This window comes from Amycolatopsis sp. M39, assembly GCF_001651785.1.
In the GTDB taxonomy this organism is placed as follows: domain Bacteria; phylum Actinomycetota; class Actinomycetes; order Mycobacteriales; family Pseudonocardiaceae; genus Amycolatopsis; species Amycolatopsis rubida.
This window is the reverse complement of record NZ_LWSF01000002.1, coordinates 747,555-791,800: the sequence shown is the minus strand read 5'-3', so window position 1 is coordinate 791,800 and position 44,246 is coordinate 747,555. Positions and strand designations below refer to the sequence as shown.

Genomic DNA, 44,246 nt, shown 5'->3' with positions numbered 1-44,246 from the left:
AGATCTGGTTGGTGGCGCCGTTTTCCGGGTCCTGGTCGGCCAGCTTCATGAACGTCGTGTCCACAGCGGACTTCAGGTGCAGCAGGGCGATGTCGCCGTTGGGCGAGGCCTTCTGCTCGTCGACCGCGGCCTCGGTGCCCTGGCCCAGCGCGACGTCGCCGACCTTGACGTGCATGCCGCCCTTGTTCAGGCAGTGCTGCGCGGTGAGCACCCACTGCGAGGCGATGATCGTGCCGGAGCATTCGAAGCCGCCGTAGTCGGTGACGTCGTCCCAGAACACCTGGGCTCCCCACGGGGCCGACTTCACGGTGTCGCCGCCGATGATGTGCGTGTCGGCACTCGCCGGGACCGCCGCCCCGACTCCGAACGCCATCGCCGCCCCGGCGACTACGGCCGCCGCTTTCGCGTAACGCATGGAAAATCCCTCCGCCTCGGTGGTGATTTCCCGACCGTAGGCGGCAGGTGGAAATCCGGTAACCTACGGAAGTCGGTCTTCGATCCACGTTTCGCGGAGCGTGCCGTCCGGGTCAAGTCGCTGGTGGAGGGTCTCGGCTTGCTCCGGCCGGGTGAGTGCGGCGACGGCTGCTTCCTGCTGAAGGCGCAGTGCGTGCACGGCGACGCGGAGTTCGCGGATCCGGCCGCGCGTGCGGAGCCGGGCTCGCCACGGGCGCCAGAGGACGGCGAGCAGGAGTCCGGTGGTTTCGGCGCGGTAGGCCTGGGCGGCTTGGGTCAGCTGGTCGGTGTCGGCGAGCCCGCCGAGCCGGCGGTTGACGGCTGTTGCCACCGCGCTTTCCAGGACGCGTTCGTGCGCACCGGCGGCGAAATCGGCGACGCGGCGGGGGATTCCGGCGACCAGCACCGCGGTGAGCAGTTCGGAGAGGGCTTCGCGGAGGGCGCGGTGGGCGTCTGTTCCGTCTTCGAGGACGGCGACGATCCCGAGTGCGTCAGCGAGGGTTTTCCGGCTGGTCAAGGTGTTCGGGGGCAAACCGATCCGGATTTCGCGCACACCGCCGGAGATCGCGCGGGTCGCTTCGAGCCGCCGGTAGACCTCGGCGCGGAGCTGGCGGCGTTCCTGGATCTTCGTGAAGTAGTTCGTCAGTGCGGCTCCGACGACGCCTCCGCCGGTGGTGTAGGCCAGTTCGACCAGGCCGGGCATCAGGGCTCCTTCGCTCGTGGACTGCCTATGCTGTCAGCAGCGGGGATACCAGGGAGCGGGATGCACACGGTGACTTTCGGCGCGGCGCGCGGGGATCGGCTGGTGATCGCTGTGCACGGGCGGGCGCATCCCGGCGCGGACGATTTCTGGGACGGGAACTGGCTGGTCAGCCCGATCGAGATCGTCTCGGGCGGATTCACCGCGCGGCTGGCCGCTGGGCTGCGGGCCAACGAACTGCGGGAGTTCCGGCGGGAACTGGCGGCCTGCGCCGAGTCCGGCGGCAGCGCGCGGCTGACGTCGCTGGAGGATTGGCTGGACCTGACCGTGACTGTCGCGGACGGACGGGTCGAGGCGGAGGGCGTCGCGGTCGCCGAGCATTCGAGCGGGAACCGGTTGTCGTTCCGCCTCGAAGGGATCGAGTACGCGCGGCTGGCCGAGGCGGTGGCTGGGCTGAGCGCGATCGAGGCCAGTTATCCGGTGCTGGGGCTTCCGTAGGTCGTGAGGGGAACCCTCACGACCTACGGAAGCGATCAGCCCGCGAGTTTGGAGGAATCGGGAGCCGCGGTCACGGGGACCGGCGTGGTTTCGCACGGCGGGGAAAGGCGGCCGGAATGACTGTGCCGGAGCCTCGGCGGCCCGCCGGTTTCGGGGATTTCCGCCGGATCTCGGACATGTTCGCCTGGCCCGCACGCCGGAAGTCGCTTCCCGGGGAACGGCCGGACATCCAGTGGCGGTCGATCAAGGTCATGGCGGAGTGGAGCGCCCGCCCGGTGTGGTTCTTCAACCCGTACACGCACGACGTGAGCACCCCTGCCGACCCCGCGTCGCCGGAGCTGGGGCTGGGCGCGGAACCGGCCCGCGATCTGGCGGCGTGGCAGGACGAATGGGACGTCACCCGCACCACGGACGGCCCGGCGTCCTGCGCATTCCCCTCGGAGGAAGCCGGGCGCCGGTTCGACGAGCGGGGCCGGGAACTCACGCGCCGGGTTCGGCGTGAAGTGCCCGTGGACTGGGGACGTTTCCTGCTTGAGCCACCTGACCAACCGAGAGGTCTTCCTCGACTGAGCCGTTCAGTCCTCCACCGGCTTGGTCCACGCCACCTGCACCAGCTCCGTACCGTGCCGGCGCGACACCAGCGTGCCACGGCCAGCAGGCTGCGGCGAAGGCTTCACATCGCCCAGCAGCGCGCCCTCTTCCTTGCCGCCGGACATGACCAGGCCCGGTGAGCCCAGTTCCCGGACTCGCTGGATCACCGCCTCGTACAGGCCCCGTCCGGCGCCGCCGGAGGAGCGGGCCAGGATCAGGTGGAGGCCGATGTCCCTTGCCTGCGGCAGGAATTCCAGCAACGGCAGCACCGGGTTCCGGCCCGCGGTCGCGACCAGTTCGTAGTCGTCGATGACCACGTACAGGTCCGGTCCCCGCCACCAGGAGCGGTTGCGCAGCTGGTCGGGCGTGACGTCCGGGCCGGGGAGGCGGTTGCGCATCGCGGTCGCGCATTGGTGCACCAGGTCGGTCAACGTGTTCTCGGCGCCGGCGTAGCCGAGCAGATGCGGGTGGTCCACCACGCCCAGCAGGCCGCGGCGGTAGTCGCCGACCAGGATCAACGCCTCGTCGGGGGTGTTCGCCTGGCAGATGCCGGTGACGAGGGCGCGCAGCAGGGAGCTCTTGCCCGATTCGACGTCGCCGAAGGCCAGGAAGTGCGGGTCGGTCCGGAAATCCAGGTGAACGGGGCGCAGGGTGGATTCGGCCAGGCCCAGGGTGATCCGGCCGTGCGGGGCGGCGGGGAGCGAGTCCAGCGGGACTTCCGGCGGGAGGAGGCGGACCTGGGGCGCGCGCGGGCCGGTCCAGGCCGCCGAGACTCGGCGGACCAGGTCCAGGCCGCCCGCGCCGACGGTTTCCGGGCGTTGATCGGAGTCGATGCGCGGGAGAGCCGCGAGGAAGTGCAGTTTGTCCGCGGTGAGGCCGCGGCCGGGGCGGTCGGCGGGGACGTTTTGCGCCACCTTGCGGTCGATCGACGAGTCCGCCGGGTCGCCCAGACGCAGTTCGAAGCGGGTGCTGATGGCGTCGCGGAGTTGGGCGCGGGCACCGATCCACTGGTTGAGCGAGACCAGGACGTGGATGCCGAAGCCGAGACCGCGTTGGGCTAGTGCGGTGATCTGTTCTTCGAGGCGTTCGTATTCGGACCGGATGGTGGTCCAGTTGTCCACGAACAGGAACACGTCGCCGAACTCGCGGTCGTCGTTGCTTTCGGTGAATTCGCCGCGGCGGCCGCGGAAGGCAGCCATCGATTCGATTCCGTGCGCGGCGAAGAATTCTTCCCGCTGTTCCAGCAAGGTGACCAGTTCGGCGACGACCCGGCGGCAGCGTTGCGGGTCGCGGCGGGTGGCGTAGCCCGAGACGTGCGGGAGTCCGGCGATCGGGGCCAGCGCGCCGCCGCCCATGTCCAGGATGAAGAACTGCACCTCGGCGGGGGTGTGGGTGAGCGCGAGCATCGCCGCGATGTCCTTCATCAATGTCGACTTGCCGCTTTGCGGTGCGCCGACGATGACCGCGTTGCCCGCCGCGCCGGAGAAATCCGCCCACAGCATGTCGCGGCGTTGTTCGAAAGGCTTGTCCACCAACGCGACCGGGATGGTCAGCTTGCCGTTGCCGCCCCAGCCGAGCGGGCACAACCCGCGGTGGGGGTCTTCGCCGATGGGCGGCAGCAGCTGGTCCAAAGCGGGCGGTTCGGCCAGCGGCGGCAGCCAGATCTGGTGCGCGGCCGGGCCGCGTCCCTCCAACCGGGACAGCATCGCGCCGATGATGGTCTCGCCGGTGCCCTTCGCGGGGGTCTCGGCGGCGGGCTGTTCGGCGACGGGGACTTCAACCGGGCCCAGGGTGAAGGGCAGCACGCCGAGTTGTCGTCCGTCCGAGCGCACGATGCGGCTGCGCGGCGGGAGTTCGCCGGAGACGTAAGCGGCTTTGAGCCGGATCAGGGTGTCGTTGTCGGACTTCAGGTAAGCCGAACCGGGCACCGGCGGCAGCTGGTAGGCGTCGGCGACACCCAGCACCGCGCGGCTTTCCGCGGCGGAGAACGTTCGCAGGCCGATCCGGTACGACAGGTGCGAGTCGAGCCCGCGCAACCGGCCCTCCTCAAGGCGCTGCGACGCCAGAAGCAGGTGAATCCCCAGCGAACGGCCGAGCCGTCCGATCGCGACGAACAGGTCGATGAACTCCGGTCGCGAGGACAGCAGTTCGGAGAACTCGTCGATGATCACCAGCAGCGACGGCAACGGCTGCAGCGGCGTGCCGTCCGCGCGCGCCTTCTCGTAATCGCGCACCGACGCGTAATTCCCGGCTGCGTGCAGAAGTTCCTGCCGCCGCAGCAGTTCGCCGTTCAACGCGTCCGCCATGCGGTCGACGAGCGCGAGGTCGTCGGACAGGTTCGTGATCACCGCGCAGGTGTGCGGCAGGTTGGTCATGCCCGCGAACGTCGCGCCGCCCTTGAAGTCGATCAGCGCGAGGTTCAGCTTCTCCGACGAATGCGTGACGGCCAGCGCGGTGACCAGCGTGCGCAGCAGTTCGCTCTTGCCGGACCCGGTCGCGCCGATCACCAGCCCGTGCGGACCCATGCCGCCCTCGGCGGATTCCTTGAGGTCCAGCTCGACCGGGCGGCCGTCGGGGTTCACGCCCAACGGGATCCGCAGCCGGTCGCGCGCCGGGCGCGGGGCCCAGGTGACGGTCGTGTCGGTGTCGCGCGGGTCGCCGATGNCGCCGATGCCGAGCAGCCCGGCCAGCCCGAACGTCGAGGACATCGGCTGTTCGCTGACCACCGCGCCGCCTTGGTGCAGCGGCGTCAGCATCCGGGCCAGCGCTTCGGCCGCGCCGTGGTCGAGCCGGTCCGGCATGCCGAGGAAGCCGAGCCGCGCTTCGGTGCCGTCGAGCACCACCATGCCGAGCTGATCCGGTGCGACGTGCAGGCTCAGCAACCGGTCGGTCGACGTCGCGCGCGGCTGGTCGCCGCCGATCTCCAGCACCGTGACGCCCAGCCTGCCTTCCTCGGCCAGCAGCCGCGGTTCGCCGTGGGAGTCGCCGCCGTCGACGACGAGCACGATGTGCGGCAGGTCCGCGGCCTCGCCACGACGCGAGAACGCCGGACGGTCGCCGAGATCAGGGCCGAGCAGCTTCGCGAGTTCCGCGGCGCCGCCGGCGAACAGCCGCCGCGGGCCGGTCGCGTCGGAGAGCACCGGCGCGGTGGCGTGCGGCAGCCACTTCGCCCATTCCCAGTCGTGCGAACGGTCCGGGGCGACGCAGAACGCCACGCGCAGGTCGGCCGGGGAGTGGAACGTCACCAGCTGCGCCAGCACCGCGCGGGTCATCCCGAGCACCTCGAACCGGCGGCCGGACAGCGTCGCGGCCGCGTAGGAACGCAGCGAGATCGAAACCGGCAGGCCCTCGACGGTCGAGAAGGTCTGGATGAAGTGCTTGAGGTTGGTGGAGGAAACCGGGTCCAGCTCTTCCAGCGGCGCGATCTGCGGCGCGCGCAACGGCGTCGCGAGCGGCTGCGGGCCGGTGGCCGCGCGCACCATCGCGAACGACCGGTCGCCGCGGCGGCGGTCCCAGTGCTGGTCGGTTTCGACGTAGGCCCACAGATCCGCCGGATCCGGCTGCTGCGCGATCAGCGTGGCGCGCTGGGAGTCGGCGACCGCGCGCACACGCGTGCGCAGACCGGCGAGATACCGCTGGTAGTCGCGGCGCTCCTCGTTGATCTGCGCCTTCTTCGCCATGCCGCCGCGGCCGAGCGACATCACGATCATGCCGCCCATCGCGGTGACGAACAGCGCGCCGAAGATCCAGGTCATCACCCCGCCGTCGCGTCCGATGTAGACGAACGACATCGCGCCCATGCCGAGCATCATCGGCAGGAACATCATGAGCTGCAGCACGCCGCCGGAGCCGCTCTTGGGCAGCATCGGCGGGGACTGCAGCATGATCTCCCCGGGCTGCTCGCCGAGCAGGCCGAGGCGGTCGCGGGCGGAACTCATGCCCCGTATTTTGGCCGTCTGCTGTCCGGTCGCGGTGGGTACTTTTGCCGTCCGCTCGCCCGGCGGCGCGAACCTAGGCTCTGCGCAGACGCCCCGCACCGGTGCGTCGTTCGCGGGAGACCGGGAGGGAGCGCCATGGGCACGACCGGCGAGTACCGGGCCGAGCCGGAGGCCATGCGCTCCACCGTCGGCAACGTGGGCGCCGTCATCGCCCACGGCATCAACGCCGTCGCGGACCTGGAAAAACTCGTCCTGCAGCCGACGACGTTCGCCAGCTTCGGCAGCGTCGTCGCGGCGGCGAACGAGGCGCTGCACTCGCAGCAGGTGACCGCGGTGCGCTCGCTGCTGCAAGTGCTGCAGGAGATCAACGGCCTGGTCAAGCACAGCGCGGATGCCTACCAAAGCGCCGACGAAGCAGTATCCGAGGGCTACGGCGGCGGCCATGCTCGGTCTTCTGGGGCGTCGCTGGCGTCGATCTGGGGCGCCCCGCACGCCGCGCACCTGGCCGAGGCGGCGATCACCGACAGCGCCGGCGCGCACGGCGAACCGTCCTCGGTCGGCAACGTGCTGCGTTACCTCGGCGACGCGGACCTCGGCAGGCTCGCCGAGCATCCGCTGACCGACGCCCGGTTCCACGGCGTCGCGGACTTCAACGACTGGCTCGCCGGCGACGCCGACAACCAGGCGCGCGTCGGCCTGATCGAGGTTTATTCGGGCACCGCCCGCACCTTCGGCGACGTGCCCGGCGGCGTGCACAGCGGCGACGTCGTCGTGGTGGAGCCGCTGCTGCTCGCCGGCCGGCATCCGGTGATCGGCGTCGCCGGGGACGGCGGCGCCCTCTACAACCATGGCCTGCTCGATCCGGGACTCGGCGGACTGGCCAAGGTCAGCGTGTACCGGCCCGCCTCCGTCTGACCCCGAACCCCGACCAAGTGAGGTCCGATGCTCTTCCCGAACTCCAGCGCGATGGACGCCACCGCTTCAGGCGGAGGCCCGATCACCGTGCTGCCGCAGATCGTCACCGGCCAGCCGGAGCAGATCGCGAAGCACGTCCTCGACCTGCTGCACAAGGCCGCCGAGCTGACCTCGCTCTACACCGAGCTCAGCAAGGCCGCCGACCAGCTCGGCAAGGTCTGGTCCGGCGGGGCGTCGGAATCGGCGCTGCAGAAGATCTCCCACTCGCTCGACCAGCTCACCAAGATCATCAACGTGATCGAGAAGGGCGCCGAACTGCTCGGCGTCTCGGGCACGCTGGTGAAGACGGCGCAGGAGGCGTACCGGTCGGTGGTCGCGGCGGTGAACCCGACTGTCGCGTCGCTGATGTCGAACTGGTGGACCTACGGGGCCGCGGTCGCGCTTTCCACTGCCACGAGCGCCACGCTGCGCGGATTCATCACCGCGGTCGGCGGACTGCTGAAGGCGCTCGGCGCGGGGGACCTCGCGAACCAGATCACCCAGGTCGCGACGATCATCGGCGACCTCGAAAAGCTGTTCCACCACGGTTCTTCCGACGCTGACGGCTCGGCGGGCAACGCGGCGGTCTCCGGTACGCCGGTCACCGCGCCGCAGATGCCCGCGCCGGTCGCGAGCGCGTCCGGGCAGGCGGCGATCGGCGGCAGCGGAGGGGGAGTGCCCGGCGGCAACCCGTCGTTCACGAACTACACGCCGCCCGCGCTGTCCACCGGCGGCTGGCCGGCCGGCAGCGGAACCGGCACTGGGGCTTGGCCGTCCGGCGGCGGTGCCGGGGCGGGGGCCAACCCGGGGAACAGCTGGATTCCCGTGGATCCGGCACCGGCTCCCGCGCCTTCGGTGCCGGGTCAGTCGACCGGTGCGCACGAGGTCGTGATCCACACCGACCTGAACACCGGGCAGTCGACCGTCGAGGCCCCGGCCGGGCAGGACGTGGACATCGATGTCGACGTCACCTACCAGGGCAAACACTTCCAGCAGCACGTCGACATCGACGCGAAGGGCGCGTAGCCGGTGGCCGTGGACGCGTCCGGCGTCGTCAGCTCGGTGCTGTCGAACTACCGGCAGGTGCTGGTCGAATACCAGCGCCGGGTCACCGGCGACCCGGCAGCGCTTGAGGCGGCGGCGAACCGCTGCGGCACCAACGCGTCCACGATTACCGGCAAAGCCACCGAAATCGCGGACGCTGCCACGGCATTGCACGCTGACTGGGACGGTGCTGCGTACACCGCGTACGCGACAGCAGCGTCCAATGTCGCGCATGCGCTGACCGAAGACGGCACGAAGCTGGCCGATCAGGGCAAGCGATTGTCGATGGCCGGACAGCTGTTGCGGTGGGCGCGCTCTGGGGCCGACTCGGTTGTTTCGCAGTTCGATCAGTACGGCGCGCAGCTGATCAACCAAGCACGGTCGGCGGATCCGAACGCGGTCGGCGCTTTTATCGCTGCGGCAAGGGATTTGGGCGAGCAGGCGGTCACGGCGGCCGGGCAGGTCGCCGACGAGCTGTCGGACGCGTTGGCGGAATTGTTCCCCGCGCCGTGGGCCGGGCCGATGAGCAAGCCGGGCAAGCTGGGCAAACGCGGCTACGGCCCGTTGTCCTGGGTCAACGGCGACACGCTCGACGGACGCAAGCGGCCGCGTTCGGTGCCGTCGTGGTTCGGCAATTCCGGCTGGAAGAAGCTGACCTGGAACGGCCTCGAAGGCACCCGCGCGCCGAAGAAGGCCGACACGCCGTTCGGGCAGCCGAAGCAGAAGAGCGCNCGCCCGCGCCACCGAGATCACCTACTCCAAGACCGCGCACGAGCAAGACGGTTTCATTCCGGAGTACGACGGGAAAATCTCCTCGCAAGGCTGGGACGCGAAGGCGTCCGGCCACGCGGAACTGGGGTTCCGGGAGGACATCGGGACCAGCGGAAGCTATGGCGCCGCGCACGGTAGCGCTCGCGGTTCGGCTTTCGCGGGCGGGGAGGTCAGCGCTTCGGGGCAGCTGGGACTGCACGGGCTTGGCGTGCACGCCAACGCTTTCGCCGGCGGCAAGCTGGAGGGCCAGGTCGCGGCGGATGTCGCCGGGGTCGGCGTCGGCGCGAGCGGGAGTGTCCAATATGGACTCGGCGCGCAGCTCGACGGGCAGTTCGTCTATGACAACGGGCATCTGAAGATGAACTTCAAGGCCGGTGCCGCGCTGGGGCTCGGCGCCGGGCTCGGCGCGAAGATCGACATCGACCTGCCGAAGGTCGGCGCGGCGGTCAGCGAATACGGCGGCGCGGCGGTCGACGCGGTCGGCGACGCCGCGAGCCAGGCAGCGAACGCGTTGGGCGGGGCTTGGGACGATGCCGCGCAGTATGTGGGCTCGTGGTGAGTGCCATGGCGGACCTGGTGACGCTCCCGCTGGGCTTCGACGTCCCGCAGGGCTGGACGCCGGTGCCGCCGATCGCACCCGGGCTGGTTTTCGTCGCGGTGCACCCGAAACCGGTCGCGGAGTTCACGCCGAACATCACGCTCGGCATCCAGCAGCGCCAGGATTCCCCGCCGATGACGGACATCGCCGACGAGGCCGTCGAACGGCTCGGCCGGACGATGGCGCTGCTGGACGTCCTCGACCGGCAGGAGGTCGGCGGCCCCGCCGCGCCCGGCTGCACCCAGACCTTGCGGATGCGCACCGGCGAAGGCCAGGATCTGCTGCAGATCCAGGTGTTCCTGACCGTGCCCGGTCCGGCCGGGCGAGTCGTGCTGGAACTGGTCTGCACGGCCGATCCGCAGGACGCGCGCACGCTCGTCCCCGACTTCCGGAAGTTCGTCGCCAGTGTGCACGTCCGCCGGGAAACCCCGCAGGAGAAGGAGAACGACGGTGACTGAACCGGATGCCGTGCCGGACATGGACGAGCTGCTCGCCCAGGTCCGCAAGCAGACCGAAGAGGTGCAGCGGATCCAGCGCACGGTCGAGGCGATGGAGGTCAAGGCGGCTTCGCGGCAGAACGAGGTGACCGTGACGCTGCGCGGCGACGGCCGGTTCACCTCGGTCGACATCGACCAGCGCGCGATCCGCGAGTACGACGCGCGCACGCTGTCGGAGATCGTCCTCGAAGCGGTGAACGCCGGCCTGCAGAAGCTCGCCGAGGCGAGCAGCGCGAAGTTCGCCCCGGTGATCGAGGCGTCCAGGTCCCAGCAGTGAGCGCGCCGGCCGTCGCCGGGTCGACCCGGCGCGTCACGATCGTCACCCCGCGCGCCAGGGTGGACGTCGCGCTGCCGCAGCAGAGCACGTTCGCCGAACTGGTGCCGCAGCTGGTCCGGCTCGCCGGGGCGGCTGGGCAGGCACCGGCCGAGCATCCGGGCTGGGTGCTGGCGCGGCTCGGCGGCGCGCCGCTCGCGCTCGGGCTCACCGTGGCCGCCGCGCAGGTGCGCGACGGCGAGGTGCTCCACCTGACCCCGCGCGAACGTCCGCGCGGCCCGCTGTTGTTCGACGACGTGGTCGACTCGATCGCGAGCATCGGCGAATCCGCGTCGAGCGCGTGGGGGCCGAAGGTCGCGCGGCGGGCCGGGATCACCGCGGCCGCTCTGCTGTTGTTCGCGGGCGGGCTGCTGATCCAGGCGTCGCTGGCGGGCAGCGTGCTCGCGCCGATCGGCACCGGGCTGCTCGCGATCGTGCTGCTGCTCGGCGGCGGTGCGCTGAGCCGGGCGTACGGTGATTCGGGCGCGGGCGCGGCCGGTGCGCTGGCCGGGGTCGGCGTGGCATTCCTTTCCGGGATCTCGTTGCTGCCGCCGCATTCGGTGTTCTCGCTCTCCGCCGGACCGCTTGCCGCGGGGCTCGCCGCGGTGACTGTTTACGGGGTGCTGGCCGCGGTTTCGGTGGCGGACCGGCTGCCGTTCTTCGTCGCGGTCGTCGGATCGGCCGGGATCGGCGCGATCGCGACCGGCGTGGTGTTGCTGACCGGCGCGAAGCCGGTTGCCGCCGCGGCTGTCGCGGCAGTGCTGGCGACCGCGTTGGCGGCTGTCGCGCCGATGCTGGCGCTGCGGCTGGGCCGGATGCCGCTCCCGCGAGTGCCGGACGATATGGAATCCTTCCGTGCCAACGAACAACCGTCGCTCGGCGTGGAAATGGCCGGGCGGACGACGTACGCGCAGGCGTTGCTCACCAGTTTGCTGGTGGCGCTCGGGCTGGTGGTCGTCGGCTCGTCGATCGTGCTCGCCACCGGCGGGCCGTGGGAAGCCGGGCTGGCCGCGCTCGCCGGGACGGCGTGGATCCAGCGTTCGCGCGCGTATGCGGGCCGTACGCAACGGCTGGTGCTGGTCGGCTTCGGGCTCGTCGCGTTGCTGACCGCGGGTTTCTGGCTGATCGCGGGCAACCAGCGGATCGCGCTTCTCACGGCCGGGCTGGCGCTGGTGCTGGCCGCGGTGGTGTCGTTGTTCTACGCGACGCGGGTCGCGCGCGGGGTGCGGTCGCCGTACTGGTCGCGGTTGCTGGATATTTCCGAGTTCCTGGTGCTGCTGTCGCTGGTGCCGTTCGTGGCGTTGATCGCCGGAGTGTACGAGGCGGTCAGCGGCTGAGCGGGCTGGCGGCTTTCAGCGTCCGAAGCACCGGCGCGGTTTCGCAGGAGCGGATGCCGGGCAGCGCGCCGAGCCGGTGGGTGAGGTAGCGGTGCAGGGCGGGGGGGTCGGCGCAGAGCGCGTGCGCGAGGAGGTTCGTCGGCCCGGTGGTCGCGGCGACGACGGCTAGCTCGCGATGGGTGGCGAGTGCGGTGGCGACGGCGTCGAGATCGGCCGGGGCCACGGCCATCCACAGCAGCGCCTGCGTGGTCGCGCCGAAGAGCCGGGCGTCGATTTCCACGTCGAAATAGAGGATTTCCGCCGCGCGCAGGTCGGCGATCCGGCGGGCGACAGTCGCGGCGGACCAGCCGGTGACCGCTGCGAGTCCGGTTTGCCCGAGGCGGCCGTCTCGCTGGAGCGCGGTGAGCAAGGGCTCGTCGGCGGCGGTCGCTTGGGCAGGCGTGGCGCGGGTTTCCGGTTCCAGCCGACGGCGTTGGGCGTCGGTCAGGACTTCGGCGCGGCCTTGCCAGGCGGTCGGCCCGCCGTGGTACAGGTGCAGCAGCTGGTGCGCGGAGACGGCGGTGATGCCGGTCGTGCGCGGGATGTCGTTCAGCAGCAGGCCGTGCTCCGGGGCGGACCCGTTGGCGGTCTGCACGATGACGCAGATTTCCGTCCCGCCGCCGGCGAGTTTGACCCAGGTCGTGTCGGTGCGCCGGACGAGCGCGTCGGCGACCCGCTGTGCGACCGCCGGGACGACGGTGAGCCGCACGAGCCACTGCGTCTGCCCGGCGCGATGCGGCGCGGCGAGCCCGACGACGCGCAGTCCGGCTTCAGCACGCAGCCGCCGGTAGCGGCGCGCGACGGTCTGCGTCGAGACGCCTAGGACGGTGCCGATCCGCGCGAACGGGGCGCGGCCGTCGATCTGGAGCGCGTGGACGAGGGCGTGGTCGAGGTCGTCGAGCATGGCTTGATTCTGCATCACACTGTCCTGAGTGGAAGATTTCTGCTCGTTCGCGCTGGTGGCTGGAATCTTGCCTTGCCGCTGCCCAGGCTGGCGGCATGAACGATGCACGCCGCTGGGCCGCGCTGGCGGTCCTGCTCGTCGCGGAAGCGATGAACCTCCTCGACACCACCATCGTCCAGGTCGCCGCGCCCGCGGTGCACGCCGAACTGGGCGGCGCGATCTCCTTCTACACCGTCGGATACACGCTGCCTTTCGCGCTTCTGCTGATCACCGGCGGACGCCTCGGCGACCTTCTCGGCCGACGCCGCGTTTTCCAGTTCGGCATGGCCGGGTTCGTCCTCGCCTCGGCCCTGTGCGCGGCCGCGACCACGCCCGGGTTCCTGCTCGTTTTCCGCGCTCTGCAAGGGGCTTCGGCCGCCTTGGTGATCCCGCAGACGATCGGGCTGATCAGCGTCCTGTTCGACGGCTCGGCCCGCGCGCGGGCGCTCGGCATGATCGGCCCGGTGATGGGACTGGCCGCGGTGAGCGGTCCCGTCCTCGGCGGGCTGCTGACCGACGCCTGGTCGTGGCGGTCGGTATTCCTGGTGAACATCCCGCTCGGACTCGCCGTGCTCGCCGCGTCCGGCCTGCTCGCCGAAGACCGGTCCGCCGCCCGGCCGCGGCTCGACCTGCTCGGGACCGGCCTGGTCGTCGTGGGCGCCGGGCTGGTGGTCTACTCGCTCCTCACGCGGTGGAATGGGTTCCTCGTCGCCGCCGGGGCAGTTGTGCTCGCTGTTTTCGCTCTGCAGCAACGGTTTCGCGGCGGTCTGATCGAGAGCAGCCTCTTCCGCGGCTGGGGATTCCCCGCCGGGCTGCTGACGTCAGTGCTGTTCTTCGCGGTGATGACCGGCCTTACCCAAGTCGTCGTCCTGTTCCTGCAACTGACCCAGCACGCCGACGCCCGCACCGCCGGCCTCTCGTTGCTGCCGTGGTCGTGCGGCCTGGCCGTATCGTCCGTTGTGGCCGGACGCTGGCTCGTCCCGCGCCACGGCCCCCGGATTCTCTTTGCCGGCGTGGGATTCCTGGCCGCGGGCATCACCGGGATCGCGCTGGGCTGGCCGTTGCCGCTCCCGCTGGCGGTCGCCGGAACCGGGACCGGGTTGTTCACCGTGCCGTTCTTCACCGCTGCGCTGGCCCTCGTCCGTCCCTCGGAGACGGGGTCGGCGGCGGGCCTGCTGAACGCGGTGCAGCAGCTCGGCGGAACCATCGGAGTCGCGGTGCTGACCGCGGTTTTCCTCGCGACCGATCTGACCGTCGCGTGCTGGACGGCCGTCGGCCTGACCGTCGCGGCCGGGCTGACCGCGATCGGGCTCACTCGCGGAACGCGCGAGCCGTCCCGGGCCGGAGTGTGAAAGGGCGGCGGAGGTCGAGGCCGCTGCGTTCGCCGATCAGGCCGATCGGTGGATTCCAGCAGGCTGCGAGCGTGCAGAACGCGCTGGTCGAGCAGCCATTGCCACGGCGTGGTCCCGGTGGCTTCGTGGAAGCGGCGGACGAACGTACGCGGGCTGAACCCGGCTTGGCGGGCGAGCTGCCCGAGGGTGAGCATGCCTCCAGTATCGCGCTTGACCTTGTCCTTGGGGCAAGGTGGGAAGCACGATGACGGCACCCTGCGCGCGCTCGCCGACGAGGGCGACGAGACCGCGCTGGAGCGCCTCGCCGACACCCGCGGCGACCTGGCCGAACTGCTCGACGAGGGCAGCGAACACGCCGGACGCTTGCTGACCAGCCGGGCGGTGGCGAACCGCGACCTGCGGGAGCTGCGGCGGCTGTCGGACGCGGGGAGCGGCGAGGCGGAGACGGAACTGGAGCGGCTCCTTCGCGCCGGCTGACTCGGGTTGTCAGGTCCGTGAAGGGAACCCCCTCACGGACGTTCCACACCACGGTTGAGGCCGTGGATCTTCCGCGTCACCGGAATCGCCAGCAGACAAGCCAGCACCCCCGACCCGAACAACACCGGATAGTTCGTGCTCGCGCTCGAACCGAACGACAGCAGCGCGGGCCCGTAGACCGGAACCAGTGAACTGGGCAGCGTGAGAGCGATGTTCACCACCCCCATCTCGCGAGCCGCCTCCCCGTCCCCGGACAGCAACGCGGCCGGGACCGCGAAATGGCCGCAGAAGTACCCGCCGAGGCCGACTCCCGCGATCGCGGCGCTGAGATAGAGCATCGGGACGCTCCGCGCGACGATCATGACCGCCAGCGCCAGTGCCAGCATGACCGCCGACGAGATCATCATCAGCCCGCGCCTGCCGAACCGGTCGGTGATCCAGCCGCCGGCCAGGCTCGCGGGCAGTGCGATGCCGAAGGCGATCAGGTTCACGACGAACGCTGAGTGCGCGATCTCGCCGCCGCCGACGCCCAGCACGTCGGACAGGTAGTAGACCAGGTACGTGGTGAAAGTCGAGAACCCGGCGGACAGCAGGAAAACCATCAGGCAGGCCCAGGCGAAGGGCGGGTTGTGCCGGGGCCGGAACGAGAACATCCTGGCGATGTCGCGCTTCGCGAACGGAGTGCGGGCGGCCGGGTCGAGGCGCCGGTCGGGCAGGACGGCGCACAGGATGACGACGGTGATCGGCGCGGCGATCGCGGGAAGCAGGAACATCCAGAACGGCGGCAGTCCGGCGACGGCCTGTGCGACGAAGCTGCCGCCGATCATCGCGATCGGGAAGCAGACGCCCATCAGCGCGCTCACCACGCCGCGCCGTTCGGGCGGGATCTGGTCGGGCAGCAGCGCCACCAGCGCGGCGAGTCCGGCGTTGAACAGGACCTGGGTCAGGCACCAGCCGAGCACGACCGTGGTCGTGGTCGTGGCGAACGCGACGACGAGCAGTCCCGCGGTGCCGCCGAAGATGCCGACGATCAGCCAGGGTTTGCGCATCCCGAACCGGGACGTGGTGCGGTCGGACAGATGGCCGAAGAGCGGATTGGAGATGACGGCGAGCAGTGCGCCGAGGCCGAGCGCGAGCGCGAGGGCCCCGACCTTGTGCTCGGGGTCGATCTGCTGGAGCCGGAGGGCGACGGTGACCGACGCCGGGGTGATGAGGGCGAAGTAACAGCCGAGCAGCGCCGCGATGTAGGCGACGACGAACTTCGGGCCTGCGGTGCGAACGGACCGGTCCGCACTGACCGTGTGCGTCATGGCTTTCTCCGAGAGGGGATCGGTTCCGCGGGTCGCCGGGGCGACGCAGACGCCACCCGCGGTGGCGGTTCCGACGTTCTCGGGCGTGAGACAGCAAGGATGTTCGCTTCGGCGAAGCGCGCTGTCAAGCCCGGATTCCCTTCAGCGACCGGATCCCGGACGGCGAAAGCGTGTGTTCCACCGCCGACACGATCCCGCCCGCGACGCCAGCGTGCCTGCCGAGTTCGCTGTGCGTCAGCACCAGGTTCCGGGTGGCCAGCGGCAACGCGCGCCGGTAGACGACGCTGCGGATCCCGGCGAGGACGTCGTCGCCCGCCGCGGTGATCAGGCCGCCGAGGGCGATCGTGCGGGGGTTGTAGAAGTGCACCAGCATCGCGACGACTTCGCCGATCGTTCCGGCCGCGGTGCGGATGTGCCGCACCACCGTCGGTTCCCCGTCGCGGAGTGCGCGGGCGAGGTCCTCAATGGACTCCAGTGCGGGCAGTTCGGCCTGGACGAGGCGGAGCACCGCTCCGGCGGAGGCCACGGCTTCGACACAGCCGACGTTGCCGCATTGGCAGACGGTGTGGTCGTCGCCGGGGACGCGGACGTGCCCGATGTCCCCGGCCGCGCCGTCGGACCCGCGGTGGATGCGCCCGTCCGCGAGCACGAGGCCGCCGCCGATCCCGGTGCCGATCTTGAGGAACAGCAACGGATTCGCCTCGGCGGGCCGGGCTCGCGCCTCGCCGAGCGCCATCAGGTTCACGTCGTTGTCGACGAGCACGGCGCAGGAAAGCCGTTCGCCCATCACCTGCCCGACCGGGAACCGGTCCCAGCCGGGCATGATCGGCGGCCGCACCGGGGAACCGGTCCGCGCGTCGACCGGGCCGGGCAGACCCATGGCGAGCGCCGTGACCTCGCCGGGCTCGACCTCGGCTTCGCGGAGCAGCTCGCGCAGCCGGTCGGTCAACGCGTCGAGCGCGGCTTCGGGGCCCTGCTCCAGCGCTAGCGGGAACTGCTGCTCGGCGAGGATCGTCTGCGCCGTGTCGGCGACGGCGACCCGGGTGCTGTGCGCGCCGAGGTCCGCCGCCAGCACCACTCCCGCCCGCGCGGCGAGCCGGAGCCGGTGCGCCGGGCGGCCGCGGCCGGCATGCGCCGCGGTGCCCGATTCGGCGAGGACACGGGAGCGCAGCAGCGAGTCCAGGTGCCCGTTCAGCGTGGACCTGGACATACCGGTGGAGCGGACGAGCGCCGCGCGCGTGTCCGCCGAACCGGACGCGACGAGCCGGAGGATCTGGCTGTGCGCCCGGTCGGCGGCGTCGTCCTCCGGGGCGGGCGGGGAGGAGAGCCGGACGGGAGCCCAATCGGTCATGATCCGGATGGTAGACCATTAATGGCCGCATTTTTGACTGAAAGTGCACTTATTTTTGACTTGATCCGACATAAACCCGCGACTTAGCGTGGGGCTACGACGGAGCAGGGCGTGAGACCCCCAGCCACGTTTTCGCAGGTGAAAGGACAGCAATGGCGGAGCAGGACCCCCAGGGAAAGCCCCGGCGAGGCGTCGCCGTGCTCGGCGCGGGGATGATCGCCGCCGTGCACCGCCGGGCCGCGCTGCTGGCGGGTGCGGAGGTGACGGGGGTGCTGGCCTCGACCCCGGCGCGGTCCCGCGAGGTCGCGAGCCGATGGCAGGTGCGCGCCGGATACCGGGACCTCGCCGAGGTGCTCGACGACGACCGGGTCGACGTCGTGCACGTCTGCACTCCGAACGCCACCCACGCCGAGTACGCCGAAGCCGTGCTGCGGGCCGGAAAACACGTGATCTGCGAGAAGCCCCTCGGCGTTTCAGCCGGCCAGGCGCAGCGGATGGCCGGTCTCGCCGAGCGAAGCGGGCTGGTGGCCACCGTGCCGTTCGTCTACCGCTACCACCCGATCGTCCGCGAACTGCGGGCCCGGGTGCGGGCGGGCGAACTCGGCGACCGGCTGCTGCTGGTGCACGGGAGCTATCTGCAGGACTGGATGCTCTCGCCCGACGCGTCGGGCTGGCGGGTCTTCGCGGACTCCGGCGGGCCGTCCCGGGCGTTCGCCGACATCGGGTCGCACTGGTGCGACCTCGTCGAGTGGATCACCGGCGACCCGTTCGCCGAACTGACCGCCGCGACCTCGGTCGCCGTGCCCGACCGGCCGGGCGCGGGCGGGGCCAGCTTCACCGGTTCCGGTTCGGGAGCCCGGGTCCCGGTGCGGACCGAGGACTCCGCGACGCTGCTGCTGCGCACCGAATCGGGAGTGCTGGCCTCGACGACGATCTCCCAGGTCGCCGCAGGACGGAAGAACCGGCTGTGGCTCGAACTCGACGGCTCCCTCGGCAGCGCGGTCTTCGACCAGGAGACGCCCGAGTCGATCTGGCTGGGCGGCGCGGACGAATCCCGGATCGTGGTGCGGGACAACGGAACCGGCTCTGCGGAACAACGCAGGCTGTCGCAGTTGCCCGCCGGGCACGCGCAGGGCTACGCCCAGTGCTTCGAAGCGTTCGTCGCCGACACCTACGCGGCCATCGACGGAGACGCGCCGGAAGGACTGCCGGGCTTCGCGGACGGGTTGCGTTCGGCGCGGCTGGTCGACGCGGTGCTGCGCTCGGCCCGTGAGGGATCGTGGACGAAGGTGGAACGATGAAACTCGGAATGCTGACCGCGTGCCTCCCCGGATGGGACCTCGACCGGATCGCGAAGTGGGCCGCGGGCGCGGGGTACGAAGCACTCGAAGTGGCCTGCTGGCCCTCGACCGGCGGCCGCGATTTCGAAGCCTCCCACCTGCCGGTGGCCGATTTCGGGCCGGAACAGGCGGAGCGGACCCAGGAGCTGATGGCGCGCCACCGCCTCAGCATTTCCGCACTGGCCTACTACGAGAACAACCTGCATCCGGATCCGTTGCGGCGCGCGGAAATCCACGCTCATCTGCGAGCGTCGATCGACGCCGCGCAGGCGCTCGGTACCGGGCTGGTCGGCACCTTCGTCGGACGGGACCCGGGCCGGTCGGTCCGGGAGAACCAGGCCGAGGCCGAGACTGTCTTCCCGGCGCTGGTCGAGTACGCGGGGGAGCGCGGGGTCCGGCTGATCGTCGAGAACTGCGTGATGGAGGGCTGGCATCCGGACGGCTATCCGGGCAATCTCGCCTACTCGCCCGAGCTGTGGGAGTGGATGTTCGGGCTGGGCCTGTACCTGAACTGGGATCCCTCGCACCTCACCTGGATCGGCATCGACCCGGTGGAGACCATCGCCCCGTACGCCGGCCGCATCCTGCACGCCCAGGCCAAGGACGTCGAACTGGATCCCCGCGCCCGGCAGCGCTACGGCTTCTTCGGCAAGACCGCCAAGAACGACCCGTGGGAGACCGGCTGGTGGCGCTACCGGATCCCCGGCCTCGGCCAGGTCGACTGGGCGAAGGTCGTCGACCGGCTGCACGAGCACGGGTTCGACGGCACGCTCTCGGTCGAGCACGAGGATCCGGTCTGGGGCGGCACTCCCGGGCGGGTCACGCGCGGGCTCGAAATCGCGCACCGGACGCTGCGGCCGCACGTGATCGAAACCCCGGAGGAAGCGTGAACGACGTGCTCATCGTCGGCGGCGGGCTCATGGGCGCCGCCGTCGCCCGCGAACTGCGCGACGCCGGCCCGGCCGTCCGCATCGTGATCGCCGACGGCGGTCCGGTGATCGGCCCGACCCCGGGCCAGCACCTGCACGACGTCGCTGACGCTGAGATCTGGGAGCGCTACAACCAGCGCGTCGCCTCCGGCATCCAGGGGTTCTACACCGGCGTCGGGCCGACCGCGGACGTCGGCGGCTCGCTCGCCGATGTCGAGCCCGGCATGTACCACCTCACGTCGCTCGGCGAGGACGCCGCGGAGATGCCCGCCGCGTCGATCGCCTGGAACGCGGGCGGAATGGGCGTTCATTGGACGGCCGCCACCCCCGCTCCGTGGGGCGAGGAGATACCGTCCTTCGCGGACTCCGAAGAATGGCGGAGCGACCTCGACCGGGCAGCCGAACTGCTGCGGGTCAACCGGAATCCCTTCCCGGACACCGAGGCCGGGAGCGTGGTGACCGCGACGATCGAGAAGCTCTTCGCCGACGTCGACGCCCCCGGCCGCAGCGTCCAGCCGATGCCGATGGCGGCTCAGCGAGACGCCGCGGGGGTGCTTCGCCGCACCGGGCCCAACGTGATCTTCCCGCCGATCGCCGACGCCGCGACGGATCCGTGCTTCACCCTCCTGACCGAGACGCGCGCGATCCGGCTGATCCACGAGGGTGGCAAGGTGCGCGGCGCCGTCGTGCAGGACGTGCGGACCGGCGCCACGCGAGAGATCCGGGCAGCTGCCACTGTGGTCTGCGCCGACACCATGCGCAGCCCCCAGCTGCTGTTCGCCTCCGGGATCCGGCCGCCCGCGCTGGGCCGCTACCTCAACGAACACGCCTTCCTCACCGGACGCGTGCTCGCCGATCCGCGGCGGCTCGGGTTCGACCTGTCCGCGCTGCCCGCGCAAGCCGACGGCGAGATCATGATCGGGCACTACTGGCAGCCGCACAGCGGGGCCGCGCAACCGTTCCAGGCCCAGATCGGCGTCCAGGCGTTCACCGCCGAGGACGGCACGCGGCTGGCCTGCCAGGTCGGGACGAGCCTCTACATCCCGACCGAGGTCAAGGCGGACAACCGGCTGGAGTTCTCCGCCGAGGAGACCGACGCGATGGGCATGCCGCGCATCTCCGTCCGGTTCGGCTGGTCCGGCCGCGACCGCGAGCTCATCGAGCAGGCCCGGCGCACGCAGCAGGCGCTCGGCGACGCGCTCGGCTCGTTCGACCCGGCGACCGAATCGGCGCTGCTGGACCCGGGATGCTCGCTGCACTTCACCGGAACGGTCCGGATGGGGCCCGCCGACGACGGGTCCAGCGTCTGCGACCCGGACTGCCGGGTGTGGGGCTTCGACAACCTTTTCGTGGCAGGCAACGGCGTCGTGCCCACCGCCCTGGTCTGCAACTCGACCTTGACCGGCATGACCACCGCCGTGCGCGCGGCCCGCGCCGTGACGGCCGCGCTCGGCTGAAGACGGGAGTTTCCATGACGCTCGACCGTTCCCAGTTCGCCATCAACACCCTGCAGTGGACCGACCTGGCCAAGGGCTGGGAGTACGACGACCCGGCTTTCCTCGGCAAGCAGCCGCGGGTGCTTGCCGAGGCCGCCGAATCCGGGTTCGCCGCGGTCATGATGGAAGTCCTCCCCACCCAGACCATCCGGGCCTATCGCGAGCTTCTCGCCGAGAACGGCCTGCGGGCGGCCCCCGGCTATCTGCAGGTCCCGCTGCCCGAATCGCACGGCGTGACGCTCGAACCGGGTTCGGCCGCGGAGTTCCGCTGGTTCGACGGCGTGCGCCGGCGCGCCGACGAAACCCACGCGCTCGGCCTCGACACGCTCTTCCTTTCCGCCGAGATGGTCACCGGCGGCGGCATGCCCCGCTTCGACGAGGCGGCGGGCGTGGGCCACGCCTTCGACCGGGCGCGGCTGGAGCGCTACACCGACCTCCTCGGCCGGGCGGCGGAAATCCTGACCGCGGAAGGGATCCGGCCCGCGTTCCACAACCACGTCGGCTCCTGGGTCGAGACGCGGGAGGAGATCGAGCACGTGCTCGCCGCGATTCCCGAGTCCGTGCTCGGGGCGGGATTCGACCTCGGGCACCTCTTCTGGGCGGGCGCGGACGTCCGCGGAATGCTGCGCGAGCACCGCGACCGGATCGCCGCCCTGCATCTCAAGGACCTCGACGTCGACCGCGTCCGCCGGCTGCGGGCCGAACCCGGGCCCTACACCCGTTCGACCGACGATCTGTTCCTCGAACCGGGACTCGGCGGCGTGCCGCTGCTGGAGTACCTCGGCGAACTGCCGGACGCGTTCGGCGGCTGGATCGTCGTGGAGGTCGACCGTCCGTCGATGGAACCGCTGGCCAGCGCACGGGCCAGCTGGAAGTGGGTCGAGAGCAACTTCCCGGCCGTCTGACGGCGGTGCCGCTCGCCCCGCTTGGACCTCAGGTGAGGGCGAGCGGCAACGTCCGCCGCACCGCCGCCGCATGCCCGCCATGCAGCGGAACCACCGAAATCCCTTGCGGCACCGGCGCTTCCTCGGCCCTCGTGCCCACCCGGACGGTCAGCTCCAGCTTCTCCCGCCCGCCCGGCGTCCGCCGCAAAGTCGCCGACGTGGCGGTGAACGCCGCCTCCGGCACCGCCACCGCCACCGTCCGGGCGAGACCCCGTGAAGACCGTGGCGAGTAACACGTCTGCGCGAGCCCGCCCCACTTCCACGCGCGCCAGAAATCCCCGTCGGACTCCGGGTTTCCGGTCGAAACGCCCAGCGCCACCCGAAGTTCGTTGGTCAGCTCGCCAGCCTCCAGCACGGTCGACGGGTAGCCCGCCTCCGCGAGCGCCACCATCAAGCTCAACGCCGCACTCGCCGTGCTCCGCAGCGCCCCCAGCTCGCCGCCGCCGCGGGCGAGGGCGGCGATCGGCGCGTCCTCCGGCCGGTAGCGCACCGCGAGCCAGCGCACCCGGTACACCTGCGAATCCCTTGGCACCGCCCACGTCAGCAGCTGCACGGCGGCCAGCGGGATGTCCGTGTTCTGGAATGTCGTGCGGAGGACGGCCAGCAGTTCGTCCGTCGAAGGCTCCCCGGCGCCAGGCGTGAGGCGGACGATCGCGCTCCAGCCGCCCTCGACCTCGGCGACGCCGAATCGGTTGCCCGCGCGGTCGACGTGCTGACGCACCTTCACCGGACCGGCGATGCGCAGCAAGGCGTCCGGGCTGTCGCGGCGGCTGTCGTGGCGACGCAGGCGATGCGCGAGCCACGTCCACGCCCAGCAGGCGAAATGCCGTCCGGCGACTCGCACCGACGTCGTCACCACCAGCAGTCCGGCCAGCGCGGCGACGGTGATCCGCATCGGCTGGGCCAGGCCGGGCACGGTGAACGCGAGCAGCAGCGCCAGCGCGGCGATCTCCCACCCGGCCGCCTGCACCGGGCGGATCGGCAGCAGCCACGGCCACGGCGCGGTGCCCGGAATCCCGGCGGTCCCGGGGGTGCGGGCATGAGCCGGGGCAGGCGGCGCGGACACGGACAACGCATTCCCCTCTCCCCCGGGCAGCGACCCGGCCCCGCGAACGCTAGCGTCCCCGCGCGGGCGCGTGGGCGTAAAAATTACCCTCGTGCGCGTCCGGGGAGCGCTCTAGCCTGCGCGGGAAGCGGATGTGATCTCCAGGGGGCCGGGACAGCGTGTGGACGCAGCGGGACCAGATCCAGGCGTATCAGTTCCTGCGCCGCCGTCTCGTGTCCGCGCTCGTCGCGGCGGACGCCAACCATCCGGTCTCGCCCAGCCGCCGTCTCGTGCTCGGCACGCTGCTCGGCGTCGGCGCGGCCCTGCTCGTGACCGCGGTGTTCGGGGTGATCGGCCTGGTCAGCCCGTCCGGCGGGAAGGACTGGCTGGCCGGCGGCAAGGTGATCGTCGAAGAGGACAGCGGGGCGCGTTTCGTGCTCGGCGCGGACGGCGCGGTGCACCCGGTCCTCAACTACGCGTCCGCCCGGCTGCTGGCCGGCGGCAACGGCCATGAGACCGTCACCGTGCCCGCCGAGAAGCTCGGCACGGCCCCGCGCGGCACCCAGATCGGCATCGTCGGCGCGCCGGATTCCTTGCCCAGCACGCTGATCGCCACCCCGTGGGCGAGTTGCAGCCGCACCACCCAGGACGCGCCCGCTTCGGCGGAACCGCTTGTCGCCGTGCTGCTGGAACCGGCCGCGTCCGGGGTCGAGCTGCCGCGCGATTCGGGCGTGATCGTCCGCGTCCCGCAGGGCGGCCGGTTCCTGCTCGCGGGCGGCCACCGGTACCGGCTGAGCGACGAAGCCGCGGCGGCCCTGCAATTCGACAGCTATCCGACGATCGCCGTGTCCGCGCGCTGGATCGACACCGTGCCCGCCGGCCGCGATCTCGGCGAGATCCCCGTCGACGGCGCGGGAAACCGCGGTCCGCGCGTCGGCACGCAGGAGACGCGCGTCGGCCAGGTGCTGTCGGTCGTCGACCCGATGGCCGGGCCCGCCGACGCCTCGACCTACTACCTCGTCCGCCCGGACGGTCTCGCACCCGTCGGCCAGACCGAGGCCGCGCTGCTCGTCACGACCCCGGCGAACGAACCGGCGTATCCGGGCCGTCCGGAACCGGCGCGGGTGCGCGCCGCGGACGTCGCTTCGGTGAAGAAGGTGAGCGAATCCCGCTCCGGCGGCGCGGATCCGGCGGCGTACCCGGACCGGATCCCCGGGAAAGCGCCGATCACCGGCAGCGCGGTGACCCTGTGCGCGCAGAACGGCCGCGTGACGGTCTCGGCGGACTTGCCGGTCCCGCCCGGCGCCCGCGCGCTGCCGGTGCAGAGCCGGACCGACGCCCGGGTCGCGGACGTCGTCTACGTTCCGCCCTCGCGCGGCGCGGTCGCGACCGATCCCGGGTCCGGCACGATTTATCTCGTCACGGACACAGGACGAAAATATCCGGTGGCGAACGGGACGGCGCTCGCGTCGCTGGGCTACGGTTCGGGGTCCGGGCATCCGGTCGCGGGCGGGCTTCTCGCGCTGATGCCGACCGGTCCCGCGCTGGATCCCGCCGCGGCCGGGCAGCCTGCGGGAACGGGGTGAGCGAGCCGGTGACCACGACAGCGCAGCGATCCAGCGACGTACCGGACCACCCCGAATCCCCGGCTCCCGGCCGTGTCCAGGTCGCCGTCATCGAAGACCACCCGCTGTACCGCCGTTCGGTGGAACGCGTCCTCGTCGAGGCCCCGGACGTCGAACTGGGCGCGGTGGTCGATTCGGTCGCCCGCTTCCACGTCGCGCGTCAGCCCGCCGGGAGCGTCGTGCTGCTCGACCTCGGCCTGCCTGGCGTCGCCGGCGCGGCCGCCGTGCTGGAGGTCGCCGAGCTGGGCCATCACGTGCTGGTCGTGTCCGCGCAAGCCGAGCCGGAGACGGTGCTGGCCGCGATCGCCGCCGGGGCCAAGGGATTCCTGTCCAAGGACGTCGACGTCGACGAGCTGCTGATCGCCATCCGCGCGGTCGCGGGCGGCGGCGCGTACGTGTCGGCCGTGGTCGCCGGAATGATCATCAAGGACAACACCGACCGCCCGGTCACGCGGCCGGAAATGGAGCTGTCGCCGCGCGAAGTGCAGGTGCTGCGGCTCGTCGCGGCGGGCGAACGGGACGTCGACATCGCGCGGATCCTTGGCATCGGCGTCCGCACCGTGCGCGGCTACCTCGACCGGATCCGCGACAAGACCGGCGAACGGCGGCGCCCCGGCCTGGTGAAGGAAGCGATCCGCCGCGGCCTGGTGGGGAAGGAAACAGTGACGTGAAAGCCGACGAGGGGCGGCGCCGGAGCGGACCCATCCAGGTCGGGGTGATCGAAGACCACCCGCTGTACCGGGACGCGGTCGCGCGCGTGCTGAACGAGGCCCCGGACGTCGAACTGGGCGCGGTAGCCGATTCCGTGGCCCGGTTCGCGGTGCAGGACCAGCCGAAGGGCAGCGTGGTCGTGCTCGACCTGAAACTGCGCGGCGTCCAGGACGCGGCCGCGGTGCTCGAAGTGGGGCAGATGGGGCACAAGGTGCTCGTGGTGTCCGCGCACGCGGAACAGCCCGAGGTCCTCGGCGCGATGCAAGCCGGGGCGAAGGGCTTCCTGTCGAAGGACGTGGACGGGGACGAACTGCTCCGCGCGATCCGGACGATCGCGGAGGACAACGCGTACGTCTCGCCGACCTTGGCCGGGATGATCATCCAGGACAGCGACGAACGGCACGCGGGGCCGAAGATCGTGCTGTCGGAACGGGAAAAGCAGGTCCTGCGCCTGGTGGCGGCGGGGGAGCGGGACGTCGACGTCGCGGAGATCCTGGACATCAGCGTCCGGACGGTGCGCTCGTACCTGGACCGGATCCGGGACAAGACGGGGGAGCGGCGCAGGGCGGGGTTCGTGCGAGTGGCGATCCGGGAAGGGCTGCTGCGCTGAGGGCGAGAGATCCGGCCCGGGCCTGCGACTACGACCTCGCGGTGTCGTTCGCCGGGGAAGACCGCGAGTTCGTCGAGGCTGTCGTCCGAGAGGTGGCCGAAGCCGGTTATCAGGTGTTCTCCGACCAGGACGAGCAGGTTGCGCTCTGGGGCGAAGACCTGACCGAGTACCTGCCGAAGATTTACGAAGAACGCGCGCGGTACGCCGTGATGTTCGTTTCCCGGCATTACGCGGCCAAACCGTGGACGAGGTTCGAGCGTGCTGGTGCGGGCGATCGATCAGCCGGAACCGTATTTGCTTCCGGTGCGCTTGGCCGCGACCCAGCTCGACGGGGTCCGGGACAGCATCAGCTACCTGGACGGAAACCTCGTCGGGACGAGCGGCGTCGCGAGCGCGATCTGCACGAAACTGGCAGCGCCGCGGCGGCGGGTTCACCGGCTACGTTCCGCGCAACGAGCACGAAGCCACGGTGCTGATCGGCGAACGCCCCGCCGGATGGGAACTCGCGACAGTGATCAGCGTGACCAGGAACTTCGCCGCGGTGCTTTCCGGCAACGCGCATCTCTCCGCGTTCGGGGCGCCAGGCGAAGCCCGGGACGTGCCGAGAATAATTCACCTGGCCAGCCGGTACGTCGCCGTCTATCAGTCCTTCCTGGAATGGTCCTATCGGCTCCGCGGCTACGCCACCCCGTCGGATGAAGCGCACGAAGTCTTCGCCGCCCTCGCCCGCTACGCCGACCAGCTCGTGGAACGGCTGAGATCTTTCGTCTACGAGTTCCGCGACCGAGCCGGCGTCAGCCCGGTTCGATCGTGCCCTCGAAGCGTTCCAGCGCCACCAGCGGAGCTGATCCCCGCTACAACCGCCGGTTGGCCACCGCTCCGGTAGCCGCCCGCGCCTTCCCCGCGACCTCCGGATCGACGTCCACCACCAGCATCTCCGCCCCGGCCCCAGCCTGCGCCTGCACGCGGCCGAACCCGTCCGCCACCAGCGAATAGCCGATCCCCGTCGGCGCCTTCGGATTGACCTCCGTGCCGGTCGCGGCCGGATCAGCCTGCCCGCAAGCCGCCACCCAGCACCCGGAGTCCAGCGCCCGTGCCCGCACCAGGACCTCCCACTGCTCTCGCTTCCCGGCCCCCGCGCCCCAGGAAGCCGGAACCGCCACCACGTCCGCCCCGTCGTCGGCCAGCCGCCGGAACAGCTCCGGGAACCGCAGGTCGTAGCAGGTAGCGACCCCGAACACGGTCCCTTCGGCGGAGAACGTCACGACCTGCGAACCCGGCGCGACGGTATCCGATTCGGCGAATCCGAACGCGTCGTACAGATGGATCTTGTCGTATCCCAGATGCTGCCCCAGCCCGGTGACCAGCAGCGTGTTCCGCACCCGCCCGTTGTCCGCCGGCGTGAACATCCCGGCGATCACCAGCACGTCGTGCTCCGCGGCGATCGAGGCCACCGCGGCGGCCCACGGGCCGTCCAGCTGCTGCGCGACCGGGGCGAGCGGGCGGCCGAAGCGGGCCATCGCCGCCTCCGGGAACACCACCACGCGGGCTCCGGCGGCGGCCGCGGCCGCCACGCCGGAGCGAACCGTTTTCAGGTTTTCGTCCGGGTCGTCGCCCGAGTTGAGCTGGCACAACGCGATCCGGGGCACACGAGCCTCCCTGGTCCGGGGACAGCGGGTCGGCATCGAGTATCCCTGCCGGGAGCGCGCGGGCCACCTCGTACCCTGGTGTCCATGTTGAACCGCACCGACCTGCGCGGGCAGGTCCCCTCCGCTGCCGAGCTCCGTGCCGCGCTTCCGCGCGCCGAGTACGACGTGGACGCGGCGCTGCATCAGGTCCGGCCGGTCGTCGAGGCGGTGCGAGACCGCGGGGTCGAAGCGGTCCTTGAGTTCACCGAGCGGTTCGACAAGGTGCGCCCGGAGACAGTCCGGGTGCCCGCCGAGGAGCTGTCGAAGGCACTGTCCGAGCTGGACCCGCAGGTCCGCGCCGCGCTGGAGGAGTCCATCAAGCGCGCCCGGAAGGTGCACGCGGACCAGCGCCGCCAGGACGTCACGACGCAGGTGGTCCCCGGCGGCACGGTCACCGAGCGCTGGGTGCCGGTCGACCGCGTCGGCCTGTACGCGCCGGGCGGGCTGGCGGTGTACCCGTCGACCGTGGTGATGAACGTCGTCCCGGCGCAGCTGGCCGGCGTGCGCTCGCTGGTCGTGTGCTCGCCGCCGCAGGCCGCGTTCGGCGGGCGGCCGCACCCGACGATCCTGGCCGCGGCCGCGCTGCTCGGCGTGGACGAGGTCTGGGCGGCCGGCGGCGCGCAGGCGGTCGCGCTGGTCGCCTACGGCGGCGTCGACACCGACGGCACCGAACTGGCCCCGGTGGACATCGTCACCGGTCCGGGCAACATCTTCCTCACCGCGGCCAAACGCCTGGTCCGCGGCGTCATCGGCATCGACTCCGAGGCCGGTCCGACCGAGATCGCGATCCTCGCCGACGAGACGGCCGACCCGGCGCACGTCGCCGCCGACCTGATCAGCCAGGCCGAGCACGACCCGCTGGCCGCGAGCGTCCTGGTGACCACGTCCGAAGAGCTGGCCGGAGCGGTCGAGGCAGAGCTGGCCGCGCGCGTCTCCGCGACGAAGCACTCGGAGCGGGTCGGCCAGGCGCTGGGCGGAAAGCAGTCCGGCATCATCCTGGTGTCCACTGTGGACGACGGACTGCGCGTCGTGGACGCGTATGCCGCGGAGCACCTGGAAATCCAGACCGCGAACGCCCGCGAAGTGGCCGCGCGGGTACGCAACGCCGGGGCGGTTTTCGTCGGCGCGTACGCCCCGGTTTCGCTGGGCGACTACTGCGCGGGCTCGAACCACGTGCTGCCCACCGGCGGGTTCGCCCGGCATTCCTCGGGCCTGTCGGTGCAGAGTTTCCTGAAGGGGATCCACGTCGTGGACTACTCCGAGGACGCCCTGCGCGAGATCGCCCCCCGCGTCGTCGCGCTCTCCGAAGCCGAAGACCTGCCCGCGCACGGCGAAGCCGTCACCGCACGTTTCGAAGGAGACGGCCGATGAACGAAGCCACCCCCGGCGGCGAGGTCACCCTCGCCGAACTCCCGCTGCGCGAAGACCTGCAGGGCCGCACCCCGTACGGCGCGCCGCAGCTGGACGTCCCGATCCGGCTCAACACCAACGAAAACCCGTACCCGCCGCCGCCCGAGCTGGTCGACGACGTCGCCGAGGCCGTGCGTGCCGAAGCCGCGTCGCTGCACCGGTACCCGGACCGCGACGCGGTGGCGCTGCGCACCGATCTGGCGGACTACCTCACCGTGTCCACCCGGGTCGTGCTTTCCGAGGCCAACGTGTGGGCGGCGAACGGGTCGAACGAGATCCTGCAGCAGATCCTGCAGGCGTTCGGCGGTCCCGGGCGCACCGCGCTGGGCTTCGAGCCGTCGTACTCGATGCACCCGATCATCGCCACCGGCACGCGCACCGACTGGCTGCCGGTGCCGCGCCGCGCGGACTTCTCGCTCGACACCGAGCAGGCGGCCAAGGCGGTCGCCGAGCGGAAGCCGGACATCGTGTTCGTGACCAGCCCGAACAACCCCACCGGCGGGTCGATCCCGCTGGAGCAGCTGCGCGGCGTGCTCGACGCGGCTCCGGGGATCGTCGTGGTGGACGAGGCGTACGCGGAGTTCTCTTCGCAGGCCAGCGCGATCGAGCTGATCGCGGAGTACCCGGCGAAGCTGATCGTGTCGCGCACGATGAGCAAGGCGTTCGCCTTCGCGGGCGGACGGCTGGGCTATCTCGCCGCCGCGCCGGCCATCGTGGACGCGCTGCAGCTCGTCCGGCTGCCCTACCACCTTTCCGAACTCACCCAGGCGGCCGCCCGCGCCGCCCTCCGGCACGCCGACGCCACCCTCGCGTCGGTGCACCGGCTCTCCGCCGAACGCGACCGCGTCGTGGAAGCCTTGCTGGGCTTGGGATTCACCCCGGTGCCAAGCGACGCCAACTTCGTCCTCTTCGGACAGTTCGGCGACGCGGCGGCCAGCTGGCAGTCCTATTTGGACCACGGCGTGCTGATCCGGGACGTGGGCATCGAAGGGCACCTGCGGGTGACCGTGGGCACCCCGGAAGAGAACGACGCTTTCCTCGAAGCGAGCAAGGAAGTCCAGCGATGAGCCGCGTCGGCAAGGTGGAGCGCACCACCAAGGAATCGTCCATCCTGGTCCAGCTGGACCTCGACGGGACCGGGCAGGTGGAGATCGCCACCGGGGTGCCGTTCTACGACCACATGCTCACCGCCTTCGGCGTGCACGGCTCGCTGGACCTGAAGGTCGACGCGACCGGCGACGTCCACATCGACGCGCACCACACCGTCGAGGACACCGCGATCGTGCTCGGCCAGGCGCTGCGCCAGGCCCTCGGCGACAAGAGCGGCATCCGCCGGTTCGGCGACGCGTGGATCCCGATGGACGAAACCCTCGCGCACGCCGCGATCGACGTCTCCGGCCGGCCGTACTGCGTGCACGTGGGAGAACCGGAGCAGTTCAACGCCTTCGCCATCGGCAACAACTACCCGTTCGTCCTGACCCGGCACGTCTTCGACTCGCTGGCGTTCCACGCGCAGATCGCCCTGCACGTCCGGGTCATCCACGGCCGCGACCCGCACCACATCGCGGAGGCGGAGTACAAGGCCGTGGCGAGGGCGTTGCGGGCGGCCACGGAACCGGATCCGCGGGCGGGCGGGATTCCGTCCACGAAGGGCGTGCTTTAGCGGTTCACACGCGGAACACCGTGCGCGGCGCGGCGTAAGCCACCGGACCGGGAAAGTGTTCGGCGGCAAGGCGAACCGCGTCGCGTGCGGTGACCGTGTGGCCCAGATGCGTGAGCACCAGCCGTGCGGCTCCGGCAGCCGCGCGGCCCGCTTCCGCCGGAGTCAGGTGTTCTGCGGACGGCTCGATGCTGTCCGCCTCGCACAGGAACAGATCCGTCCCCTTCGCCAACGCCGAGAGCGCCGCGCACGGCCCGGTGTCCCCGGAGTACGCGAAAGTCCGCTCCCCGTCGGTGATCCGCACCCCGAACGCCGGAAACCCGTGCGACACGGCCACCGTCTCCAGCCGCAGCCCGCCGGCCCGGGTCCGATGCCGGTCGTGCAGTTCCCGGACGGCGAACGCCTCCTCGATCGGCGCGCGGCCGGTGTTGCTCAGGAACGCGGAGATCCGCGCCGCTGTCCCCGGCGGGCCGTAGAGCGGGATCGGCCGCCGCGGGCGCAGATCCGCGAACAACAGTGCGTACACCGCCGGCAACAGATCCGCGACGTGGTCCGCGTGCAGATGCGAGATCCAGATCGCGTCCAGTTCCGCCGGCGAGACGTGTTCCTGGAGGGCAGCGAGGGTGCCGGGCCCGGCGTCGAGCCAGACCGCGGTGTCCTCGTGGCGCACCAGGTACCCGGAGCACGGGGCGTCCGGGCGCGGGTACGGCGTCGCGCTGCCCAGTACCGTCACGGTGAAAGCCATGTGGCACGCTAACCCCTGTGAGCAAAGAGCTGATCGCGGTCCTGCTGCTGGCCCTCGGCGGCTTCCTGGCCGGCGGGGTCTACTCGCTGTGGAAGACCGCGAAGTTCTTCGCCGTGGTGCTGGGCATCGCGGCGGTGCTGGCGATCGGCGGGGCCATCGCCTGGCTCGTCAGCTGAGCGCCGACCGCGTCCGGTCCCGGAAACCGGCGGAGCCCCGGCTCACAGGACGGAGGTCATCCCGCCGTCGACGCAGACGATCTGACCGTTGACGAAATCCGACGCGGGCGAGCAAAGAAACAGCAGCGTGCCGACGAGGTCCTCGGCCCTGCCCCAGCGCCCGGCCGGGGTCCGCGTCCGGATCCACGCGCTGAACTGGTCGTCGGCGACCAGCGCGGCGTTCAGTTCGGTGTCGAAGTATCCGGGGGCGAGGCCGTTGACCTGGATTCCGGAGGGGCCGAGGTCGGCGCACATGCCCTTGGTGAGCATTTTGAGCCCGCCTTTGGCCGCGGTGTAGGGCGCGATGCCGGGGCGGGCGAGTTCGCTTTGCACCGAGCAGATGTTCACGATTTTCCCGCGGCCGCGCGCGGTCATCCGGCGGGCGGCCTCCCGGCCGGCGAGGAACGCACTGCTGAGATTGGTTTCCAGGATCCGGTGCCAGTCTTCGGTCCGGAATTCGGTGAACGGGGCCCGGTGCTGCACGCCGGCGTTGTTGACGAGGATGTCGAGCGGGCCGGCGCGGCGTTCGATGCGGTCGAGGCCGGCGGCGACCGCATCGGGATCGGTGACGTCGAACGCTTCGGCCAGCACGGTCGCGCCGGTGTCGCGGACCATCGCCCGGCGGGTTTCGTCCACCGCGGCCGGGTCCCGGCCGTTGAGGACGACGACGCAGCCCGCTTCGGCGAGGCCGTGGGCGAACGCTTTTCCGAGGCCGCGGCTGGATCCGGTGACCAGGGCGACTTTCCCGCGAACATCGAAAACCGGGTGGCTCATCGCGGCGCCTCGGAAACTCCGGCGGCGCGGGCCGGGCGCCACAGCCGGGACCCCGCTCCGGCGCGGCCGATCCGGAACGAGCCGAGGGCGAAGTCCGGACATGCCGCCGCCCGCCCGCCCGGCCGCCTGCCGCGCAGACTCGGCACGCGAGGTCCCATGCTTCGCTCCTTGCTGTCGGACTCCTCGCCCGGCACGGTATCCGGAACACGGACCGCGACGACACCTGGGCGGCCTGCTTCGGCAGCGACGACCCGCGCGAACGCCCGCGCAGCCACGGGGGTTTGGTTTGGTGAGGTTGGTGTTGTTTGGTCCCGTTCGTGGCGGCGGGGGTTTGGTTTGGTGAGGTTGGTGTTGTTCGGTCCCGCTTGTCGCGGCGCGGGTCCGCTTCGGTGAGGTTGGTGCTGTTCGGTCCCGCTCGTCGCGGCGCGGGTCCGGATCGCTGAGGCGAATCCCGCTCGCTGAGAGACGGCCCCGAAGCCCGCGCCACCAATCTCCCGTCCGCATCGCGGAGCGGGAATCGGCGCGCCATCGGCCCGGCCGCATACCGCCTTGATGCGCCTGCACACGAGCACCAGCCCGCAACGCAGTCCTGCCCGGTCTGGCTTCTTCCCTCGGCACCGGCCGTAGCCGCCCGGCTCGCGCACCCCGCCGATGCCGGATCATGCGCGCTGGTCTAGGAAGCGGCGGTCGCCAACGGCTGATAGATGCCCGCGGACAGCGTCGAGTGCTTCTTCCAGCCCAACGTCTCATACAGCGCACGTCCGGCATCGCTGGCCGCGAGAACGCCGAACACCGCGCCTTCGCCGAGCGCGCGGTCGGCGATGGTGCGCAGCACCAAGCCGCCAAGGCCGCGCCGCCGGTGCGCCTCCTCGGTCGCCACCCGGTCCACGACCACCGCGTCGCCGACCACTGCCATCTGGCCCTTCGCCGCCTGCTCGCCCGCCGCGTCCAGCACCCGGAAGAACGTGACCGCCCCGCTGGTCTCCACGGTCACCGTGTAACCCTCCGGTGCCACTGGGTCCGTGGCCAGCAGATCCGTCGCCATCAGATGCCCGGTGTGCTCCCAGCCGACCACCCAGCCGTCCGGGAGCCACGGCTCGATCGCCTCCGGTTCGGCGAGCGTCTTCAGCCACGTCCGAGGTTCGCTGACCGCCCCGGCGGCGGCGCGGACCAGCGATTCCTCGGCTTCCGGCAGGACATGCCTGCCCGCTTCCGCAGGATTGCCCGGCACCTCCACGTAGAGCCCCCACGGCTGCTCGATCGGCGTCGGCGTCGCCCGCGACAGCGCCCATCCAGCCACCCAGGCCCGTACCGTTTCCTCGATCATGCAATCAGGGTACGAACCGGCGCCGGCGAAAAGCACCGGAAATAGTCAGACCCGGGTCAGCTCGCGTTCGTCGTCGCCGGGAGTGCCGAGTTCCCGGACCAGGCCCTCGCCCTCCACGTCCACGTTCGGCAGGATCCGGTCCAGCCACTTCGGCAGCCACCACGCGCCTCGCCCGAGCAGCGACATCACCGCGGGCACGATGGTCATCCGGATCACGAACGCGTCCACCAGCACCCCGAAGGCCAGCGCGAACCCGATCGACTGGATCAGCGTCGATTCGGCCAGCACGAACCCGGCGAACACCGAGATCATGATCAGCGCGGCCGCCACGACGACGCGCGCCCCGTGCCGGAATCCGGTCACCATCGCTTCCTGCGGCTCGGCGCCGTGCACGTGTTCCTCGCGCATCCGGGTCACCAGGAACACCTGGTAGTCCATCGCGAGCCCGAACAGGACGCCGATCAGCAGGATCGGCAGCATGCTCATGATCGGGCCAGTCGAGGCGACGCCGAGCAGATCGGTGAGCCAGCCCCACTGGAACACCGCGACCACCGCGCCGAACGTCGCGACCACCGAGCCGAGGAACCCGAGCGTCGCCTTCAACGGCACCACGACCGACCGGAACACCAGCATCAGCAACAGGAACGCCAGCCCGACGATCAGCGCGAGGTAGGGCAGCATCGCGTCCGACAGCTTCTGCGAGACGTCGATGTTGGCCGCGGTCTGGCCGGTCACCGCGAGGCTCCCGCCGGTGTTTTCCCGCAGCGGCTCGGATTGAGCGCGGATCGCGGACACGAGGTCCTCGGTCTGCGTGCTGCTCGGGCCGCTCTTCGGGATCACCGTGAGCACCGCGGTGTCCCCGGCCGGGTTGACCTTCGGCGGCGTCACCGCGGCGACGTCCGGCAGCTTGCCGATGTCGGCGGCGGCCTGCTTCAGCGCGGCCGGGTTGTGGTTCGGTCCGGTGTCGACGACGACCAGCAGCGGTCCGTTCGCACCCTCGCCGAAGCCCTTGCTGACCAGGTCGTACGCCTTGCGCTGGGTGGTGTCCGGCGCGGCGGTGCTGTCGTTGGGCAGGCCGAGCTGCATGCTCAAAGCGGGAATCGCGACCACGGCCAGTCCGACGAGCGCGGTCAGCAGCACCGGAACTCGGTGCCGCGCAACGAAACGCGCCCAGCGTTCGCCGTGTGTCGGGCCTTCGGAGCGGCGGCGCACGCGGATCTTGGTGCTGGCGACCCGGGCGCCGGCGAAACCGAGCACGGCGGGCAGCAGCGTCAACGCGATCAGCACGGCGATCACGACGGTCGCCGCGGCGGCGATGCCCATCTGGCCGAGGAACGGAATGCCGACCACAGTCAGCCCGGCGAGCGCGATGATCACGGTGAGCCCGGCGAACACCACGGCGGAGCCAGCGGTGCCGACAGCTCGGCCGGCCGCTTCCTCGGGTTCGCGGCCCTCGGCTAGTTCGTGCCGATAACGGGAGACGATGAAGAGCGCGTAGTCGATGCCCACCGCGAGCCCGATCATCAACGCCAGCACCGGAGTGTTGGAGTTCAGCTCCATCGAACCGGACGCCAGCATGATGCCCGCCATCCCGACCCCGACGCCGACCAGCGCGGTGAGCAGCGGAATCCCGGCGGCCAGCAGCGAGCCGAAGGTGATGATCAGGACGACCGCCGCGACCGCGACGCCGAGCCCTTCGGTGGCCCCGGTCGCCGGGATGCCCTGCACCGCGTCGCCGCCGTACTCGACCTGATAGCCCAGCTGCTTGGCGTGATCGCCGGTGGCCAGCAGCGCCTGGCGGTCGCTGTCGCTGAGTTCGAAGCCCTTGATCTGGTAGCTCACCTGCGCGAGCGCGACCCGGCCGTCGGGGGAGACCGACTTCGCCTGGAACGGGTCGACGACCGCGGCCACCTTCGGCGCGGACTTCAGCTTGCCCACCACGGACTCGACGGCTGCCTGGCCCGCCGGGTCGCTCACCTGGCGCCCGTCCGGGGCGGCGATCGCCACGCGCGCGGTGCCGCCGCCCGCCGCGGCCTGCGGGAAGTGCTCGGCCAGCCGGTCGATCGCCTGCTGGGATTCGGTGCCCGGGATGGTCACCGAATCGGACAGCTTGCCCGACAGCGTGAGCGCGCCCGCGCCCACCGCCGCGAGGACAAGCGCCCAGACCGCCGCCACGAGGGCCCGGCGGCGGAACGACAGCCTGCCGAGCCGGTACAGGAAGGGTGCCACGAGTCGTCTCCGTTTCGCGCCCGAAGCGGGCTCTCCGCACTGGGAATCGCCCTTTCGAAGCTAGCCGTTCGGCAAGGGACTGCCAAGCCGATCGGCTAGGATGTGACTAGCCGCACGGCAAGTTTCGGGCTAGTCGCTCGGCAAGTACCATGATGTGCTGCGGAGCAGCGCACTCCGCTCGATGAGGAGGGCGCGATGACGACCGTCGAACCGGTCGCGGACACCCGGACCAGGCTGCTCGCCACTGCGCTGCGGCTGTTCTCGGAGCACGGCGTGGAGGGCACCTCGCTGCAGATGATCGCCGACGAGCTGGGCGTCACCAAGGCCGCGGTGTACTACCACTTCAAGACGAAGTCGGAGATCACCGAGGCGGTCGCGGAACCGGGCATCCGGGAACTGGACGAACTGGTCGTCGAGGCGGCGAAGCACCGCCGCCACGGTGCGCGCGTGGACCATCTGCTGGACGGTTTCGTCGATCTCGTCGTGCGGCACCGGGTGCTGGTCGCGCTGTTCTCCAGCGATCCGGGCATCGACGCGGCGCTCGCGAAGTCGAGGCACGGCGTCGAAGGGTTCAAACAGGCGCTGATCTCGATCGTGGCCGGCGGGCCGGAGCCGGACGTGACCGCTCGCGTGGCGGCGATCGTGGCGTTCACCGGCATCGCGATGGCCGGCGGAGCGCCCGATCTGGCCGAGGTGGACGACGAAACGCTGCGCCAGGAGCTGATCGGCGTGGGCAGGCGGCTGCTGGGCAGGCCGCGCCGCCGGGTCTGCTGAGCGCTCGCCTGCGTCTCAATTGCTGAGAATTCTGTTGCAGTATCTGGGACGAGGCTCTTAACCTCGAAGCATGTCTTCGGATCGCGCTTACGGGCAGGGGCACGCGGAAAGCGTTGTACGGTCGCAAGTTTGGCGAACCGTCGACAATTCGGCGGCCTACCTCGCGCCGGAGCTGCTTCCCGGGCGCAGCGTGCTGGACGTCGGCTGCGGGCCCGGGACGATCACGGTCGACCTCGCCCGCCGGGTGGCCCCGGGCGAGGTCGTCGGCATCGACGTGTCGGACGCCGTTCTGGAGCAAGCGCGGGCGCACGCGCAGAGCGAAGGAGTGTCCAACGTCCGGTTCGAACGCGCCGACATCACCGCGGCCCCGCCAGCCGGCCGGTTCGACGTCGTGCACGCGCACCAGGTGCTGCTGCACCTGACCGAACCGGTGGCGGCGCTGCGGCACATGCTGGCGCTGGCGAAGCCCGGCGGTGTGGTCGCCGCTCGCGACACCGACTACGCCGCCGCGTTCTGGTGGCCGGCGGACTCGCGGCTGGACCGCTGGCTGGAGGTGTACCGCGCGGTCGCGCACGGCAACGGTGCCGAGCCGGACGCGGGACGGCGGCTGCTGGCCTGGGCGCACGCGGCGGGCGCTCGCGACGTCACGCCGAGCGCCTCGATCTGGTGCCATTCCACCCCGGAGGAACGCGCGTGGTGGGGCGGCATGTGGGCGGAACGGATCCTGGATTCCAAGATCGCCGAGCAGGCCGTGGCGGGCGGGCACGCGTCCGCTGAAGACCTCCGCGAGATCTCCGCCGCGTGGCGTGCGTGGGCGGCCGACCCGGACGGCTGGTTCTCGATCCCGCACGGGGAAATCCTGTGCCGCGTCACCGAAACCGGCTGAGGCTCCCTCCGCAACGCCCGCCCGCACCCGATCCCGGGAAAACGACCGGTTACGGCAGCCTGGAGTCCTTCAGCGCTTCGGCGGCGCGCAGTTCCTCGGCGCTCAACTGATCCGCGGAAACCCGGACGACGGAGCGGAAACGGCGGCACACCGGGCATCGCTGCAACCGGCGATCGCCGAGCCGGACCGCCTTGAACGACACCAAGGGCAGCCAGATCGTGGAGAAATAGTGGCCTTGGCCGCACTGGACGATCGTGTAGTCCGGCATAGCCACCTCCTTCGGCGCGACCCGCTCAGTATGCGTTACTCGGACACCGCCAGAAACTCGGCGGGAACCGCCGAAACGCTCACCTGAAACCCGTGACCGCGCGGCCATTTCCCCGGCCGTCACCGTCAGCGCGACCGGTTTCCCGTGCCGCGAACCGACCTTCCGCACCGTCTCGCGGGTCGCCGGCAAAAGCTCCGCGTGCCGCTTCAACGGGCGCAGTCCCGGGGAAGAGGATTTCCGGCGGCGGCGCGTCCGGCAGTTCCAGATCCACGCGGACGCTGTGCCCCTGGCTGGCGCGGATCAACGTCTCTGTCTCGCCAAAGGCGAACCGCTGTCTGCCGCAGTTCGCGGACGGGAACCGATTCCTTCAGAAGGAGAGGGTGAGGCCGAGCCCGCCGGGGCCGTGGCGCGGGTGCCGGGACAGCCGCTGGGATACCCGGGTTCGATCTTTCTCGTTCGTTTCCGTCCGTAGCAACCCACACCGAAGCGCTGGCGCGCGCCGGAATTCAGATGCCGCCCTCCAGGACGGGACGGAGCTTGCTGGCCCCCGGCCCGAACCGGGAGAGTTCGTCGTCCGCGTTGTACAGGCCGCAACTGCGCAGCGAAAGACATCCGCAGCCGACGCATCCGGTCAACCGGTCCCGCAGCCGCTGCAGCGCGTCGATCCGGGCGTCGAGTTCGGTCTGCCACTCGCGCGACAGCCGGGCCCAGTCCGCCTTCGTCGGCGCGTGGTCGGCGGGGAGCGTCTCCAGCGCCGCGCTGATGTCCTCCAGCGACAGCCCGACCCGTTGCGCGGCGCGGATGAACGCGATCCGCCGCAGCACCGAACGCGCGTAGCGGCGCTGGTTGCCCGCCGAGCGCTCGGACGTGATCAGGCCGCGCTCCTCGTAGAACCGCAGTGCCGTGTGCGGGACTCCGCTGCGTTCCGCGACCTGGCCGATGCTCAGCTTGTCCGCCAACCTCGTCATTGCTTCAGGTTAGCGCTTGACCTTCAGTTTGGTCGAGGTTGCATGGTCGAGGCCATGACCACGACCACGCACGAGCCGGGTTACGCGGACCTGCCCCGGCTGATCTCGCTGATGACCGGCGACGACAAACACCACGCGGCCGCGGAGTCCACAGTGGACGTCCTGTGGGTGCTGTTCGACCGGGTGCTGGACCTCGGCCCGGAGACCGCCCGGCGACCAGGGCGCGACCGGTTCCTGCTGTCCAAGGGGCACGGGCCGATGGCGTACTACGCGGTGCTCGTCGCGAAAGGCTGGCTGGACGAGGACGAACTCGCCGGCTGGAGTTCGGCGCGTTCGCGGCTCGGGCACCATCCGGACCGCGTCCGCGCGCCCGGCGTCGAAATCTCCAGCGGTTCGCTCGGGCACGGCCTGCCGATCGCCGTCGGCGCCGCGCTCGGCCTGCGCGCCCGCCGGTTCCGTTCGCGCATCGTCACCCTGGTCGGCGACGCCGAACTCGACGAAGGCTCCAACCACGAGGCGATCGCCGTCGCCGCACGGCTCGGGCTCGGCACGCTGACCACGGTGGTCGTGGACAACCAGTCCTCGACGCACGGCTGGCCAGGCGGCATCGCGCGCCGCTTCGAAACCGAGGGCTGGGCCGTGCGCACGGTCTCCGGCCGAGACCACGAAGCACTGTACGACGCGTTCACCACCCCTCATCCCGGCCGGCCGCTCGCGGTCGTCGCCGTCGTGGAACCGAAAGGCGCGCACTGATGCCGAACATGCGGGACACCTTCCTGGCCACCGCCGAAGAAATCGTCAACACCGACCAGGACGTCGCGATCGTCCTCGCCGACATCTCGGCCGCGGCGCTCGCCGAGGCCGCTCGACGGCATCCGGACCGGGTGATCAACGTCGGGATCCGCGAGCAGCTGCTGGTGAGCACCGCTGCCGGTCTCGCGCTCGCCGGGCTGCGGCCGATCGTGCACACCTTCAACGCGTTCCTCGTGGAGCGCGCGTTCGAACAGATCAAACTGGACCTCAGCCACCAGGAACTCGGCGCGGTGCTGGTGTCCTACGGCGCTTCCTACGACATGCCGATGGAGGGCCGCACGCATCAGGCTCCCGGGGACGTCGCGCTGATCGATTCCCTGCCCGGCTGGTATGTGCACGTGCCCGGCCATCCCGAGGAGGCGCGGCGGCTGCTGCTCGATTCGGTGCCCGGGGACAGCCGGACCTACCTGCGGTTGTCCGCACAGGAGAATTCCGAGCCGCACCTCGGCGTCGGGCTCCAGACGATCCGCCAGGGCACGCGCGGCGCGGTGATCGCGGTCGGGCCGATGCTGGACCGGGTGCTGGAGGCGGCCGAGGGCATGGACGTGACGGTGCTCTACACCTCGACGGTGCGCCCGTTCGACGCGGAGGGGCTGCGCGCCGCGGTGCCCGGCGTGGCCGACGTGGCGCTGGTGGAGCCGTATCTCAAGGGAACTTCCGCGCATTGCGTAGCCGACGCGCTCGCCGACCGGCCGCACCGGCTGCTGAACCTCGGCACCCGCCGGGACGCCGAGGTGCGGATCTACGGCACGCTCGCCGACCACGATCTCGTGCACGGGCTCGACGCGGGTTCGATCGCGCTGTCCCTCAAGGAATTCTTCACCGGATGAGGAGGCACTTCGGGCAGCGGGCGACCGCCCGGGGTCACCAGCCGCTGTCGGCGCGCCGCACGGGGTTCGCCGTGCGCGCGGTCAACCGGCGCGCGCGGTCGATCTCCGCGCGGGTCTTCTGCAGCGGGATGGTTAGCTCCCTGAACTGCGGGAACGGCACGCTGTCGATGTCTTCCCGCCATGCTTGGAACATCCGGCAGAGCAGATCGGACTCGGACATTTCGTCCTCTTCCCGGGTCCGGGGGTGCCGGCGGCACCCGCACACAGCCTGGTGGATACCCGTTCGGGGCGAGAACGAAACGGGCTCGGAACGAAATTGCCCGGGAGGCTAGGCTCGGGTTGTGTCTCGTGTGGTGATCCTCGATTACGGCTCCGGAAACCTCCGCTCCGCCGAACGCGCCGTCGCGCGCGCGGGCGCCGAGACGGAAGTCACCGCCGACCCGCATGCCGCGCTCGAAGCCGACGGCCTCGTGGTGCCCGGCGTCGGCGCGTTCTCGGCGTGCATGAGCGGGCTGCTGGGCGTGCACGGGCACCGGATCATCGGCAAACGGCTGGCGGGCGGACGCCCGGTGCTGGGCATTTGCGTCGGCATGCAGATCCTGTTCTCGCGCGGCGTCGAGCACGGCGAAGAGACCGAAGGCACCGGCGAATGGCCGGGCACGGTCGAGCGCCTGCACGCCGACGTGCTCCCGCACATGGGCTGGAACACCGTCCGCGCGCCCGCCGATTCGCAGCTGTTCGCCGGGATCGACGCCGGCGAACGGTTTTATTTCGTGCACTCGTACGCGGCGCGGAAGTGGGAACTGGACTCCGGTCTCGCCGGGCAGCAGCCCAGGGTGACCTGGGCGAACCACGGCGAGGACTTCGTCGCGGCGGTGGAGAACGGGCCGCTGTGGGCGACCCAGTTCCACCCGGAGAAGTCCGGGGACGCGGGGGCGCAGCTGCTGCGCAACTGGCTGGGCACGCTCTGAGCAACCCTCGTGAGCGGTGACCCCGGTGAGAACCGGGATCAGCACTCGCGAGGCGCCAAGCATCCCCCGGAAGGTGCGCCCGGCCCCGCCGCTTAGGCTGTGCGCGTGACTTTCACGCTCCTTCCCGCAGTTGATGTTGCCGACGGCCAGGCGGTCCGACTCGTCCAGGGCGAGGCGGGCACCGAGACCTCCTACGGCAGCCCGCTTGAGGCGGCGCTGCAGTGGCAGCGCGACGGCGCCGAGTGGATCCATCTCGTGGACCTCGACGCGGCGTTCGGCAAGGGCAGCAACCGCGAACTGCTCGCCGACGTCGTCAAACGGCTCGACGTGCAGGTGGAGCTGTCCGGCGGCATCCGCGACGACGCGTCGCTGGAGGCGGCGCTCGCCACCGGCGCGCGCCGGGTCAACCTCGGCACCGCGGCGCTGGAGGACCCGGACTGGACGGCGAAGGTCGTCTCCGCATACGGCGACCGCGTCGCGATCGGGCTCGACGTGCGGATCACCGAGGCCGGGCACCGGCTGTCCGCGCGCGGCTGGACCTCCGACGGCGGCGACCTGTGGGAGGTCCTGGAGCGGCTCGACCGCGACGGGGCCAGCCGGTACGTCGTCACCGACGTGAGCAAGGACGGCACCCTGCGCGGCCCGAACCTGGAACTGCTGCGCGAGGTCACCGCCCGCACCGACGCACCGGTGATCGCCTCCGGCGGAGTGTCCAGTGTGGACGATCTGCGCGCGCTCGCCGGGCTGGCGTCGGACGGCGTCGAAGGCTCGATCGTCGGGAAGGCCCTGTACGCGGGTGCTTTTACTTTGCCGGAGGCTCTCGCCGCCGTCCGCTGACCGCCGGAATCGTTGGCGAGCAACGGAAATCACGCCGGTACTGCGGCCCGCCCTCCGCAGCAGCTGGGCTCGGGCGGGATTTCGCGGTGACCACGGGCTTTTCGGCCGTCGTGGCGGGTACCGCTGGGTGTAGGCCGAATCGTCGCGGCGGCGGGTCAGTCCGTCACGCCACGGCGTCGGCGAGAGCAAGAACGTTGCCTCACGGGTGCCGCGGGGACGTTCTCGACGTGCCAGAACACGACCGCGCCCGCGGGCTGCCCGACGCTGGCGAGATCGGCGGTCCAGGACAGTTCGCTGGTGGTGTACGAGCTGTGGATGATGCCGAATTCGTGCTGGTAGTCGCCGATGCGCCACTCCAGATACGGCGCGACGCCGAGAAGGTCGGCGTACCAGCGCCTCGAAGCATCTCTGAGTTGCGGGACTAGCTTCTTCGCCAAAGTGCTCATCTTCTGAGCACATTGCCGGAGAGAATCGCACCCGTGCGCGCTGACCGTCTCGTCGCTGCTGTCCTGCTGCTCCAGGCCCGCGGCCGGGTGACCGCTGCCGAACTGGCCGAGGACTGGAGATCTCCGTGGCCACGGCCCGCCGCGACCTGGAGGCGTTGGCGGCGCCTGGGATCCCGGTTTATCCGCAGCCCGGGCGCGGCGGGGCTGGTCGCTCGCCGGCGGGGGCCCGCACCGGCCTCAGCGGGCTGAGCGCGACCGAGTCCCTGGCGTTGTTCTCGATGCTGGGCCCGGCGGTCCGGGACTGTCGTCCGCGCGCTGCTCGCCACGTTCCGGTCCGGCGGGGATCGCGAACCGCCCGCGCTCGTCCAGTGCGGCGGCGCAAGGCCGGTGAGCCGATCCCCACGGCCTCGCCGACAAGGACGGCGTCCGGTATCTCATCGCTGGAACGCTTGCGGGACAACGGACTTTCCGCGTCGACCGGATGTCGGCGGCGGCCACGGACCTGCCTTCGCAGCGGCCGGACGACTAGTGGGCCCGATGGAGCAGCGGCGCTCGCTCGTGTCGGCCACGGTGCTGATCGACGCGCGGTACTTGCCCGTGCTGCGGTCGCGTTTCGGGCGGTATCGCGAGGTCCGCGCCGGACTCGCCCGCATCGGGCGGGAGCTGAGTCGATTACCCGCCAGGTAATCGACTCCATTCCCGGGAACGGACAGGATTGCTCGGCAGGAACGAAATCGACCCGAGGAGCCGGACATGACCGCCTACGCCATCGCCCACCTGCGCCAGCCCGGAACCGTGGCCGCCGAGGTCTACGAGTACCTGGAGCTGATCCAGGCGACGCTCGACCCGTTCGAGGGCCGGTTCCTGGTCCACGGCGGACAGACGCGCGTGCTGGAAGGCGCCTGGCCGGGCGCGACCGTCGTGATCGAATTCCCCGGCTTCGCCGCCGCCGAGGAGTGGTACGCGTCGGCGGCCTACCGCAAGATCCTGCACCTGCGCACCGACCACCTGGTTGGCGACGTGATCCTGGCCGAGGGCTGCGGGCCGGACCACGATTCCGCCGCGATGGGCGCCCGGCTCCGTGCAGCGGCCCGGTGACTCACTCGGCGAGCTTGACTGCGATCCCGATCGTCCGCTCGGGCCCGCCGCGGAGCCGGCTGAAGAACATCGTCACGCGTCCGACGAGGCCGTAGTCCCGGGCGATCACCCCGCGAATGCGGTCGGAGCCTGCGGTGCCGAGCAGCCGGGCGGTGCCGTTCACCTCGGCGCCGTGCACCCGGCGGCCGCGGACGTCGCAGGCTTGCAGCCGGACTTCGCCGTTGTTGCGGATCCGTTTGACCTTGCCCGCGTTGCGTTCGGAGAACAGGACCAGTTCGCCGCCGTCACGGGTAATCCACACCGGGGTCGGGACCGTGCGGCCGTCGCGGCGGAAAGTGGTCAGCAAGACGTACTTCTCGGCGCCGAGACGCTCCAGTTCGGACATAGCCCTACGGTAGACGGCGGCGCAGCCCTTGGCAGCGGGTCGGCATGCCGGATCCG

At 71.1% G+C, this 44,246-nt stretch carries 48 protein-coding genes and 1 pseudogene; 30 read left to right on the top strand and 19 right to left on the bottom strand.

Going from position 1 to position 44,246, the window contains the following annotated elements; genetic code table 11:
* Together A4R44_RS50090 and A4R44_RS08485 are read right to left on the bottom strand one after the other, a co-directional pair.
* Positions 1-415, bottom strand: a 415-nt coding sequence (locus A4R44_RS50090) for a trypsin-like serine protease (protein WP_369805849.1), incomplete at its 3' end; no start/stop codon positions are given.
* A gap of 63 nt (positions 416-478) precedes the next feature.
* Entirely contained in the window at positions 479-1,156 is a 678-nt protein-coding gene (locus A4R44_RS08485; protein ID WP_067577908.1) for a hypothetical protein, read from the bottom strand.
* A 60-nt stretch (positions 1,157-1,216) separates the two neighbouring features.
* Here A4R44_RS08485 and A4R44_RS08480 point away from each other — a divergent pair, with 60 nt between their 5' ends.
* Positions 1,217-1,651, top strand: coding sequence for a hypothetical protein (locus A4R44_RS08480; protein WP_067577906.1), 435 nt, complete (start codon positions 1,217-1,219; stop codon positions 1,649-1,651).
* Between the two features lie 575 nt (positions 1,652-2,226).
* On the opposite strand, the gene eccCa is transcribed toward A4R44_RS08480, so the two are convergent.
* Complete coding sequence (gene eccCa, locus A4R44_RS08475) at positions 2,227-6,180, bottom strand: type VII secretion protein EccCa (protein ID WP_067577904.1); 3,954 nt, start codon at positions 6,178-6,180, stop codon at positions 2,227-2,229.
* Positions 6,181-6,315: 135 nt separating this feature from the next.
* On the opposite strand from eccCa, the gene A4R44_RS08470 reads away from it, so the two are divergent.
* The 7 genes from A4R44_RS08470 to eccD all read left to right on the top strand — a co-directional run bounded on the left by A4R44_RS08470 (position 6,316) and on the right by eccD (position 11,694).
* Positions 6,316-7,095, top strand: coding sequence for a WXG100 family type VII secretion target (locus tag A4R44_RS08470; protein ID WP_067577902.1), 780 nt, complete (start codon positions 6,316-6,318; stop codon positions 7,093-7,095).
* 27 nt (positions 7,096-7,122) lie between these two features.
* Positions 7,123-8,160, top strand: coding sequence for a WXG100 family type VII secretion target (locus tag A4R44_RS08465; protein ID WP_067577900.1), 1,038 nt, complete (start codon positions 7,123-7,125; stop codon positions 8,158-8,160).
* A 3-nt stretch (positions 8,161-8,163) separates the two neighbouring features.
* Positions 8,164-9,087: a WXG100 family type VII secretion target gene (locus tag A4R44_RS08460; RefSeq protein WP_232791531.1), complete on the top strand. Its 924-nt coding sequence runs from the start codon at positions 8,164-8,166 to the stop codon at positions 9,085-9,087.
* A 70-nt stretch (positions 9,088-9,157) separates the two neighbouring features.
* Positions 9,158-9,508, top strand: coding sequence for a hypothetical protein (locus A4R44_RS50085; RefSeq protein WP_232791530.1), 351 nt, complete (start codon positions 9,158-9,160; stop codon positions 9,506-9,508).
* A gap of 5 nt (positions 9,509-9,513) precedes the next feature.
* Positions 9,514-10,005 carry a hypothetical protein gene (locus tag A4R44_RS08455; RefSeq protein WP_093576038.1) on the top strand — a complete coding sequence of 164 codons (492 nt, stop codon included), beginning with the start codon at positions 9,514-9,516 and terminating at the stop codon, positions 10,003-10,005.
* Positions 9,998-10,321, top strand: coding sequence for a YbaB/EbfC family nucleoid-associated protein (locus A4R44_RS08450; protein ID WP_067577898.1), 324 nt, complete (start codon positions 9,998-10,000; stop codon positions 10,319-10,321). The genes A4R44_RS08455 and A4R44_RS08450 overlap by 8 nt, the downstream gene beginning before the upstream one ends.
* A complete protein-coding gene (eccD, locus tag A4R44_RS08445; RefSeq protein WP_067577897.1) occupies positions 10,318-11,694 on the top strand; it encodes a type VII secretion integral membrane protein EccD in 1,377 nt (458 codons plus the stop codon). Before A4R44_RS08450 ends, eccD begins: the two co-directional genes overlap by 4 nt.
* On the opposite strand, the gene A4R44_RS08440 is transcribed toward eccD, so the two are convergent.
* A complete protein-coding gene (locus A4R44_RS08440) occupies positions 11,684-12,652 on the bottom strand; it encodes an Lrp/AsnC family transcriptional regulator (protein ID WP_093576036.1) in 969 nt (322 codons plus the stop codon). The two genes, eccD and A4R44_RS08440, sit on opposite strands and share 11 nt — an antisense overlap.
* A gap of 80 nt (positions 12,653-12,732) precedes the next feature.
* On the opposite strand from A4R44_RS08440, the gene A4R44_RS08435 reads away from it, so the two are divergent.
* Positions 12,733-14,028 (top strand): MFS transporter, encoded by a 1,296-nt coding sequence (locus A4R44_RS08435; RefSeq protein WP_067577895.1) that lies wholly within the window; start codon positions 12,733-12,735, stop codon positions 14,026-14,028.
* Between the two features lie 101 nt (positions 14,029-14,129).
* Here A4R44_RS08435 and A4R44_RS52240 read toward each other — a convergent pair.
* Positions 14,130-14,222 (bottom strand): annotated as a pseudogene (locus A4R44_RS52240) (AraC family transcriptional regulator); the annotation flags it as partial.
* A 16-nt stretch (positions 14,223-14,238) separates the two neighbouring features.
* On the opposite strand from A4R44_RS52240, the gene A4R44_RS08430 reads away from it, so the two are divergent.
* On the top strand, positions 14,239-14,505 hold the full coding sequence (locus tag A4R44_RS08430; protein WP_232791529.1) for a hypothetical protein: 267 nt from the start codon (positions 14,239-14,241) through the stop codon (positions 14,503-14,505).
* Positions 14,506-14,537: 32 nt separating this feature from the next.
* Here the strand turns inward: A4R44_RS08430 and A4R44_RS08425 are convergent, their stop codons facing one another.
* Both A4R44_RS08425 and A4R44_RS08420 read right to left on the bottom strand, forming a co-directional pair.
* Positions 14,538-15,815 carry an MFS transporter gene (locus tag A4R44_RS08425; RefSeq protein ID WP_067577891.1) on the bottom strand — a complete coding sequence of 426 codons (1,278 nt, stop codon included), beginning with the start codon at positions 15,813-15,815 and terminating at the stop codon, positions 14,538-14,540.
* A gap of 124 nt (positions 15,816-15,939) precedes the next feature.
* The gene (locus tag A4R44_RS08420) at positions 15,940-17,166 is read right to left on the bottom strand and encodes an ROK family transcriptional regulator (protein ID WP_093576034.1); all 1,227 of its coding nucleotides are present in this window, start codon (positions 17,164-17,166) and stop codon (positions 15,940-15,942) included.
* A gap of 152 nt (positions 17,167-17,318) precedes the next feature.
* Here A4R44_RS08420 and A4R44_RS08415 point away from each other — a divergent pair, with 152 nt between their 5' ends.
* Genes A4R44_RS08415 through A4R44_RS08400 form a run of 4 tightly spaced genes read left to right on the top strand, consistent with a single transcriptional unit; the run spans position 17,319 to position 21,836 of the window.
* Positions 17,319-18,467: a Gfo/Idh/MocA family protein gene (locus A4R44_RS08415; RefSeq protein WP_067577889.1), complete on the top strand. Its 1,149-nt coding sequence runs from the start codon at positions 17,319-17,321 to the stop codon at positions 18,465-18,467.
* Positions 18,464-19,396 carry a sugar phosphate isomerase/epimerase gene (locus tag A4R44_RS08410; RefSeq protein WP_067577887.1) on the top strand — a complete coding sequence of 311 codons (933 nt, stop codon included), beginning with the start codon at positions 18,464-18,466 and terminating at the stop codon, positions 19,394-19,396. The genes A4R44_RS08415 and A4R44_RS08410 overlap by 4 nt, the downstream gene beginning before the upstream one ends.
* Positions 19,393-20,892 (top strand): GMC oxidoreductase, encoded by a 1,500-nt coding sequence (locus A4R44_RS08405; RefSeq protein WP_232791528.1) that lies wholly within the window; start codon positions 19,393-19,395, stop codon positions 20,890-20,892. Before A4R44_RS08410 ends, A4R44_RS08405 begins: the two co-directional genes overlap by 4 nt.
* Before the next feature lie 14 nt (positions 20,893-20,906).
* On the top strand, positions 20,907-21,836 hold the full coding sequence (locus A4R44_RS08400; RefSeq protein ID WP_067577885.1) for a sugar phosphate isomerase/epimerase: 930 nt from the start codon (positions 20,907-20,909) through the stop codon (positions 21,834-21,836).
* Between the two features lie 28 nt (positions 21,837-21,864).
* On the opposite strand, the gene A4R44_RS08395 is transcribed toward A4R44_RS08400, so the two are convergent.
* Positions 21,865-22,947: a type VII secretion protein EccE gene (locus A4R44_RS08395; RefSeq protein ID WP_095213234.1), complete on the bottom strand. Its 1,083-nt coding sequence runs from the start codon at positions 22,945-22,947 to the stop codon at positions 21,865-21,867.
* A 152-nt stretch (positions 22,948-23,099) separates the two neighbouring features.
* On the opposite strand from A4R44_RS08395, the gene eccB reads away from it, so the two are divergent.
* The 5 genes from eccB to A4R44_RS08370 all read left to right on the top strand — a co-directional run bounded on the left by eccB (position 23,100) and on the right by A4R44_RS08370 (position 26,752).
* Positions 23,100-24,506 carry a type VII secretion protein EccB gene (eccB, locus tag A4R44_RS08390; RefSeq protein ID WP_067577883.1) on the top strand — a complete coding sequence of 469 codons (1,407 nt, stop codon included), beginning with the start codon at positions 23,100-23,102 and terminating at the stop codon, positions 24,504-24,506.
* 89 nt (positions 24,507-24,595) lie between these two features.
* A complete protein-coding gene (locus A4R44_RS08385; RefSeq protein ID WP_232791542.1) occupies positions 24,596-25,216 on the top strand; it encodes a response regulator transcription factor in 621 nt (206 codons plus the stop codon).
* Positions 25,213-25,866, top strand: coding sequence for a response regulator transcription factor (locus tag A4R44_RS08380; RefSeq protein ID WP_067577881.1), 654 nt, complete (start codon positions 25,213-25,215; stop codon positions 25,864-25,866). Before A4R44_RS08385 ends, A4R44_RS08380 begins: the two co-directional genes overlap by 4 nt.
* Before the next feature lie 41 nt (positions 25,867-25,907).
* Positions 25,908-26,342 (top strand): toll/interleukin-1 receptor domain-containing protein, encoded by a 435-nt coding sequence (locus tag A4R44_RS08375; RefSeq protein WP_067577879.1) that lies wholly within the window; start codon positions 25,908-25,910, stop codon positions 26,340-26,342.
* Positions 26,336-26,752: a hypothetical protein gene (locus A4R44_RS08370; RefSeq protein WP_067577877.1), complete on the top strand. Its 417-nt coding sequence runs from the start codon at positions 26,336-26,338 to the stop codon at positions 26,750-26,752. The genes A4R44_RS08375 and A4R44_RS08370 overlap by 7 nt, the downstream gene beginning before the upstream one ends.
* On the opposite strand, the gene A4R44_RS08365 is transcribed toward A4R44_RS08370, so the two are convergent.
* Positions 26,721-27,515 carry a carbon-nitrogen hydrolase family protein gene (locus tag A4R44_RS08365; protein WP_067577875.1) on the bottom strand — a complete coding sequence of 265 codons (795 nt, stop codon included), beginning with the start codon at positions 27,513-27,515 and terminating at the stop codon, positions 26,721-26,723. The two genes, A4R44_RS08370 and A4R44_RS08365, sit on opposite strands and share 32 nt — an antisense overlap.
* Before the next feature lie 84 nt (positions 27,516-27,599).
* Between A4R44_RS08365 and hisD the strand changes: the two genes are divergently transcribed.
* The 3 genes from hisD to hisB are packed head-to-tail and all read left to right on the top strand — an operon-like array spanning position 27,600 to position 30,627.
* Positions 27,600-28,925 (top strand): histidinol dehydrogenase, encoded by a 1,326-nt coding sequence (gene hisD / locus A4R44_RS08360; RefSeq protein ID WP_067577873.1) that lies wholly within the window; start codon positions 27,600-27,602, stop codon positions 28,923-28,925.
* Positions 28,922-30,031: a histidinol-phosphate transaminase gene (locus A4R44_RS08355; protein WP_067577871.1), complete on the top strand. Its 1,110-nt coding sequence runs from the start codon at positions 28,922-28,924 to the stop codon at positions 30,029-30,031. The genes hisD and A4R44_RS08355 overlap by 4 nt, the downstream gene beginning before the upstream one ends.
* Positions 30,028-30,627, top strand: a complete 600-nt coding sequence (gene hisB / locus A4R44_RS08350; protein ID WP_067577869.1) for an imidazoleglycerol-phosphate dehydratase HisB — start codon at positions 30,028-30,030, stop codon at positions 30,625-30,627. Before A4R44_RS08355 ends, hisB begins: the two co-directional genes overlap by 4 nt.
* A 4-nt stretch (positions 30,628-30,631) precedes the next feature.
* On the opposite strand, the gene A4R44_RS08345 is transcribed toward hisB, so the two are convergent.
* Entirely contained in the window at positions 30,632-31,369 is a 738-nt protein-coding gene (locus A4R44_RS08345; RefSeq protein WP_067577867.1) for an MBL fold metallo-hydrolase, read from the bottom strand.
* Positions 31,370-31,386: 17 nt separating this feature from the next.
* Between A4R44_RS08345 and A4R44_RS48885 the strand changes: the two genes are divergently transcribed.
* Positions 31,387-31,545, top strand: coding sequence for a hypothetical protein (locus tag A4R44_RS48885; RefSeq protein WP_162836028.1), 159 nt, complete (start codon positions 31,387-31,389; stop codon positions 31,543-31,545).
* A gap of 42 nt (positions 31,546-31,587) precedes the next feature.
* Here A4R44_RS48885 and A4R44_RS08340 read toward each other — a convergent pair whose 3' ends face one another.
* The 4 genes from A4R44_RS08340 to A4R44_RS08330 all read right to left on the bottom strand — a co-directional run bounded on the left by A4R44_RS08340 (position 31,588) and on the right by A4R44_RS08330 (position 35,914).
* Positions 31,588-32,358 (bottom strand): SDR family oxidoreductase, encoded by a 771-nt coding sequence (locus A4R44_RS08340; RefSeq protein WP_067577865.1) that lies wholly within the window; start codon positions 32,356-32,358, stop codon positions 31,588-31,590.
* Complete coding sequence (locus A4R44_RS47795) at positions 32,355-32,516, bottom strand: hypothetical protein (protein WP_157904835.1); 162 nt, start codon at positions 32,514-32,516, stop codon at positions 32,355-32,357. Before A4R44_RS47795 ends, A4R44_RS08340 begins: the two co-directional genes overlap by 4 nt.
* A gap of 515 nt (positions 32,517-33,031) precedes the next feature.
* Positions 33,032-33,685, bottom strand: a complete 654-nt coding sequence (locus A4R44_RS08335) for a GNAT family N-acetyltransferase (RefSeq protein ID WP_067578150.1) — start codon at positions 33,683-33,685, stop codon at positions 33,032-33,034.
* Between the two features lie 45 nt (positions 33,686-33,730).
* The gene (locus tag A4R44_RS08330; RefSeq protein ID WP_067577863.1) at positions 33,731-35,914 is read right to left on the bottom strand and encodes an MMPL family transporter; all 2,184 of its coding nucleotides are present in this window, start codon (positions 35,912-35,914) and stop codon (positions 33,731-33,733) included.
* A 195-nt stretch (positions 35,915-36,109) separates the two neighbouring features.
* Here A4R44_RS08330 and A4R44_RS08325 point away from each other — a divergent pair, with 195 nt between their 5' ends.
* The gene (locus A4R44_RS08325) at positions 36,110-36,688 is read left to right on the top strand and encodes a TetR/AcrR family transcriptional regulator (RefSeq protein WP_067577861.1); all 579 of its coding nucleotides are present in this window, start codon (positions 36,110-36,112) and stop codon (positions 36,686-36,688) included.
* Between the two features lie 70 nt (positions 36,689-36,758).
* Positions 36,759-37,574, top strand: a complete 816-nt coding sequence (locus A4R44_RS08320; RefSeq protein WP_067577859.1) for a class I SAM-dependent methyltransferase — start codon at positions 36,759-36,761, stop codon at positions 37,572-37,574.
* 49 nt (positions 37,575-37,623) lie between these two features.
* Here the strand turns inward: A4R44_RS08320 and A4R44_RS08315 are convergent, their stop codons facing one another.
* Together A4R44_RS08315 and soxR are read right to left on the bottom strand one after the other, a co-directional pair.
* Positions 37,624-37,842 (bottom strand): hypothetical protein, encoded by a 219-nt coding sequence (locus A4R44_RS08315; RefSeq protein ID WP_067577857.1) that lies wholly within the window; start codon positions 37,840-37,842, stop codon positions 37,624-37,626.
* Between the two features lie 506 nt (positions 37,843-38,348).
* Positions 38,349-38,810, bottom strand: coding sequence for a redox-sensitive transcriptional activator SoxR (gene soxR / locus A4R44_RS08310; protein ID WP_037809633.1), 462 nt, complete (start codon positions 38,808-38,810; stop codon positions 38,349-38,351).
* 54 nt (positions 38,811-38,864) lie between these two features.
* On the opposite strand from soxR, the gene A4R44_RS08305 reads away from it, so the two are divergent.
* On the top strand, positions 38,865-39,563 hold the full coding sequence (locus A4R44_RS08305; protein ID WP_067578149.1) for a thiamine pyrophosphate-dependent enzyme: 699 nt from the start codon (positions 38,865-38,867) through the stop codon (positions 39,561-39,563).
* Positions 39,563-40,453 (top strand): transketolase family protein, encoded by an 891-nt coding sequence (locus A4R44_RS08300; protein WP_067577855.1) that lies wholly within the window; start codon positions 39,563-39,565, stop codon positions 40,451-40,453. The genes A4R44_RS08305 and A4R44_RS08300 overlap by 1 nt, the downstream gene beginning before the upstream one ends.
* Positions 40,454-40,487: 34 nt before the next feature.
* On the opposite strand, the gene A4R44_RS08295 is transcribed toward A4R44_RS08300, so the two are convergent.
* Positions 40,488-40,673, bottom strand: coding sequence for a hypothetical protein (locus A4R44_RS08295; RefSeq protein ID WP_067577853.1), 186 nt, complete (start codon positions 40,671-40,673; stop codon positions 40,488-40,490).
* Between the two features lie 130 nt (positions 40,674-40,803).
* Between A4R44_RS08295 and hisH the strand changes: the two genes are divergently transcribed.
* A complete protein-coding gene (hisH, locus tag A4R44_RS08290; RefSeq protein ID WP_067577851.1) occupies positions 40,804-41,424 on the top strand; it encodes an imidazole glycerol phosphate synthase subunit HisH in 621 nt (206 codons plus the stop codon).
* 105 nt (positions 41,425-41,529) lie between these two features.
* Entirely contained in the window at positions 41,530-42,261 is a 732-nt protein-coding gene (gene priA / locus A4R44_RS08285) for a bifunctional 1-(5-phosphoribosyl)-5-((5-phosphoribosylamino)methylideneamino)imidazole-4-carboxamide isomerase/phosphoribosylanthranilate isomerase PriA (RefSeq protein WP_067578147.1), read from the top strand.
* Positions 42,262-42,416: 155 nt separating this feature from the next.
* Here the strand turns inward: priA and A4R44_RS08280 are convergent, their stop codons facing one another.
* Entirely contained in the window at positions 42,417-42,707 is a 291-nt protein-coding gene (locus tag A4R44_RS08280) for a hypothetical protein (protein ID WP_198545202.1), read from the bottom strand.
* Between the two features lie 753 nt (positions 42,708-43,460).
* On the opposite strand from A4R44_RS08280, the gene A4R44_RS08275 reads away from it, so the two are divergent.
* Positions 43,461-43,805: a DUF1330 domain-containing protein gene (locus A4R44_RS08275; protein WP_067577849.1), complete on the top strand. Its 345-nt coding sequence runs from the start codon at positions 43,461-43,463 to the stop codon at positions 43,803-43,805.
* A gap of 1 nt (position 43,806) precedes the next feature.
* Here A4R44_RS08275 and A4R44_RS08270 read toward each other — a convergent pair whose 3' ends face one another.
* Positions 43,807-44,190 (bottom strand): PPOX class F420-dependent oxidoreductase, encoded by a 384-nt coding sequence (locus A4R44_RS08270; protein WP_067577847.1) that lies wholly within the window; start codon positions 44,188-44,190, stop codon positions 43,807-43,809.
* Positions 44,191-44,246: the final 56 nt, after the last annotated feature.

Bases quoted from the DNA above. Each gene is read 5' to 3' on its own strand.
- A4R44_RS08305 (WP_067578149.1), top strand. From the start codon at position 38,865: ATGACCACGACCACGCACGAGCCGGGTTACGCGGACCTGCCCCGGCTG.
- A4R44_RS08480 (WP_067577906.1), top strand. From the start codon at position 1,217: ATGCACACGGTGACTTTCGGCGCGGCGCGCGGGGATCGGCTGGTGATC.
- A4R44_RS08335 (WP_067578150.1), bottom strand. From the start codon at position 33,685: ATGATCGAGGAAACGGTACGGGCCTGGGTGGCTGGATGGGCGCTGTCG.
- A4R44_RS08355 (WP_067577871.1), top strand. From the start codon at position 28,922: ATGAACGAAGCCACCCCCGGCGGCGAGGTCACCCTCGCCGAACTCCCG.
- A4R44_RS08410 (WP_067577887.1), top strand. From the start codon at position 18,464: ATGAAACTCGGAATGCTGACCGCGTGCCTCCCCGGATGGGACCTCGAC.
- A4R44_RS08280 (WP_198545202.1), bottom strand. From the start codon at position 42,707: ATGAGCACTTTGGCGAAGAAGCTAGTCCCGCAACTCAGAGATGCTTCG.
- A4R44_RS08400 (WP_067577885.1), top strand. From the start codon at position 20,907: ATGACGCTCGACCGTTCCCAGTTCGCCATCAACACCCTGCAGTGGACC.
- A4R44_RS08425 (WP_067577891.1), bottom strand. From the start codon at position 15,815: ATGACGCACACGGTCAGTGCGGACCGGTCCGTTCGCACCGCAGGCCCG.
- A4R44_RS08320 (WP_067577859.1), top strand. From the start codon at position 36,759: ATGTCTTCGGATCGCGCTTACGGGCAGGGGCACGCGGAAAGCGTTGTA.
- A4R44_RS08345 (WP_067577867.1), bottom strand. From the start codon at position 31,369: ATGGCTTTCACCGTGACGGTACTGGGCAGCGCGACGCCGTACCCGCGC.
- A4R44_RS08300 (WP_067577855.1), top strand. From the start codon at position 39,563: ATGCCGAACATGCGGGACACCTTCCTGGCCACCGCCGAAGAAATCGTC.
- A4R44_RS08420 (WP_093576034.1), bottom strand. From the start codon at position 17,166: ATGACCGATTGGGCTCCCGTCCGGCTCTCCTCCCCGCCCGCCCCGGAG.
- A4R44_RS08455 (WP_093576038.1), top strand. From the start codon at position 9,514: ATGGCGGACCTGGTGACGCTCCCGCTGGGCTTCGACGTCCCGCAGGGC.
- A4R44_RS08275 (WP_067577849.1), top strand. From the start codon at position 43,461: ATGACCGCCTACGCCATCGCCCACCTGCGCCAGCCCGGAACCGTGGCC.
- A4R44_RS08470 (WP_067577902.1), top strand. From the start codon at position 6,316: ATGGGCACGACCGGCGAGTACCGGGCCGAGCCGGAGGCCATGCGCTCC.
- A4R44_RS47795 (WP_157904835.1), bottom strand. From the start codon at position 32,516: ATGGGACCTCGCGTGCCGAGTCTGCGCGGCAGGCGGCCGGGCGGGCGG.
- A4R44_RS08440 (WP_093576036.1), bottom strand. From the start codon at position 12,652: ATGCAGAATCAAGCCATGCTCGACGACCTCGACCACGCCCTCGTCCAC.
- A4R44_RS08415 (WP_067577889.1), top strand. From the start codon at position 17,319: ATGGCGGAGCAGGACCCCCAGGGAAAGCCCCGGCGAGGCGTCGCCGTG.
- hisB (WP_067577869.1), top strand. From the start codon at position 30,028: ATGAGCCGCGTCGGCAAGGTGGAGCGCACCACCAAGGAATCGTCCATC.
- A4R44_RS08315 (WP_067577857.1), bottom strand. From the start codon at position 37,842: ATGCCGGACTACACGATCGTCCAGTGCGGCCAAGGCCACTATTTCTCC.
- A4R44_RS08270 (WP_067577847.1), bottom strand. From the start codon at position 44,190: ATGTCCGAACTGGAGCGTCTCGGCGCCGAGAAGTACGTCTTGCTGACC.
- hisD (WP_067577873.1), top strand. From the start codon at position 27,600: ATGTTGAACCGCACCGACCTGCGCGGGCAGGTCCCCTCCGCTGCCGAG.
- A4R44_RS08340 (WP_067577865.1), bottom strand. From the start codon at position 32,358: ATGAGCCACCCGGTTTTCGATGTTCGCGGGAAAGTCGCCCTGGTCACC.
- A4R44_RS08485 (WP_067577908.1), bottom strand. From the start codon at position 1,156: ATGCCCGGCCTGGTCGAACTGGCCTACACCACCGGCGGAGGCGTCGTC.
- A4R44_RS08325 (WP_067577861.1), top strand. From the start codon at position 36,110: ATGACGACCGTCGAACCGGTCGCGGACACCCGGACCAGGCTGCTCGCC.
- A4R44_RS08465 (WP_067577900.1), top strand. From the start codon at position 7,123: ATGCTCTTCCCGAACTCCAGCGCGATGGACGCCACCGCTTCAGGCGGA.
- A4R44_RS08295 (WP_067577853.1), bottom strand. From the start codon at position 40,673: ATGTCCGAGTCCGATCTGCTCTGCCGGATGTTCCAAGCATGGCGGGAA.
- soxR (WP_037809633.1), bottom strand. From the start codon at position 38,810: ATGACGAGGTTGGCGGACAAGCTGAGCATCGGCCAGGTCGCGGAACGC.
- A4R44_RS08435 (WP_067577895.1), top strand. From the start codon at position 12,733: ATGAACGATGCACGCCGCTGGGCCGCGCTGGCGGTCCTGCTCGTCGCG.